Consider the following 55,849-nt stretch of genomic DNA (forward strand, 5'->3'; position numbering starts at 1 on the left):
GCCGGAGTGTCACCCGCCTCCTGCGCCGGATATCTCGCACGGGTCCTGAGCCCTGACATCCGGATCTGGGCCGTGAGAGGGGCATGACCCAGATACGCCGGAAACCCGCCGCGGGATGATCTTGAACGCCTGAGCGGGTCCGCCCGTCACCCGTTCGGCTCAGCGTCGTTGGTGGTGACGTTGGATGTCGTCCGGGGCGGGGTGGGTCGTGACCTCGATCGAGAGGACCGCGTATCCGCGGTTCAAGCGGCTGGTCGCCGCGCATGAGCTGCATCTGTTCTTCGCGCCGAGCCGTGACGAGGTTGAGTGGGCTACTACCCGTACCGACGGCGATGAGCATCTGCTGGCCCAGCTGCTGATGTTGAAGTCGTACCAGCGCATGGCGAGGCCCACCGGGAACGGCCGCTGACCCTGCTGTCGGAGAAGGGCGAGTCCGGCACCACTTGGTGTGCTCGCGGGTGGCGTGCTCCTTGACGAGGCCGGTCCAGCCAGCTCCGCAGGACTTGCCGCATAGGGTTGTAACGGCTACAGTTACGACTAAGCCGAGGGGCGAGGGAGGTGGAGTCCGACGTGAGTGCCAACAGCAGACTGACCATCGCGGCGCACACCCTGACATGGATCGGGCTGTATCAGCGGCGTGGCCACGAGGTCGCCACCTCCGAGCAGATCGCGACGAGCGTCAACACCAACCCCGTGGTGATCCGCCGCCTGCTGGGCGAGCTGCGTAAGGCCGGCCTGGCCGATTCACGGCGGGGGGCGGGGGCGGGCTGGATGCTCGCGCGGGACCTGGCGGCGATCACCCTGCTCGACGTCTACCAGGCGATCGAACCGGGACCGGTCTTCGCCCTGCATCGCGCGACACCGAACCCCGAGTGCGTCGTGGGCCACGGCATCGGGCCGGCAATGACCGCCGTGTACGACGACGTGGAGGCCGCCCTGCGCAGGGAGCTGGCCAAGACCACGCTGGAGGACGTGCTGCGGGACGTCTTGAAAGCCGCCTGACCTCGAACCGTCGACTTCCCCTGATCGGGGGGGTCGCATTCCACGGCCACCGTTGTAACCAAATTAGTTACACTAAGGAATCGGAGAATCTCATGGGACAACTGGATGGCAAGACCGCCCTCGTCACCGGCGCCTCCAGCGGCATCGGCCTGGCGATCGCCCGCCGTTTCGCCGCCGAGGGCGCCACCGTCTACCTGACCGGGCGCCGCAAGACCGAGCTCGACGCCGCCGTCGCACAGGTCGGAGCCCTAGGCATCGCCATCCAGGCCGACGCCTCCGATCTCGGCGACCTCGACCGGGTCTTCGCCGAGATCACGAACCGCAGCGGCCGCCTGGACATTGTGGTGGCCAACGCCGGGGTCGGGGAATACAGCCCGCTCGGCACGATCACCGAGGAAGAGTACGACCGCACTGTCTCGATCAATTTCAAGGGCACGGTCTTCACTGTCCAGAAGGCGCTGCCGCTGCTGACGGCCGGCGCCTCGGTGACGCTGATCTCTTCCAACTCGGCCCTGCTGGCCACCCCGGGCCTGGGCGTCTACGCCGCCTCCAAGGCCGCGGTCCGCAGCCTCGCACGCACCTGGGCCGCTGAGCTGGCCGGCCGCGGAATCCGCGTCAACGCTCTTACCCCCGGCCCTGTCGAGACCCCTGGCCTGGCCGAGCTCGTCGCCGCTTTTCCGCGCGACGATCGGCCCACCGCGGCCGAGCCCGCCCCGCCGACCCCGCTCGGCCGCCTCGGCCGTCCCGACGAGATCGCCGCTGCCGCCCTCTATCTGGCCGGCGACCAAAGCAGTTTCACCACCGGCGCGGAACTGCTCGTCGACGGCGGCGTCACACAGCTCTAGGCGGCGAATCGGCGAGGCGGGACGCATCGACGCTCCAGGGCCTCCGAGCCGCGTAATTGCGACCGTCTCGCCGGGGCAACGGCCTCGACACAGCAAGGAGTGCGTCGTGAAGAGCGTGGTCCACTACCGGGCGGGCGATGCGGCAGCCGTCGCACACATCGAGGACCTGCCGGAGGCGCCGGTCCCTCGGGCCGGCGAAATCCACGTGCGTGTCAGCATCTCCCCGGTCCACCGCGGCGATCTGGTCGCGACGGAGACCGGCCTGCCGGACGGATCCGCGGGGCGCAGGCTGGGCACCGAGGCGGCGGGCGTGGTGACTGCGATGGGTCCATCGGTGCCGGCGCTCCGTGTCGGCGATCGGGTAGCGGTCTTTCCGGCCCCGGGCGCATGGTCCGAGCACATCACCGTGCCGGCCGAGGCCGCCGTAGCCGTCCCGGACTCCCTCAGCGACGAAACGGCGAGCGCCCTGCTCGTCAACACCATCACCTCTCGTGACGTGCTCCGTGCGGTCGATGAGCGCAGGGCTGCCGCGGCAGCGCCGAGCGATTCTCCACTCCTCGTGTCGGGGGCCGCGTCCGCCGTCGGCAAGCTCATCGTTCAGTAGGCCCGCGACCGTGGCTGGCCCGTTGTCGCCGTCGTCCGCAGTGACCGTGCTGCGTCAACGGTCCGCACAAACTGGCCGGACGTGCCCGTCGTGGTCTCCGGAAGCGGCGGCTGGCAGCGCGAGCTGGAGGGGGCGGTCGGCGGGAGGCCGGTGCCGGTCACCGCCGCTGCGCACGGCGGTCCCTTCGTGCGGGAGATCCTGCCCTTTGTCGACGATGGCGGGACGCTGGTCGTCTGGGGCGACCTAGCCGCGCGGCCGTGGACGTTCTCGACGTTGGAGCTGCTCATGCGGGAACTGAAGGTCTGCGCGGTGAGCATCACGTGCTGGGCGACCCGCCCTGGGGATATCCGGGCCGCCGATCGGCGAGCCGCCCTCCAGATCGCCGCGCAGCATCCACACCTTCTCGCCGTTCATGCCGCCTACCCGCTCGACGAGCTGCCGAGCGCCATCTCGGCGCCGCCGACCAGCGGCACCGGCACCGTATTGCTCAAGCTGAACCGACCAAGCCTGGACCGCAGGGGAGCAGTGACCGCATGGAATTCAAGACCATCGGCACCATCGGTGCGGGAGCACCAGCACAAGCCGTGACCGCCCACGCGGCACGCGCCGGGCACCCGGTGCTGGTCAGCAACAGCCGCGGCCCCAGCACACGCGGCGACGCCGTCGCCGCCATCGGGCCCGGCGCCTCGGCGGCCACGTTCGAAGAAGCGGCGGCGGCGACCTGGTCCTGCTCGCCGTCCCGTTCGGCGCGGTCCCCGCGGTCGGGCGGCGGCTCGGGGACTGGACGGGCCGAGTGGTGGTCGACATGACCAACCAGTTCGCCCGGTCCGACCCCTACCGCGGCTTCGCCGACGTCTCGCCGCTGACCGGCAGCGAGTGGGTCGCCCAGCAACTGCCCGGCGCCACGCTGATCATGGCCTCAACGCCATGTTCGCCACCTATATGGCTCCCGATCCCCGGCACCAGGACGGCAACCAGGTCGTCTTCCTCGCCGGTGACGACGAGAGCGCCAAGACCCCCTTCACACGTGCTGGCCGAATTCGGGTTCGCGCCGGTCGACCTTGGCGCGCTGCGCGAAGGCGGGGCGCTCATGCAGCTCGGCGGGCCGCTGAGCGGCAAGCACTTCCTGTTCCAGGGCTGAGGCCCGACCGACACCCTCAAGAGACGAAGAGACAAAGGACAAGGACGATGGCACCAGATACTCAGACCTCGCGGACCGTGGCCGAGAAGTTCCTGGAGCGCCTCGGCAGGCAGGACCCCGACGGCATCCAGGAACTGTTCTCCGAGGAGATCGACTGGCACGTCCCCGGCAGCGACGCGCTGCCCTGGACCGGGCGCCGTACCCGCCGGGAGGAGGTCGCCCCCTACTTCACCACCATGTGGCCGCACTTCGCGCACGGCCAGAGCGAGGTTGTGCTGGAGCGCTTCATCGTCGACGGTGGTGACGTGGTGCTGCTGGCAGTCTTCACGCACACCGTCGTGGCCAGCGGCAAGGAGTTCACCACACCGGTGGCCATGCACCTGGCGGTCGAGGACGGCCGAATCGTTCGCATGCACCTGTACGAGGACACACTGACCGTCGCCGAGGCATTTAACGCCGGCTGAGCGGAGGACACTCAGGGCCCCCGCGGCCCGGGGCGGCCCGGCCGGGCATGTACGCACAGGGTCAGCCGAGACACAGCCGAAGCCGAAACGGAGAGCAGAACTCGCCCCCAGCCAATCGCTGCCGGTCAGCACGGTGGGGCGGTCGGCCTTCGGCGATGACTGCCGACCAGGTCCCCCAGCTCGCCAGGCCATCGGCCGGTGTCGCCATGTCGACCAGCGTGCCGCCCGCCGGGCCTGCCGCGCTGGGAACTTGACCGGCGCCCACGAACTTTCGCCCCCACCGTGTTCCGCCGGTCTCCGGCCTCCTCGCCCGGCTGAATGGTGTTCGCGAACGATCGTTGGCCGACAGGCAGGCGACGCGTCCAATGAACCCTTGCAATCCGGGGGTTCACGGCAGCGCGAATCCAATCAGATCCGATGGCGATTGCTGACGGGGTTTGACGACAGATAGGGCCCACGTTGCGTAGCCCGGTCGACCCGGCCGGCGCCAGGGCGAGCACGAGCTCGGCCATCTTCGGCTGGAGGCCGGCTCTCGCCCGCATGCGCGTCATACGGCGGGGCGTCGGCGGCGACGTCACTGGTGTCGGCGGCGGCGGTGAACCAGTTCCCCGAGCCGCTGATAGGACTCGATCGTGCCCCGACCTGATGGTCGAGCGGGAGGGGACCGCCGTCGCTTGCCGCGGCCGGCCTGACCGCCACCGGAGGGCTCAGGCCGGCGGCGGTCCGGCCTCCTCGCTCTCCAGCCGCCTCTTGGACCCCCGCACCTCGTTGCGGACGTCGGCGGGCAGCCGGCGGCGCAGGGCCGGCTCCAGCAGCCAGCGCAGGAACGGGGCGAAGTCGATGGAGATCGTGCGCCGCACCCGGGAGACGCCGTCCGCGACGGCCTCCGCCTCGAAGGAGGCGCTGAAGCGGGACAGCAGGTGGTTGAGCCGGTTGCGGGGCAGGGGCGCGTAGCGGACGTCGACGCGCCGGCCGGGGGTCAGGCGCATCTGGGAGACGAGCTTGGGCGCGGGGCCCGGGATGCCCGGCAGTCGGGGGCGGAACCTGAACTCCACGACGTCGCCGACGCGACGCACCCAGTCGATCGGGCCGATCTTGTCGTCGATCTCCGCGTAGCGCTCGGCGTCCATCACGAAGTCCAGGTATTCCTGTGGCGTGCAGCGGATGGTCTCTTCCACGATCACTTCAACCATAGAAAGAGAGTACTCTCTCACTATGGCGAGAACGACCCCGGGCGTGACCCGGGAACGCATCCTGGACGAGGCCATCCGGCTGTTCGCGCGGGACGGCTACGGCGCGACCTCGGTGACCGACATCCAGCGCGCCTGCGGCCTGGCCGGCGGCTCGGGAGCGCTCTACAAGCACTTCCCCTCCAAGAAGGCCCTGCTGGAGGCGGCCGTGCGGCGCAACCTGGACACCATGGCGCGCCGGAGGGCGCAGGTGGTGGAGCACGTCCCTGACGACCCCCGCCAGGCGCTGCGCCTGATGGCGGACGCGGTGTGGAACGTGATCGACGGCGACCGGGACCTGGTGCGCATCATGCTGCGCGAGTTCACCGCGTTCCCGGAGATCTTCGAGCCGATGTGGCAGGGCGTGCTGGCCACCCTCTACCGCGAGTGCACCGTCTGGATCGAGGCCCAGCGGGCGGCGGGCGTGGCCGAGGCGGCCGACCCGGAGGCCACGGCCGCCGTGCTCATCTCGTCGCTGACCTACTTCCCGCTGCTGCGCATTCTCATCGGCCACACGCCGGGCGACCTGGACCGGGAGACGTTCCTGACGGCGTGGGCCGGCCACGCGGCCCGCACGCTCGCCCTGCCGGAGGAGTGAGCCGGACGAGTGAGCCGGCTCCCGAGGAGGCGGCTTCGATCCGGCTCCACGGGTGGGTCAGGCCGGACAACCTTCAGAGTGAGGTACAGGAAGCGGCGGGCCCACTCAACCAGCGTCCCGGCGTAGGCGCTGTCGCCCAGATGAGGGTGAGCTGCGGGTGCAGCATCCGCAGCCGGGCCAGCAACTCCCGGGCGGCCTCGCGGTCGGGCTGTCCGGCGGCCGTGACCATGACCATGACCATGATGAGCAGGCCGAAAGTGTCCACGACCAGGTGACGTTTTCTCCCCGGCACCTGTTTCCCTGCGTCATAAGACCGGGAGCGGCCGGTGACGGTGGCCGCGGCGCGCACCAACCGGGAGTCGGTGACGCCCGCGACCGGGTTGGGGCAGCGCCCGGCGTGCAACCGGATGGCGGCCTCGCACCCGCCCTGACCGTGTCCTGGCCGATAAGGCCTACTATGCGATGCCCAGCGGCATGAGGATCACCGAGGCGGCCGCCGCAAAGCTCTCCCTCGGCTCGTATCCGGCCCGGCTGGACCACGCGGAACTGCGGCGCATCGCCGACCTCGGCTTCGCCTACGGCTGGTTCAGACGCCCGATCGACCTCGGCAAGGTGATCGTGAAGGGCGGCTGAGCCAGCGGCCGGAGACGGTTGCGCGCGGCCCGGAGACGTTCCCGGTCATACGCCACTGGGCTGTCTGCCCCGTTTCCACCGCACGGGCACGGTGCGGTGGCGGCCGCCACGCCGGGAGGTGACAGTGGGGGGCTGGACCTGGCCGGCCTCGGCGGCGTCGAGGTAGCGGATCAGCGCCTGACGGTTACGGTCCAGCACCTCCATGCGCTCGTCGATGTCCCGGAGGGCCTCCCGCAGGATGCCGACCAGATCCGGGCAGCTGGTCAGCCGTGGCTGCTTGCCCGCGGCGCACGGCAGCAGCTCGCGGATGACCTCGGTGGACAGCCCGGCGGCGAGCAAACCACGAATCTGCGCGACGATCATGGGGGCGTCGTCGGCGTAGTCGCGGTACCCGTTGGCCAGCCGGACGGAGGTGAGCAGGCCCTGTGCTTCGTAGTAGCGCAGCAGCCGGGTGCTGACCGAGCTGCGGCGCGCCAGCTCGCCGATGAGCATGTGATCTGCCCCATATCAGCTTGACGTTCCAACCGATGTCAAACCTTAGCGTCGCTCCCATGCAGTACACGCATCTGGGCCGCACCGGCCTGCAGGTCTCCCGGCTCGTGCTCGGCACCATGAACTTCGGGCCGGACACCCCCGAGGACACCAGCCACGCGATCATGGACCGTGCGCTCCACCTCGGCATCAACTTCTTCGACACCGCCAACATCTACGGCTGGCGCCTCGGCGAGGGCTGGACCGAGCAGATCATCGGACGCTGGCTGGCCAAGAGCGGGCGCCGCGACGACATCGTCCTGGCCACCAAGGTCTATGAGCCGATGGGGCAGGGCCCGAACACCCGCGGCCTGTCGGCGCTGCACATCCGCCGCCAGGTCGAGGACAGCCTGCGCCGCCTGCGCACCGACCACATCGATCTCTACCAGGCGCACCACATCGACAGGACCACGCCATGGGAGGAGTTCTGGCAGGCCATGGACCTCCTGGTGGAACAGGGCAAGATCTTGTACGTCGGCTCCTCCAACTTCGCCGGCTGGCACATCGCCCAGGCCAACGAGGCCGCCCGGCGACGCCACTCGCTCGGCCTGGTGAGCGAGCAGTCGCTGTACAACCTCGCCGAACGCACCGCGGAGCTGGAGGTGCTGCCGGCCGCCCGCGAGTACGGCCTCGGCGTGATCCCCTGGTCCCCGCTGTACGGCGGCATCCTCGGCGGCATCCTGCGCAAGACCCACACCGGACGCGCCTCGGGATCCGACCTCACCGCCAAGCGGCTGGCGGCCAACCGCGAGCGGGTGGCGGCCTACGAGCTGTTCTGCGACGAGATCGGCCACCCTCCGGCCGACGTCGCCCTGGCCTGGCTGCTCCACCAGCCCGGCATCACCGGCCCGATCATCGGCCCGCGCACGCTGGACCAGCTCGACCGCTCGCTGCAGGCCCTCGCTCTGCGCCTCGGCGCGAGCGAGCTGGCCCGCCTGGACGAGATCTTCCCCGGCCCCGGCCCGGCCCCCGAGGCATACGCCTGGTAACCGGCCCGCCACCGACGCCCGAGGGACCGGAAATGCGGGAGGGGCCAGCCCCATCCCGCCCGGCAAGCAGGAGAACCGCAGGCCTCCCGCCGGTCCAGTAGCCGCGGCTGCCGCCCGGGCTCAGCGGTCGCACATCGTGGTGACGAAGGCGTCGATCAGGTGCTGCCGATTGCCGGGCACGCCGGTGACGTAGACGGTGGCGGCGCGCCCGGCCCGGTCCCGGCCGCTGAACACCGCGGCCCCTGGCATATCGCCGGCGGCGAAGTAGGTGTAGCCGCAGCTCGTCTTCATCCGGGCCACGCCGTAGCCGTAGTGGGCGCCCGCGGGCCAGCCTTCCTGCTCGATCTTCACCGGCCGGGTCATCATCGTGCTCAGCGGGGCCTTGCGCCAGAACCGGTTGAGGTCTTCGGGAGTGGAGACCAGGCCGCCGCTGGGGCCGAACTGGTAGGTGGGCAGCTGGTCGGTCAGGTCCACCTCACCGTCCTGCGGGTGGCCGGGGTGCACCCCATAGGTGTGGGCGTGCGGGCCGCGGATGCCGTAGTCGCCCTTGGCCGGCCAGTACGTGTCCCGCATCCCGTACGGCTTGAGGATCAGGTCCCGGCTCGCCTGGCGGAAGTCCTTGCCGGTCACCGCGGTCACGATCATGCCGAGGACCAGGTAGTTGGTGTTGGCGTAGGCGAAGGAGCCGCGGGGCGTGGGCTTGCGCGTCAGCGCCGCCTGGAGGAAATCCGGGAAGGGTTCCTTCCACTCGATTCCGTCGAGGAACTCGGGCAGGCCGCTGGTCTGCTGCAGCAGCATCCGGACAGTGATCTTCCGGCCGTCGATCCCGGCGCCGTCGCCCGTGCCGCGCAGCACCCCGGGCAGGTAGCGCTCCACCCTGGCGTCCAAGTCGATCTTGCCTTGATCAACCAGTCGCAGCACGGTGGCGGCGATGATCGGCTTGCTCACACTGGCGATCCTGAACCGGCCCCGGGGGCCGATCATCGGCTTCCCGCTCCCCCGCTGAGCGGTACCGGAGCGCCGGGTCACGCTCACCCCGCCGGGACTGCGCACCCGGCTCAACGCGCCCGCCATACCGTCAACGGTGGTGAGCACGTCAAGGCGGGACTGCGGCGAGGGAGCCGCGGTGGCGGCATAGGCGGGAAGGACAGGGGCGAGGACCAGGCACCCGGCGGCAAGAGAACCAGCGACAGCAGCAGCAGGCAACTTCGTCATGCATCCAATGTCTCGGGAATCTCACCCAAGATCAGTCACGCCTGCATGCCTGTGCGGGTGGGGTCTTCCCTACCATCGAGATGATCGCCAAGTGACGCATACGCTCACGCCACCTGCCTGGCGCACCTGAACGCCACTGTCCACCGCCGGTGGCGTCACTCGCGCAGTTTCGTTTCCTTTCCGCCCCTCGGTACCACCCCTGCCTGGCGGCCCTCGAAAACGCGTGCGGCCACGCTGTTGCCGACGATGACCCGCCGGTGGGCGACGTTCATCAGCAGCCGCCCGTTGTCGAGCTGGATGCCGTGACCGGGGCCGGGGAGTGCAGCGCCCACTCGTAGTCAAAGCGGGCGAACAGGTCGTCGAGCACGCGCGGCCGACCCCAGGTGAGCCCGCCGTCGGTGCTGAAGATCACGTAGCAGGCTGCCGGTGTCGCCGGAGCAGGAGGTGTTCTCCGGCAGACGCTCCGACAGGTTGGAGAACAGGAACACCTCGCCCGTGGTGCGGTCGTGGACGAGCGCGGGGTTGCCCCAGGATTGCCCTTCGACCGACGGCACCACGACCTGCGTCGGGCTCCACGTCCTGCCCTGGTCGGTGCTGCGCCGCAGCAGCAGGTCGCGCGGGCCCGCGTCGCAGACCTCGTGGCGGCCTTCGAAGGCGAGGATCGTGTCGTCCCGCAGCACGGTGAGCCCGTGCACGTGGTAGTTGGCCAGCGTTCCTGTCGAGGAGTCCCACAGGGTGGCCTCCTCGAAGAACGGCTCGGCCAGTCCGGTCGCGGCGGCCGGCGCGGCGGTGCCGGCGACGATTCCCAGCGTGAAGGCCCTGCGGCCGATGACGGGGTCGGTCATGTGGTGCTCCCGGGGTCGGTGAGGAGGTGGGGGGTCAGCGGTCCACGGCGCGGGCGGCTCCTCGACCTCGTCCGGTGCGCAGGGACCCAGGGGCGGGGCGGAGTGCGGCGGGCACAGCCCGCCCATCGCCAGGAGTGGTAGGTACCGATCAGCCGCTCGCTCACCGCCCGCTGCTGCTCACGGATCTCCTCCAGCTTCGCCCGGGCCTACTTCAGGTTGCCGGCCATCCGCTTGCACAGCATCTGCGCCGGATCATCACGCGCCCGCGCCTGAGCGACATGCACCAGGCACGCCAGCAACGCCACCCGCTTGACCGGCTCATACCGGCCGAGCGGTCAACATCTCCCCTTGCTGTTCGTCGCCGTTCCACGTGAGCTCCAGCAGGGACGGCAGGCGATCCGCGCACGTGGCGGAGGACGTACCCGGCGTCATGTCGGAGCGTTTGACAGTCTGGAAACCTCGCCGTCGGACCTCGGCCCCGCACTTCGTACGCCTGTGCGGGGCGATGGCCGATCGCGGGGGCGGCGAGTGCCGTCGCGCCGGCGGTCAGAACGGCTTCCGCCGACTCCGGTCAGGGCCCTGCCCGTTCGTCAATGACGGAGGTCGAGGCCATGAGCGTGACGGAGCCCTTGTTTTCTCGCTGTTGTCAGTCCTTCGGGCAGAAGACCGCTTCGGCGGCCTTGACCAGAAGCGGATCCAGCGCCTGGTCGGTGTTGGGGACGGCCAGGGTGGCCGACAGGGCGAACTGCGTGCGGCCGTCACGTGAGACGAAGGTGACCGCGTTGAAGCCGGGGCCGCTGCCCTTGAGCGACATGATCGCCGGCTGGCCCCCGCACGGCAGTGCGGGCTGCGGCTGGCCGCCCCCGCCTTCGGACGGCTGCCCGGACGGCTGCGGCGCGCTTCTCGGTGGTCCCATGAGCACCTTCTTCAGTTCTTCGGGCAGCAGCCGGTTCTGGGCAAAGGCCCGCTGGAAGGCGCTGATGTCGTGTGCGGTGGAGATGACGCCGCCGGCGGCGTAGCCGTAGCTCATGTTGTGCCGGTCCACATCGCGCAGCTTGCCCGTGCTGTCGGGGAAGTAGCCGTGGCCGTGCGGGCCCTTGATGCCGCCGGGGAACGTGGTGGGCAGGTAGGAGTCGTCCATGCCGACGGGATCGAAGAGCCGCCGCTCGAACTCGGCGGCCACGGTGTGCTTGGTGTACCTCTCGATGATCAGGCCGAGCAGCATGTAGTTGGTGTTGGAGTAGGAGAACTTCTCTCCCGGTTCCTGGGTCCGGGGCAGAGTGCGGGTCTTCTTCACCAGCTCGATCGGCGGGTAGTAGGTGGTGAAGTCGAAGGTGTCGACCACCTTGTCTTGAAAGAAGTCGGGGATGCCGGAGGTGTGCTGGACGAGCTGCTGCAGGGTGATCTCGCTCGCGCGTTCCACCAGGTCCTTCTCGGCGACCTCCGGGAGCAGGTCGCTGAGCTTGTCGTCGAGCTTGAGCTTGCCCTCCTTGACCAGTTGCAGCACCACGACGCCGGTCATCTGCTTGGTCTGGGAGCCGACCCGGAAGCGTGCGCCGGTCGGGATCCTGCCGCCCTTGCCGTTCAGCAGGCGGGTGCCGGCCGAGCCCTTGCCGACGCGCTCGCCGTCGACGTAGACCTCGCCGATGGCACCCACCACCTCGGGCGTCTTGTCCAGTTCCTCCAGCGCCTGCTGCACATCCCCCAGACGGGGCCGGCTCGCGGCGGAGTCCGCCGCGGCGGGCAGAATACTCAGCGTCAGCATGGCGCAGGCCAGGCCGGCCAGGCCGGCCGCTGTTGCACGATTCACGAAAAGAATCCTTTCTTGGGACCCGCGCACGAAGCCACCGGGTGGGATCGCCTCGCGCACGGCCGACGAGACCAACCCCATGGGTAGCCGGCGAACCACCGGAACCGAGGGGGGCCGGGACAGGCGCGGCACGTAGCCCGCGCCTCGCCCCTGGAGGCGGGGGCGGGCTCGGGGAGCCCGGCGCTGATCTGTAGTTCGGCGCCGGGCCTTCATCGTGAGCGAGGGTCAGGCACTCCGAATCTCGGCTGCCTAGTGGAGCTCCCCCGGGCCGGGTGGGACCTCAACCGGCCCGTGGTCCCCGGGGCGCTTCGGTGCGGCGCTGCCACACCTTGTCAGGGGTATCGCCAGTCCACCTTGCGCTCGAGTGGCGTCGATGTGGGAGTCGAGCTGACGGTCGTCCCGGTCGAGGATCCCTCCGCCGGAGACCTGGCGGTTCGGTGGCCGCCGTCGCACAGCGAGCGGGTCGTCCCTCCGGAACGGCCGCCCGTCTCTATGCCTGGGGGCAGAACACCGTTTTGGCCGCTTGCCGGGTGGCGTTGATCATGGCCTGACGTTCGCGGTCGGACATGGCCAGCGTGGTGGACACGGCGAACTGCATGCGGCCGTCGGCCGACGTGTAGGTGACGGAGTCGAACCCGGGGAAGCTACCCGCTACCGCGGGCGGGATCTCGGGCTTGCCGCCGCACATGCCGCCGGGCGGCAACGGGGACTGCCCCTCCGGCGGATCGATGATCACCTTCTGCAGCGACGCCGGCAGCAGCTTGCCTCGCCGGAAGGCGCGCTGGAAGGCGCTCATGTCGTGCGCGGTGGACACCACACCCCCGGCGCCCAGCAGGTAACTGGCGTTGACCCGGTCGACGTCGCGCATCGTGCCCGTGTCGTCGGGGGCGTAGCCGTGCCCGTGCGGGCCGGTGATTCCCTGAGGAGGCGCGACAGGCAGGTAGGTGTCCCTCATCCCTAGTGGGGTGAACAGCCGCCGCGTGAACTCGGTCGCCAGGCTGCGGCCGGTCAATTTCTCGATGATCAGGCCGAGGAGGATGTAGTTGGTGTTGGAGTACTGGTAGGTCCCGATCTCGACGGTCCGGGACTTCTTCCGCGAGAGCGCCAGCAGGTCGGCCGGGCTGTAGCGGGTGGTGAAGTCGAACAGGCCCACCGGCATGTAGTCGGGAATGCCGCTGAGGTGCCGGAGCAGATGCCGTACCGTGATCTCTCCCGCTCGCTCCACCTGGTTCTTCGTCACCACGTCCGGCAGGACGTCGGCGAGCGTGTCATCCAGACTGATCTTTCCTTCCTCGACCAGCTGCAGCAGCACCGTGGCCGTCATCTGCTTGGTCTGCGAGCCGATCCGGTAGCGGGCACTGGAGGGGATCTTGCCGCCCTTGCCGCCGAGCAGGCGGGAGCCGGCCGATCCCGTGCCGACGCGTTTGCCGTCGACGTACACCTCGCCGATGGCGCCGACGACGCCGGGAGTCCCGGCCAGGGTCTCCATGGCCTGCTGGACGTCGCCCACCAGCGGCTTGGTCGCAGTGGTTGTGGTGGCCGTGGCGGGCACCGCGGTGCCCAGCGTCAGGACCGCGCAGGACAGAGCGGCCGCCCGGGCCGCCCTTGAGAGTTCGCGTCGAATCATGTGATCACCTTGGTGGTCGCGCGGCGCTGCCCGCGTCTGGCGGCGGTCACATGAACGCGTCTGTCCGAGGATGTACGCGCGGGGCGGCGTATCCCTCCTGAGACAGACGTGACGGCACGCGAGCGGACTTTACACTTGCCAAAACCATGACAAAGCACAGTGTGGCCGTCCTGCGCGGCTGGGTGCGCCGCGCGGCGGTGCAGGACACGGCCCTGGGGGCCGGGCTGCTGGCGGCCTGCGTGACGGTGAACCACCCGCAGGCCGCGGTGGCCGCCGCGCCCGGCGCCCATGGCATGGCCGGCCTGTGGGTGTGGTGGGGCATGACGGCGCTCATCGTGACCGGTGTCGCGCTGCGCCGGAGCCGGCCGCTGCCGATGCTGGCGCTGTGCACAGCGGCGGCGGGGGTGCACCTGGCCGCCAATGTGCCCCCGATGATCGCCGATCTGGGGGTGCTGATCGTGCTGTACACCGTCGCCGCCCGCACCACCCGGACCGTCTCCGCCGCGGTGCTGGCCGCCCTGCTGCTACTCGTCACGGCATGGAGTCTGTACCAGGGGCTCGCCGGTCTGCCGACCCCGGTCTTCCAGGTACGCCACGCCCAACCGCGCGGGCCCGAGCAGGCGACACGGGAGAACGGGCCGGTCGCCTGGAGCGGGGTGTTCGTCCTGGGCTCGGGGCTGGTGGCCGCCTGGGCGATCGGATCGAGCGCGCGCAGCCGCCGGGCCTACCTGGAACAGCTCCGCGAACGCGCCCGCGACCTGGAGCGCGAACGCGACCAGCAGGCGGCGCTGGCCGTGGCCGCCGAGCGCGGGCGGATCAGCCGGGAGATGCACGACGTCGTGGCGCATGGCCTGTCTCTGATCGTCATCCAGGCGCAGGGCGCCGCTGCCGCGCTGGAGCACCGGCCCGCCGACACCCGCGCCGCCCTGGAGACCATCGTCACGACCGGGCGGGCCAGCCTGGCCGACATGCGGCGGGCGCTCGGCGCGCTCGGCGAGGTGGACGACGCCTGGCATCCCCAGCCGGGGCTGGTCCAGCTCCCCGCTCTGCTGACCCGGGTACGGCGGGCGGGCACACCGGTGCGGCTGCGCGTGAGCGGTGTCCCCGCCACCCTGCCCGCCCCGGTGGACCTGACGGCATACCGGATCGTCCAGGAGGCGCTGACCAACACCATGAAGCACGCCGGCGCCGGCGCGAGCGCCGACGTGGTCCTGACCTACGGCGACACGACAGTGAACATCGAGGTCACCGACGACGGGCAGGGCCCGCCACACGACCCGCGCCACGGCAACGGACTGCGCGGCATGCACGAGCGCGTGAAGCTGCTCGGCGGCACCCTCCGCACCGGGCCGGTGGCCCGGGGCGGCTTCACCGTGCGGGCGTCACTGCCGGTGGACGAGCCGGCCGACGGGCCACGCGCATGATCCGCGTCCTGCTCGCCGACGACCAGGCCCTGGTCCGCACCGGCTTCCGCATGATCCTGGAGAACGCTCCCGACATGGAGGTGGTCGGCGAGGCCGGCGACGGCGCCCAGGCGGCCGTGATGGCGCGCGAGCTGCGGCCGGACATCGTGCTGATGGACGTGCGCATGCCGGAGGTGGACGGCGTCGAGGCGACCCGCCGCATCTGCACCACCGCCCAGGACGGTTCCGGAACGCCCGTCCGGATTCTGATGCTGACGACCTTCGACCTCGACGAATACGTCTACGCCGCCCTCCACGCCGGCGCGAGCGGCTTCCTGCTCAAAGACACCCTCGCGCCCGATCTGCTGTCGGCCATCCGCGTGGTCGCCCGCGGCGACGCGGTCGTCGCGCCCAGCGTGACCCGCCGGCTCCTCGAACGCTACGTCGGCACCGGCCCCCAGCCGGCCACATCCGCCACCCGTCCCGACGCCCTGACCGAACGCGAACGCGAAGTGCTCGCGCTCATCGCCCGCGGCCTGTCCAACAGCGAGATCGCCGGCCTCCTTCACCTCACCGAGGGCACCGTCAAGACGCACGTCAGCCGGATTCTGTCCAAGCTCGGCCTGCGCGACAGGGTCCAGGCCGTGGTGTACGCCTACGAATCCGGCGTGGTACGCCCGGGAGCCGGCTGAACCGTGAGCGGGACAGGACGACCGAGCGGCGCGGCAGGCCACACCTGGGGCTTCAGCCGTGGGCGGCGTGGCGCTCCAGGACACGTACACGTCGGCCTCGCCGACACCAGGGAACGACCGGGCGGCAGCGCGGCCAGCACGCGGGGATTGGCGCGCACCGACGGCCAGGCATAGCCCTCCCAGCGGTGCGAGGACCACCCGCCGTCACGCCCCGATGTGGTGGTCTGCCACTGGGACTCCTGCACGAGTTGGGGCCTGCAGGTGGCCGACTACGCTCTGCGCGCCGACCGGCACGGGGTCCTCGACGACGACGTCTCCCCGCTGTCGCCGCTCCGCCACGCTCACATCGACATGCTGGGCCGTTACTCCTTCGCCACCCTGCCTGCCGGGGCTGGGCCGACAGCAGTGCATCGATGTTCGAAGACGAAGCACACCCGCTCGGCAGAGTACCGACGATAGAGGGTGTTGCTGCACTTTCAGCCTCGTTGTTGTCAGTGCCAACTGTGCGACGCTCTGCGATTTCATGTCGCGCAGTGGGTGAGGGTTGCCGGGTAGGCGGTGTCTCCAGGCGGGTGCAGGAAACGGTGCTCTCGCTGCGGCGGGTGGTCTTGCGCCGGGTGCGAGGTCCTACGACCAATGGCGTAGGACATACCCGGCTGTGGCCTGAGGCGGCGGCGGGCGAGACCGCCATAGCGTCAACGCCATGAAGATCGGAATTCTTGGAACGGGCAACGTAGGACGGGCACTGGCCGCCGGCTGGACCGGTGCGGGCCATGACGTCGTCCTGGGATCGCGGCGGTCGGACGACACCCAGTTGCGGGCGGAACTGGCGGCCACGCTCGGAGAGGGCGTACCGGTCGCGGACCCGCTCTCAGCCGTCGTGGGCGCGGAGGTGGTGGTCAACGCGACACCCGGCACAGCCTCCGTGCCGCTGCTCGCCGAGATAGGCGCCCCGGCCCTGGCGGGGAAGGTGCTGCTCGACGTGTCGGTCGGTTTCACCGAGGACGGCGCGCTCTCCCACCCTGGAGAGAGCCTCGGCGAGGAGATCCAGCGAACGTTTCCGGACACGATGGTCGTCAAGACGCTCTGCACCATCGACGCACGGCTCATGGGTACGCCTGACTCGTTGGAGGGCCCGAGCACGGTCTTCCTCTCAGGGGATGACGGCGAGGCCAAACGCACGGTCGGCGGGCTCTTGAATGACCTGGGCTGGCCCACGGAGTCGCTGCTCGATCTGGGAGGCATCACCACGGCTCGGGGCCAGGAGCATTACAGCCTGCTCTTCCTGGGCATCGCCGGCGCCATCGGCTCGTACGGTTTCGGGATACGGGTGGTGGCTCCGTCCCGGGGCTAGGTGGCAGTCTTCAGATCTTGGATCGTTAGCTCCCGTAGGTGGATTGGCGATATGACCGCGCATGGGCCGGTCCGCGCTTCCAAAAGTCCGCGCGCAACAGCGTGAGGGAGCGCCGATATGGCCGGGGCATGGGAAGGGTCTTTCCGAGGGATGGATCGAGGTTGCTCACGGACAGGTACCCGGCTGAGGCTTCATCACCCAGCAAGACGCAGGGCGGCGAAGCGCGATGTGCGGGTCGGGGCCAGCGGCGTTCCGGTGAACCAGGCGTCGAGCCTGCTGAGGTTCATCGCCGCGGCAATGAGTAGGTGCTGGAGATGGTCTCGGCGGTCCCGCGGTAGCGGGACCGCCGCAGGCCGAAGCCTTTGACGCCCTGGGCGATGGCGCCCTCGATGCCTTGCCGGTGGGCGTAGCGTTGCTGCCACTCGTCGGTGCTCTGCCTGACCCGCGCGCGTTGCAAGGCTTCGTGCTCTTTCCGTGGGCGCAGGGTGATGCGCCGGCCTTTCGCTCCGCGGGTGCGCAGGTGATCGTCGATGATCATGAACTGCTGGATCCACACGTGGCGCGACCTCGTTCTTGGGCAGCCGGAAGTCCTCGATGCGCGCCTCGTACCGGTCGCACCAGTTGTCGATGCGTTCTACGGCTGAGCGACGGGGGCCGCGTTCACCGCGCGGGCGCCGCCGTCCTGCGTCCGGAAGATGAACACCGCTGGCTGTCTGCTATCAGCGCCTCTCTGGGGCTGTTCAGGCGGAGGGCATCAGGTCGCGGCGGCGCAGGAACGCCAGACCCGCCGTGGTCAGGGTGATGGCTACTACGGTCAGCCCCAGCAGCGACGCAACCGGTGACGAGGCGCCGCTCAGCAACATCGCCGGCACGTGCACGAACGGCGAAAGGTCCAGAACGATCCCGGTGGCCAGTTTGAATTCCGCCAGCAGGTCCACGACCAGGAAGAGGCCGAGCGCGGTCCAGCTCACGGCCGCCGCCAGCCGTGGCAACAGGCCGAACATCAGCGTCGCGATCCCGGTCATGGTCCAGACCGCGGGCAGGTAGGCCAGCGTGGCCCCGGTGACGCGGGCCACGTCGCCGTCGAAGGTGAGCCCCGCCGCCGCGCCCAGCACGGTCAGCAGCAGCACCGGGCTCACGACGGCGAGTACCAGGTGGCTCAGCGCCCAGCGCAGCCGGCCGACGGGGGTGGACAACAGCAGTTCGGCCCGGCCCTCCGCCTCCTCTATACGGGCGCGCAGCGCCGACACCAGTGCCGCTCCCGCGACGAGCTGGCTGAGCACGTACATCACGAACGTGAAGAACACGTCCGAGAGCCGGGCCTCGGCGCCGCCGAGAGTCGCGGCCAGCTCCCGCAACTGCGGCGTGTCCAACTGGGTGTTCAGCCCGCGTGCCGCCACGCCGAGCAGGGCGCCCAGCGCTCCGAATCCGATCGCGAAGCCCGCGAGCGTGCTGCGGTGCAGGCGAGCGGCCAGGCTGAACGCGCCCGGCAGGGTTCCGCCGGCGGGTCCGGGGCGGGCGGGGATCAGGCCGCCGGCCACGTCACGCCGTGTGGACAGCGCGAACGCGACCGCCGTCAGGGTGGCGACGAACACCGCGATCAGCCCCAGCACCCACCACTGGTCCCCGGCGTAGGGTCTGGTCAGCCGGACCCAGCCGAACGGCGACACCCAAGCCAGCCAGCCGACGTGACCCGCGTCGGCCAGCGAGCGCAGCGCGAACAGCAGGCCGCCGGCCGCGATCGCGATGCCGCGTGTCGTCCCGGAGAAGGCGGTGAGCTGCCCGGTGACGGCGGCCACGGCCGCGAACGCCCAGCCGCCCGCGGCCGTGGACAGCCCGAACAGCAGCGAGGAACCCGCGGGCAGGCCGCCCGCGACCAGGGCGGGCACCGACAGCAGGCCCAGGAGCAGGTTGGCGGCCAGCACGGCCGCGAGCGCGGCGGCCAGCGGCGCATGACGGCCGATGACACCCGAGGCCAGCAGCTCGCGTCGGCCGGTCTCCTCCTCGACCCGGGTGTGCCTGGTCACCAGCAGGATGCTGACGAGCCCGCCGATCAGCGCGAGGGAGGAGCCGAGCGTCCAGGCGGTCAGGCCGCCGACGCTCGCGTCGTAGATGGGGCCGCGCATCGCCAGCTGCGCCGGGTTGCCCGCCGAGGCGGCCGCGAAGGAGTCGCGGGCGGCCTGGTCGGCGTACAGGTCGGTGGTGGCGGAGGCGATGCTCGCCGGCAGCAGTGCGCTGATCACGATCCACACCGGCAGCAGCACGCGGTCCCTGCGCAGGATGAGCCGGATCAGTGTCCCTGTGCCGGTCATGGTGCCGGTCATCTGGCGGCTCCCTCGTAGTGGCGCAGGAACAGTTCCTCCAGCGTCGGCGGCTGCGTGGTCAAGGTGCGTACGCCCGCTCTGGCGAGCTCGGCGAGCACCGCGGTGAGCGCGTCACCGTCGACCTGACAGCGAAGCCGCGCGCCGTCCACGGTCAGATCGTGTACGCCGGGCAGGGTGGCCAGCCCGGGAGCGGGCCCGATCAGCTCGGCGGTCACCGACGTGCGGGTGAGGTGGCGCAGGTCGGCCAGGCTGCCGGACTCGACGGTATGGCCGGCGCGGATGATGCTGACGCGGTCGCACAGCGTCTCCACCTCCGACAGGATGTGGCTGGACAACAGCACGGTGCGGCCGTCGCGCTTCTCCCGCAGGACGCACTCGTTGAAGACCGCCTCCATGAGCGGGTCCAGACCCGAGGTCGGCTCGTCCAGGATCAGCAGTTCGGCGTCGGAGGCGAACGCGGCCACCAGCGCCACCTTCTGCCGGTTGCCCTTGGAGTAGGTACGGCACTTCTTGCGCGGGTCGAGCTCGAAGCGCTCCAGCAGCTCGGCGCGCTGCCTGGGGTCCAGGCCGCCACGGGCCCTGCCCAGCAGGTCGATGACCTCGCCGCCGGTCAGCGAGGGCCACAGGGTGACGTCGCCGGGCACGTAGGCGAGCCTTCGGTGCAGTTCGGTGGCGTCGCGCCAGGGGTCGCCGCCGAGTAACGCGACCTGGCCGCCGTCGGCGCGCATCTGGCCGAGCAGGATACGTATCGTGGTGGTCTTGCCGGCACCGTTGGGCCCGAGAAAGCCGTGCACCTCGCCCGTCTTGACGGTGAGGTCGAGCCCGTCCAGGGCCTTGGCCCGGCCGAAGCTCTTGACCAGGCCGCCCACGTGCACTGCGGCGTTCATCGTTGTCCCTCGACCTTCTCGAGGCCCGTCCGCGCCTGGTCGAACAGCTCGCGGCCGAGGAATTCCGGTCTGATCAGATCGAGCTGGGCCTTGCCGACGCGTACTGCGCCTTGCGGGGCGTACAGGTCCGTGCCCAGCGCGCGGGAGACGTGCTCGTGCAGCACCGTGATGCCGAGCTTCATCGCGGTCAGCACGGTCGCGCGGGCGCGATGGTCGGCCTCCGAGCGGTCGTCGTCGGCGAGATGCTCCTCCGTCACGCTGACGAGTTCGTCGAACATGGCGGCGGCTGCGGGGGAACCGTCCACAAGCGCGCGGCCGAGGTATTTCATCAGGGGCGGCGCGGTTCGATGGACGTTCTCGATGAATTCGGGCTTGTCCAGGTTGTGGTCGGTGACACCTACGGTGACCTGCTCGCGCAGGTAGCTGAGGACGTACTCGTCGCAAGCCTGTCTCAGCGCTTCCTTGGTGCCGAAGTGGTGCTGCACCAGGCCGGGCGAGACTTTTGCGGCCTCGGCGATCCCACGGATGGTGGTGGCCTTGACCCCCTGCTCGGCGAACAGCGCCATCGCAGCGTCGCGGATGCGGGCGCGCGTCGTCAGGTCCTCTTGAGAAATTGGTCGCACGTCCAAGAGTCTATACAAGTGTATCGGCAGCCGTACAGATGTTCAGCCAATCGGCCACCGCAGGTCGCGACCTGCGACCAACGCATCTGAGGCACCTTGTTGGTGGGAGATGCCTCCGAATGAGGCGGGGGGGTCGCCGCTGTTCCATCCCGTTGGCCGGCCGCGCGACGCATGGAGCCGCTACGCCGCGGGGGCAACACGGATGGTCACCACCCAGCCCCGCGGAGCCGACAACTCGCGACAGCTGAATGGGCGAGCCCGCCAGTACGGGTACGACACCGAAGAGGTTTCGGGATGACCTTCTTTATCTGGCGACTCGGCGGATGGTGGAGGTCGGCACGGTGGATCCAATCACCGTGGAGCAGCTCGGCCGCACACACCCGCTCGCCCGCCATCCCGACGGCTGTCTCACCGACCTGGCCAACGCCCGGGCCTCCGTCCACACCCGGCGCGCCTACCGCGGCCACCTGATCGCCTTCGCCGCCCACCACGGCGAGGAGATCGGCGCACTGACCGCCGCGCCGATCCGGGCCTTCCCGGCCGAGCTCGCCGACCTGTCACCGGCCAGCCGCAAGCACAAGCGCGCCGCCGTCGCCTCCTTCGCCAAGGGGGCGGTCCGCCACGACCTTCTGGCCGCCAACCCAATGGACCGCATCGACACGGTCGAGGTACCGAAGAGCCTGCCCCGGCCCGGCCGCGGCCGCCGACGTCATCAAGGGTGCTGGCGGTGATCTGCTCGCGGCGGCCGCGTAACGACCTGCCGCTGGACCGGCTGCGGGATCGGGTGCTGTTCGGGACCGCCTACGTGTGCGGCGCCCGCGCCTCCGACGACAAGGTCGCCGACGCCGAGATCCGCGCCGCACGCCGACGCCGGGACCGGGCAACGAGCTGAGGAAGCGCCGCAACCAGGAGCATCCTCAGCTCACTGCGATCAAGATCCTTCTCAGCGCCGACGGCTGTCCGCCGGTTCCTCGACCCCGGGACCCGCGCCACCTTGACCTGGAGGAACGACAGCATGCAGTCGGGCACCATCTCGGCGGCGTGGCCGCGCTCGAACACGGTGTACGGCGTCTTGCCGGGCATGCGCAGGCGGCTGCGGACCTCCTGCTCACTGCAGCCGGGACAGCCGGGCGAGTCGTGCAGCATGTCCTCGCCATTGTCGGCGAGCACCAGGCCGACCTCTCCCTGGGCAATCTCGATGCGCGCCGCTGAGCAGCGCGGCCATGCGTGACAGCTCGTACTCCAGTGCCCGGCTGCGCCCGGCCCTGTCGCCGCTGAAGGTCTCGATCTGAGGTGTCGTCGAATAGGGCCTGAAACGCTCGTCGCCGCCCGATCCAAGTAGAGGTGTAAGGGCGAACGACGAAGGGAGCGAGGCCAGTGCGCCTCAACGACGACCCCGCGGCCTTTGAGGCCTTCTATCGCCGCCACGTCGATGCCGTCATGAAATTCGTGGTCCGGCGGGTGAGCGACCCTCACCTCGCCGCCGACCTGACGGCGGACATCTTCCTGGCGGCCCTTGACTCGGCGCACACCTACGCGCCCGGCCGGGGTAGCGAGCTCGCTTGGCTTTACGGCATCGCACGCAACGTCGTTTCCGCCCAGCACCGCAAGGCGGCCGTCGAGGCGCGAGCGACCAGCCGCGTCGCCGGCCGCCGGCTGATGGACGACGACGATCTCACCAGGATGGAGGAGCGGATCGACGCCGAGCGCCGGATGCGCAACGCCTTGAAGGCCATGCAGGGCCTTCCCGAAAGCGAACGCGCCGTGCTGGAGCTCGTCGCGATCGATCAGCTCACCGTCACCGAGGCCGCCAAGGCTCTGGGCATCAGGCACGTGACCGCACGCGTCAGACTGCACCGCGCCCGGCGTGCCCTCGAGAACGTCGCCTCGCCATCGGCCGTGTACCAGGAAGGACGGATATGACCAACTTCGAAGATCGCCTTCTGAGTGCACTCAAGGACGAGATCACGACGAGAAAGGCAGAAGGTCAAATGACAACTGTGACACCCGTACGACGCACCCGGCGCATCGTGGGCCTGTCCGCCGCGGTGGCGGGGGCCGCGGCGGCCGCCACGGCCGTGGTGATGCTGACCGGCATGACTGGCAGCGCGGCGTACGCGGTCTCCAAGGGCTCGGACGGCACTGTCGACGTGCAGATCAACTCGTTCGTCGACCCCGACGGCCTGGAGGCCGAGTTGGCCGAGGCCGGGATCAAGTCGGTGGTGGACTACCTGCCCGCAGGCCAGACCTGCAAGCAGCCCCGGGGCGAGAACGGGGCCGCGGACGGGAAGTTCGCCGCGGGCATCAGCAAGGCGGGTGACGGGATCGCCTTCAAGATCAAGGAGGGGGAGGTCCCCGAGGGGTCCACGCTGGTGCTGGCCGTCACGAAGAGCGTGGACGGCGACTCCGCGCCGCCGTCCACGGTCTCTCTGCAGATCGTCAAGGGGACGGTCGCCCTCTGCGAGCCCACTTCCGCGCCCACGATCCCGCCCGCTGACCACGAGACCGGCGGAACCACGGACAAGCAGGACAACGGTCCCACCCTCAACGAGGGCACGGAGGAGGGACAGGGCGTCACCAATTCCGCGCCCGCGACCCCGCCCCTTGACAACGAAACCGGCGGAACCACGGACAAGCAGGACAACGGTCCCACCCTCAACGAGGGCACGGAGGAGGGACAGGGCGTCACCAACAAGAACGACTGACCGCCCCATCCGAACGGCTCCTCACCCACAGGACCGTGACTCCTCACCGGTAGACCTCTGGTCCGGCGGTCTTCCGCCAAAAGAAAGCGGCCCGCCCGGCGGCCCCTCCCGAGCAGCGGGGGCCGCCGGGCCTTCCGTCGTCACGATACGTCATGGTTCCGTTACGGTCGCTTGAGGCCACCCGGAGAAGACCAGGACGACACGGGAAATCCGTGCACGTGGTCGTGCCCGCGTAACCGTCTCACGCGTACGCGTGCGCACCATCGGAAAGGAACTCCTCAAAAATCAGTCGCTGACCAGGGCCTGCGCCTCGGCCACGGGCAGGGCGTAAGAGGTGGACCGGCTGATCGGGGCCAACGGGCCTCCCGCTCCCCCAGACCCCCGCCACGTCGCGCCCCACACGACCGTCACCGACACCCGGGAGGCGTCACGCGGCTGACCGGCCGACGACCGCTCATACAGATAGGCGCAGCCGCTTTCCTGCTCCTGCGGCGGGCGCCGCGCGTCGTACGGCGTGCCCGGGCCGTCACACACCACATCGGGAGGCCCGCTCCCGGCGAGACGACGAGCCGCCGCGGAGACGCCGTCACCTCGGCCCACACGTTTCCGACCTGCACCCGCTTGGACTTGACCGTCCACTGCCCTGCGCCGTCCAGCCAGAACCACTGCCGGATGCCGATAAGCCCGGGGCGGCCGCGCGGCGGCGCGGTCCTCACCTGCGGCAGCGGCAGGACGAGCTCCTTCACGGCCTGCCCCACCAGCATCTGCGGGGTCACCTCCGCTCCGCCGCCCGGCCGCCGAACGCGATCAGCCCGGCGTACGCCGGGCCGCCGGCGCCCCGGGTCGACGAGCGTGCGGACCGTGGAGCGGATGCCGTCCGCGCCGACGAGCACCTCGGCGGTCGCCGCGCTCCCGTCGCCGAACCGCGCGGTCACCCCATCGCCGGTCTCCTCGACGCCGGTGAGCCTCCTGCCGCGCTCGACTCGCACGCCCTGCGCCGCCGCGTGGTCGTGCAGCAGGCGGTACAGCTCCGGGCGCCGCAGGACGTGGCCGGGCGGCAGACCCGGGACACCGTCGTACGCGCCGAACTTCCTGCCCCGGCCGTCGCCGATGACCCTGATCGGCCGGCCGCTCGTCTCCACGGCGCCGGCGGCCCCGATGATCCGCAGCGCCTCCAGGCCGTTCGGCGCCACCTGCAGCCAGCCGCGGAGGCCGTCGGCAGGCGTCTCGTATGCCTCGTGGACCGTCGCCTCGATCCCCGCCCTGCGCAGTGCGAGCGCCGTGACCGGGCCGGCGATCCCGCCCCCGATGACCAGCGCCGCCCCCCACCACTGTCCGGCGCGGGACGAGCAAGATCAACGGTTCTACGGGGTATTCTCCCGACCCGGCTCCGCCCGCTGCCGCGCCCTGCGCGTACGGGGCTGGGCCCGGCCGGACAGAGCGCCGTACTCGGCCAGCGAGTCCCGGAGATAGTCGATGAGGTCCCACACGTCGGGCACCATGTCGCGGTCGGTGACGATGCCGAAGCCGAGCCTGCCGTCGTAGGAGAAAACGGTGATGTTGATTCCCCCGCTGACGTCCGTGATCACCGACATGGGGTAGAGCGCGGTGACCCGGGCCCCGCACACGTAGAGCGGAGTCTGGGGCCCCGGCACGTTGGAGACCAGCAGGTTCATCGCGGGAGCCGCACGCGAGGCGATCCGGAAGGCGGACTTGGCCGCCAGCGCGCTCAGCGCGGCCGGCATCGCCTGGCTGAACTCCAGGAGCCAGGCCGCCGGCGCCGCGGCGAGCCGTTCCTTGATCAGCCGCATCGAGCGGTTCACCGACAGCAGCCGGTCACGCGGGTCGGCCACGTCCGTCGGCAGGGTGGTCATGGTCAGCATGACCTCGTTGGCGGCCGATCCGTTGGCGGCCTGCCCCCGGGTGGACACCGGGATCCCGGCGGCCAGCGGCTGACGGGGCAGCTCGTCGCGCTTGACCAGCCAGCGGCGCAGCGCGGTGGCGCACATCGCCATGACGACGTCGTTCACCGTGACGCCGAAGGCGTTCTTGATCCGCTTGACCTCGTCCAGCGGCAGCTGGCCGAACGCGAACCGGCGGTGCCGCGAGATCGGCCCGGAGAACGGAGTGCGCGGCACAACCATGCGCGGCAGCTCCGGCAGGCTCTCGGCGGCGCCGCTCCCGATGCCGCGGACGAACCGCGAGACCAGCCCCGCCCCCGGGAGCTGGGCCACGAACGGCACCTCGTCCAGCCGCGGCATCGCCTCGGCCACGAACCGCAGCAGGGCGAACGGGTTGTCCAGCACCCGCGCGACGCCTCTGATGATCATTTCCACCGCGTCGGGGGCCTCCTGCGGCCCGGCCTCCGGAAGCGGCACGTCGGCAGGCTCGGTCTCGAAGTCCATCAGCGCGGCCAGCACCTCGGTCCCCGTGACGCCGTCGACGGCGGCGTGGTGGACCTTCGTGTAGATCGCCACCCTGCCCTCGGCCAGGCCGTGGATCAGGTAGATCTCCCACAGCGGCCGCCCCCGGTCGAGCCGCGCCGCGTGCAGCCGGGCGACCTGCTCGGCGAGCTTGTGGTCGTCGCCGGGAGGAGGCAGCGCCAGGTCCCGTACGTGGTAGTCGAAGTCGATCTCGCGGTCCTCCGCCCAGTAGGGGTGATCGAGTCCGAAGGGCACCTGGACCAGCCGCCTGCGCAGCGGCGGCGCGAGATGGAGCCGCCGTTTGAGCAGCGCGATCACGTCCTCGCGGGTCAGCGCGCCACCCGGCCTGCCGGAGGGGTCGAGGATCGTGAGCGCCGCGATGTGCGCGAGGTTGGTGGCCGTCTCGAAGTTGAGGAACTGCGCGTCGAAGGCGCTGACTTGCTGTGCCATGCCTACTGACCTGCCCCGAAACCCGCTGCTCGGACCGTCCGTGCCACCCGGAACCGTCCCGGAGTCAGTGCCGGTGGGTGGCGTCGGGCTGTGCCGGGTCGGCGGGGTGCTCGTACCCCGGCATGAGCACCACCGAGCCGGCGTGCCGCGCGTCGAGCCACCGGGCGAAGGCCCGCTCCGCGCTCTCCTCCGCCAGCTCCGCGAGTATCCGCTCCCGCGCCGAGGTGTACGGCTCGCGCCGCGCCGCCTCGATCCGCTCGATCAGCAGGGTCCAGGGACCGCCGGGGCCCTCCACGGGCCCGACCGTCTCGCCCTCGCGGGCCGCGAAGACCGCGTCCTCGATCGGCCCGGCGATCTCCCCGCGCCGGACCGGCCCGAACGGACGGACCCAGCGCGTCTCCGGCGTGGTGAACCGGTCGAGGTTGCGCAGGTAGTAGTCGCGCGCCTCCTCCTCCGACGGCGCGCGACCGGCGGCGAGCGCTCGGCACACCGCCCTCGCGGCCGGTGTCGTCATCAGGACGGCGGCCGCCACGCCGCCCGCCCGGAGCGCGGCGGCCGGAGTGAGGACCGGCCGCACGGTGGAGCCCGGCTCCGCGCGCCCGGACCGGCCGGCGCGCACACATGGCTCCTCGCGCACACAAGGGCCGGCACTGACGCAGGGCTCGCCGCTCATGCAGGGCACAGCGCTCATGCAGGGCACGGCGCTCATGCAGGGCACGGCGCTCCCGGACGGGGCCGTGAGCGGACCTGGAGGGCCGGCTGGCAGGCCGAGGCGGGCCGCCTCCTGCTCGGCCAGCGTCTCGGCCACCATGACCTGCACCAGCCAGCGGCGCAGGTTGCGGCCCTCGGCCGTCCCCGGGCTCGGCAGCCGGGCGGCGAGCGGGCCGCCGCGCAGCAGGCGCAGCCGCCGGTCGATCCGGGCGACCGTGATCGCCTCCTCCCCCACCATCGCCGCGATCCCGTCGCCCGCGGCGGCGCCCTCCGTCGGGCGGACGCCTCCCGACGCGCCCTCAGAAGCGGCGCCCTCCGGCGGGCGGAACCCGGCCACGGCGCCGCCGTCCAGGGGAGCATCCGGGCCGTTCACGGTCCGACCTCGACCTCGATCGTGTCCGTGTAGTGCAGCCACCCGGCGCACGCGATCTTCACCAGCGCCCACCAGCGGCCGGGGCGGGCGCCCGGCGGCACCCGTACCGGGAAGCACACCTCCGCCTCGCCCTCGGGTGGCACGACCACGCCCGTGTTCCACTCGGGGAACATCCCGAACGTCTGCCAGGGGCTGACGAGCTGCGCCCGCGCGGAGACCGGCGACCGCGCCTCCGAGCTCAGGCGGACGACGATCTCGGCCCGTTCGCCGGGCGTCAGCCGCAGGTGAGGCGGGTGGCCGAGCCCCTCCAGCGTCACCTCCGGCCCCGGCGACCGCCGTCCGCCCTCCCCCGGCCGGAACACGTGCAGCCGGGTGACATCCTCGTACGTCTGGCCGCCGAACTCGGTGCGCGCGGTGAGCAGGTGGAGGCCGTCCTCGGCGCCGGGGGGCGGGGTGAGCCGCACCGGCACGGTGGCGTGGCCTCCCGGAGGCAGCACGTACGGCCGGACGGCGGGCGCCACCGACCAGCCCTCGGGGGCGATGAGCGTGACCACGCCCTCCGCCCGGTCCTGCGTGAGAGCGGAGGCGATGGTCAGCGTCAGGTCCACCGGCCCCCCGGCGTCCACGTCGGACGGGGACAGGTGCACGGCGACCGGCAGGTCGCCCATCGGCGCGGGCCCGGTGTTGTCCAGCCAGTAGCGCGTGTGGACCGGCTGGTACGGCTCGGCCCCCGGCACCTCCGGCACCTCCCACACGGTCCCGCCGTCCGTCCCCGCGCCGGCCGCATCGGGACCGGCCGCCCGCTCACCGGCCGCGCCCGCGGGCGGCCCGGGACGGAGCGGAGCGACCAGCGTGACGATCTCCATGCCGTCGAGCGCGCCGGGGGCGTCGCCGGTGACGTTCTCCAGCAGGTCGGCGCGCCGCCACGCTCCCAGGGGCAGCGTCGTGGCGACCGACAGCGGGACGGTCCGGCCGCCGGCCTCGGCCACGCGGGCGGTCAGCGCGCTCACCGGGCCGGGCGTGCGGCCCGAGGCGATCGGGTTTCCGGCCGCCTTGAGCGCGGTGAGGACCAGCCCGGGCCCCGTCTCCAGGAACGACCGCGACTCCCCCGCCGGCCCGTCCTCCCCCACGGTCGCGAGCAGCGGGTGGTTGACGTCGTGGCCGAGCCGTACGAGATCGGCCGCGCGCCAGTCGCCGGGGGCGGCCACCAGGGAGCACTCGAACGTGTGCGTCCAGTGCTGGAGCTGGAAGTTCGAGCCGTCGGGCGCGGTGCGCCGCGGCGGGTCGATCCACACGCCGGACGGCCACCCGGTGCACGACCGCATGAGCGACACGTGCAGCGCCCCCGACGGATCGACCGCGAAGCCCGGGGTGCCCCGGTTGATCAGCCCGATCGTGTAGTCGTCGAGACAGGCGTCGGCCTGCTCGGACTCCGCCACCACCTCCACGGCCGCGTCGGCGAGGTCCGCGGCCAGCTCCTCGACCACCCCCTCGCCGCACACCACGAGGACGGGGAGGTCGCGGAGGCCGGTGAGGTCCGCGCCCGGCACCCACACCTTCTCCAGCGGCTCGTCCGCCGGCACCCACAGGCGGGCCCGGCCCCCGGCGGCGAGACGCGCGCGCAGCTCCGCGGCCTCCGCGTCGTCGAGCAGCGCGGCGACGAACGGGTTCTCCTCCGGGGTGCCGACCGCGATGCGCACGTCGGGCAGGTTGGAGTCGACGGCGAGGTCGCCGTACCGGGGGCCGGGCCCGGTGGAGCAGGTCGAGGTCACGCCCTGCCGCACGAGCGCCACGGCGAGGTCCCTCAGGTCGCCGGCGGCCGCGTCCACGGGCGCGATGATCTCGGCGACGCCGATCGCCCGCGCGCCGAGGGGCCGTCCGGCGGGCGAGCGCAGCACGACGCGGGCGGTGGACGACAGCGCGAACCAGTTGTGCGCCGGGTTGTCCAGCGTCCAGGGGTGCTCCGCGGAGTCCACGTCGATCAGGCCGAACCCGCGCCCGACGACGGCGCCGGCGACCTCGCTGACCGGCAGCGCCCCCGGCACCCGCACCGGCCAGCGCAGCCGGAGCAGCACGTCGGAGCCGTGGAACTCGTCCACGTGGGTGGTGAGGTCCACACGCGGCAGCCCGTCCCACAGGGTGATCTCCTGGGTGTAGGCGACGGGCCCGATCCTGCCGGTGACCGTGATCCGCCGGCCGGCCGGGCACTCGGCGACGGTCACCTCCGCCGGTGCCCCGGCCGATCCCGTCACCCCGCCGCTCGGCACCAGGTGCCAGGGGCCCTCGCCGAAACGCGGATGCGCCGGGTGCTCGTCGTAGACGAGCAGCTCGTTGCCCGCCCGACCCCGCTGCAGCAGCTCGCGGCCCTCGACGATGAGGCTCGACACCGTCCCGCCGCGCTCGGGGTCGACCTCCACCGCGTGCGTGGCGTTCCCGATCCGCGTCCCCTCGCCTGCGGCCCAGCCGATCGGGGCGGGCTCGGCGGTGGGCGCCAGCCGGAACGTCCGGTAGCCGAGCGCGGGCACGCCCGCGGCGACGAAGACCGCGTCCACGGCGGCGAGGCTGCCGTCCGGGTGCCGCTCGGGGTGCTCCAGCAGCAGCCCGCCGCCGGACTCGAGCCGCACGCCGTACGCCCCGGGCTCGGGCAGCGTCAGCCGTACGCGGACGAGGTCGGTCCTGGGCCAGGAGGAGGGGTTCCAGACGGCGACGCCGGTCAGGCCCTCGCCGAGGCGGCGCAGCGACGCGTCGAGGACCCGGCCGCCCAGGTCCCAGGCCTCCCGCCAGCCCGTCATCAGGTCCAGGTAGACCTGGTCGGACTCCGATCCGGTGATGCCGTCGTGGTGCGCGCCGTACGCGATCTGCCGCCAGGCCTTGTCGAGGGCGGCGTGCGGGTAGGGCGCGCCGAGGGTCGCGGTGGCGACGGCGGCGAACTTCTCCGCGTCGGCGAGCCGCGTCTCGGCGTGCCGCTGGACCTGCTTGGTGTCGATGTACGACACGTCCTTGCCGGTGTAGACCGGGTTCATGTCGCGCGTCTGCGGCGTGAGGCGGACGCCCTCGTCCCGTACGGCGGCGAAGAACTGCCGCGGCAGCCCGCAGACGAACCGGGGCGAGACGTAGCGCCGGTTCCAGTCGCGCTGGATCTCCATGACCCACTTGTTGGGCGGGGTGTAGTCGGTGCCGACGGGCAGCAGCACGTTGCGGGTCGCGGCGACCTTCTTGAGCAGCGTGAACAGCTCGTAGACCGCGGCCTCGGCCTGCTCCAGAGTGGGCGCGGAGTCCATCCACCACCCGGCGCTGTAGTGGGCCGGCATGTAGTGGGTGGTGACCCCGCGTCCCGACGGCGACACCCACTCGAACTCGGAGGGGAACTGCATGACCGACGGGTCGCCCCAGCCGCCGCCGGCGAGCATCGGGCCCCACTGGTGGTACGGCCCGCGCGCCCACGAGCTGGAGGTCAGTCCCGCCTCGGCGGCCAGCCCGGGGAACTGCGGGTCGTGCCCGAACGCGTCGAGCTGCCAGGCGGTCGCCGGATCGCCGCCGAGCACGTCGCGCTGGAAGCCGATCCCGTGGACGATGTTGCGGATCGTCGCCTCGGGTCCGGTCAGGTTGGTGTTCGGCTCGTTGTACGTGCCGCCCATGATCTCCAGCCGGCCCTCGGCGAGAAGACGCCGCAAATAGGCCCGGTCCTCGGGGTGGGCGTTCCAGTACGGCTTGAGGTAGTCGACCTCGGCGAGCACGAACGCGTAGCCCGGCTCCCTCCTGGCGGTCTCCAGGTGGAGCCGCACGAGGTCGAATCCCGCGTACTGGAACTCCTGCCGGTTCGCCTGCGCCGCGCCGCCCGCGTGGTCCCAGGTGGCGGTGTAGGCGGCCTGGGTGTTCCACCACACGGGGTCGTAGTGGAAGTGGGGGATCATCCAGACCGTCCAGCCCGGCTCGGACACGAGCAGCTCCCCCTCGGCCGTGCACCGCTCCCGGCCCGCGGCGGCCCGCACGGTGATCGGGACGCGTGCGCCCGGGACGGCGGCGGGCGCGGCGGCCTCCACCGGCACTTCGAGCGTCATGCCGGGGGGCCGTCCGTCCGCCCGGTGCTCGCCCCGCACCCCCGGGCCGCTGACCTCGACCACCGGGGACGCGTCGTCCGGCACCTCGCCGAGGACGACGCGGACCACCTGGCGCGGGCCCCCGCCGGAAGCCGCGCGGACGAACACCTCGGTGGACTCGACGGCGGTGACGCGCATGCGCACCCCTAACTGCGGCTTCCCACGGCGGCCGCTGGGGGGGACAGATGACGGTCGAGACATCCCCCGCCCGCGCGGCCCTCACCCATGTGATCTTCCCAGGCGCGCCGCCGGGGACGTTGCCGTACGCTGACCATGATCAGCGATCAGCCGTCCCGCCCGAGAGGAGACCCGACGATGTCGGTGTGCGTGGCGATCCTGCAGGCCAAGCCCGAACACGCGGACGAGGTGGAGGCGGCCGTGCGCGGCATCGCCGCCGCCACCCGCGACGAGGAGGGCGCCCTGGCCTTCGTGCTCCACCGGCAGGGCCCGGACAGGTTCATCATCTACGAGAAGTACGTCGACGACGACGCCCGCGAGGCCCACTTCGCCACGCCGTACGTCTCGGGGCTGGTGGCCCGGTTCGGGGAACTGCTCGTCGCCGAGCCGCAGATCGAGTTCGCCGAGGAGCTGACGGGCTTCATCCGCTGAGGCGGGCCCGCGGCCTCCCCCAGGAGGCCGGAGGCGCCCTCGGTGACGGGCTCGCCTTGCCCGAAGCAGGCGATCTCGACGTCGAGGGCCGCCTGCCGCGCGAGCGGCGGATCCGCCCACGGCGGACGTCGGGCCGCGCGGCGTGAAAGTTTCCTCGTGCGTGGCTGGTGGCGAGTGTCCGGGAGTCGTGTCGATTGACCCGAATTCCCGCCGATTCCTACGGTCGGCAGGAATTTCGAGGGAGGAACCATGACATCCCGGCTGAGGCCCGTCTGGGTCACCGCGCTCGTGGCGCTGCTCGCCGCGGCGCTGAGCGTCGTCTTCACCGCCGATCGCGAGGCCGCGCGGGCGGCGGACGCGCCGTACAAGGATCCGGCCCTTCCGGTGGCGGCGCGGGTGGACGACCTGCTGTCCAGGATGTCGCTGGACGACAAGGTCGGGCAGATGACCCAGGCCGACCGGTCGGCGCTGACGACGGTCTCCGACGTCGCGACGTACCGGCTCGGCTCGATCCTGTCCGGCGGCGGCTCGGCCCCCTCGCCGAACACCGCCTCCTCCTGGGCCGACATGTACGACAACTTCCAGCGGCAGGCGCTGTCCACCCCGCTCGGCATTCCGATGATCTACGGGGTCGACGCCGTGCACGGGCACAACAACGTCGCGGGTGCGACGATCTTCCCGCACAACATCGGGCTGGGGGCGGCCCGCGACCCCGACCTGGCGGAGCGGGTCGGGCGGGCGACGGCCGAGGAGGTGTCGGGCACCGGGGTCGACTGGACCTTCGCGCCCTGCCTGTGCGTGGCCCGCAACGACCGCTGGGGGCGGACGTACGAGTCCTTCGGCGAGGACCCGCAGCTCGTCACCCAGATGACGACGATCGTGGACGGCTTCCAGAAGGCCGGGAACGCCTCCATCCTCGCCACCGCCAAGCACTACGTGGGCGACGGCGGCACCACGGGCGGCAGGGACCAGGGCAACACCGAGCTGAGCGAGGCCGACCTGCGGGCCATCCACCTCGCCCCGTTCAAGGCCGCCGTGCAGCGCGGCGTGGGCTCCGTCATGGTGTCCTACAGCTCCTGGAACGGCGTGAAGATGCACGGCAACAAGTACCTGCTCACCGACGTGCTGAAGGGCGAGCTGGGCTTCACGGGCTTCGTGGTCACCGACTGGGCGGGCATCGACCAGCTCGACGGCCAGACCGGCTTCACCGCGAACGAGATCACCACGGCGGTCAACGCGGGCGTCGACATGGTCATGGTGCCGACCGACTACAAGAGGTTCGTCTCGCTGCTCAAGCAGGAGGTGCAGGGCGGGCGCATCGCGATGTCGCGGATCGACGACGCCAACCGGCGCATCCTCACCAAGAAGTTCGAGCTGGGGCTGTTCGAGAAGCCGCTGACCGACCGCTCCTACACCTCCACCGTGGGCAGCGCGGCGCACCGCGCCGTCGCCCGCGAGGCCGTGCGCAAGTCGCTGGTCCTGCTGAAGAACGCGGGCGGCGTGCTCCCGCTCGGCAAGAGCGGCGGCAAGATCTTCGTGGCCGGCAAGAGCGCCGACGACATCGGCAACCAGAGCGGCGGCTGGACGATCAGCTGGCAGGGCTCGTCCGGGAACATCACGCAGGGGACCACGATCCTGCAGGGCATCCGCGACGCCGTCGGCTCCGGCGCGCAGGTCACCTACAACCGCGACGGCAGCGGCATCGACTCCTCCTACCGCGCGGCCATCGCCGTCGTGGGCGAGACGCCGTACGCGGAGGGCCAGGGCGACCGGACCGGGTCGATGGGCCTTGACTCGACCGACCTGGCCACGCTGCAGCGGCTCAAGGCGTCCGGCGTGCCGCTGGTCGTGGTGCTCGTCTCCGGCCGGCCGCTGGACATCGCCGGCCAGCTCGACCAGTGGAACGCGCTGGTGGCGGCCTGGCTGCCCGGCACCGAGGGGCGCGGCGTGGCCGACGTGCTGTTCGGCGACCACGCCCCCACCGCGAGGCTGCCGATGACCTGGATGCGCAGCGCCGACCAGCAGCCGATCAACGCGGGGGACGGCAAGCAGGCGCTGTTCGAGTACGGCTTCGGGCTGACCTACGCGGGCTCCAGCCCGTCCCCCTCCCCATCCCCGTCTCCGTCGCCTTCTCCGTCCCCGTCTCCGTCGCCTTCGCCGTCTCCGTCCCCGTCGCCCAGCGCCAGCCCGTCGGGGCCGTCCGGCGGGTGCGTGGTGACGTACAAGGTGAACGACTGGGGCAACGGGTTCACCGCGGACGTGACGATCACCAACAGGTCGTCGAGCCCGGTCAACGGGTGGAGGCTCCAGTGGACCTACGCCGGCAACCAGAAGGTCACCGGCTACTGGAACTCGACGATCACCCAGTCGGGCCAGCAGGTCACCGCGTCCAACGCCACCTGGAACGGGACCATCGGCGCGGGCGGAGGCACGGCGAGCTTCGGCTTCCAGGGGTCCTACAGCGGCGCCAACACCACCCCCGCCGCGTTCACGCTCAACGGGACGGCCTGCGCGATCGGATGACGGCGCCCCGAGGGGGCGGGGACACCGCGGTTCAGAACGTCTGGACCAGCGCCACCCCCGCCCCCGCGGCGAACAGCACGATGCCGACCGCGAGGAAGACGCCGCCGAGGAGCGTTCCACTGCCCGCCGCGCTGTCGACCCGGATCCGCGTGGGCTTGGCCGGGTCGTACAGCACCGGGACCTCCTCACCCGGCCGGGCGGGCGGCGGGTTGCTCCCGTAGGCGGTCTCGGCCTCGACCTGCTGGCCGTACACGGTGGTGAAGCGGATGGTGGGGTAATACACGGTCCCGTCGTCGGACCGGCTCGCCCGCAGCCCGACGACCAGGCCGCGGGTGCGCTGCGCCCGGCGGCGGAACTCTCTCGCGTTCATCGTGATGCCGCCGCCGATGAGGCCGAAGAGGAGACCGATGCCCGAAAGGATCAGGGTGATGAGAGCGGTTTGTGACACGATCGGACTTTAGGGCCCCCGCTTGCGATCGGCTTGCACCGTTCCCAAACCGCGACCGTCCCGCAGCGCGACGGCGTGCGTACGGATCAGGGACGCATCCGGATGAGCGTCTCGGCCACGTCGACGACCGGCTCACCGAGGTCGAAGCGGCTGAACAGGTGGATCTGCTCGCCGGCGTCGATCTCCAGGAGCTCGGTCGTGAGACCGTACCGGCGGTGCGAGTCCACCCGGATGCGGTCCACATCGTTCCAGGAGATGCGCTCCCGCCCGGCGATCCCGGAGACGACCAGCCCGTCCTCCCCCGCCGCGAGCCGCACCGGCGCGACCAGGTCGCGGCCGGTCAGCAGGCCGATCCCCAGGGCCGCCACGCCGGCGAGGAAGAGCTGCGCGCCGTCGCCGGCGACCGCCAGCACACCGCACAGCACGGTGCCCGCGGCCTTCAGCGCAACGATCCCGCGCGGCACCCGCCATTCGTGCCGCGGCTCCTCAACACCCGCCATCGGGGCAGCGTAACCAATGTGAGGTCTTTTCGCGGCTCCTTCTCCGCCGGTCGCGCCCCGCGGCGGCGGCGGCCCGGTCCCCCGGCCGCCGCCGTCTCCGCCTACGGCGTCTCGTCCTCCACGCGCATCGCCTGCTCCTCCGCCGTGTAGCCGCCGAGGTCGGGCCCGACGTCCTCGGCGATCAGGTCCTTCTCGGTGTCCACGCCCATGCCGCCGTCCGGGTCGACGAGCCGTCCGGCCCGGCCCGGCTCGCCGGTGCCGTACCTGCCCGGCTGGGACGGGTTGACGGTCGCGTAGTCCGCCGGGTCCCCCGACCCGTATCCGCCGGCCTCGTCGCCGGTGCCGGTCCCGTACCCCTCGTACGGCTGGTCGCCGCCCTCGCCGAGGACGTCGGCCTCTGCTCCGGAGGAGTAGGCCGGCTCGTCCTCGGAGGAGTCGAGCAGTTCGTCGTCGGTCTCCCCGGCCCTCTCCTCGCCGCGGCCTCCGGGCCCGGTCCCCGTGCCGAACCGGACGTCCAGGTCCGGTTCCTCGCGGGACAGGCGCAGGTCGTGGGACTCGCCCTCGCGCATCTCCGTGGTCGTGGTGCCGTACTCGTCGAGGCCCAGGGGCCGGTCGCCGGGCAGCGGCATCTCCTGCGGGTCCTCGGCCCGCTGCTGCCCGGGCGTGCCCTCCTGCAGGTCCGGAATGCCTTCGTCCTCGAACCGCGAACGCGGGTCGGTCTGTGGTCTGTTCTCTCTCATACCGGCCCCATGCCCCGCCCTGCGGCCCTTAGGCAGGTCAGGTGACGGGGACGATCTCGGCCCGCCGCAGCACGCCGCCCTCGACGTCGAGGACCCCGACGGTGCCGTGCGGCTGGCGGCGGCGGTCGGTGGGCGAGCCGGGGTTGAACACCCGCACTCCGTCGCCGGTCACGTCCATGGGGATGTGCGAGTGGCCGAAGACGACCAGATCGGCGTCCGGGAAGCGGCGCCGCATCCGCCCGGTCCGCCCGGCGGCCTGCCCGCTGTCGTGGATCATCGCCACCCGGAGTCCGCCGAGGTCGAGTTCGAGCGTCTCGGGAGCGCCCCAGGCCGCGACGTCCGGGCCGTCGTTGTTGCCGAGCACCGCGTGGACCCGGGCGTACGCGGACAGCTCAACCAGCACGTCCGCGGTGCAGACGTCGCCGGCGTGCAGGATCAGGTCCGCCCCCCGCAGGTGCCCGGCGACCGCGGGCGGGCAGGACTTCCAGCGCCGCGGCGCGTGGGTGTCCGCCAGCACGACGACCTTCACCGTTCCATCTTCCCCCAGGAGAAGAGGTGCCAAATCACGTAATCGGGGAATAGAGATCAGGGTCCCGCACGACCCTCACGCCCTGCACCCCTACACCGGTCTCCCCCGGCCGGTCCCGCTCGGGAGGAACGATGAGCAGGCAGATCGCCGACGGCTTCCAGGCCCCCACCCTGTCCGAGCTCGAGGCACGCGTACGCGGGCTGGAGACCCAGGTCGCCCACCTCACCGAGCTGGTCAAGACGTTGTCCGGGCAGAACCGGGAGAGTCGCTGACGGCGTCCCCGCCCGGGTGCACGCCGCCCAAAGCGACGGCGTCCCCGCCAGGGAGAACCTGACGGGGACGCCTGTGGGCCTCTCCTCCCAGCGACGGTTACGCGCGACGCGCGGAGGCGGCGACGGCCCGGATCTTCCGGTTCGCGCCCCGGCCCGCCGCGTGCCCGCTCACGTGCCCGTTGCCGGACCCGTTCGCGGGTGTGCCGGCGGATCCGATCACAGCCCCCTTCGCGGATCCGGTCACGGACCCTTTCGCAGGTCCGCTCGCGGACCCGCGCACGGGCGCCGGATCAGGCCGGTTCGCCGGCGCACCGGTCTCCCGGGCCTCCGCGGCCCGGGAGTCCCGTGCGCGCCCGTCCGTGCCCGTGCCCGCCGGGACGGGTATGACCCGTCCGTAGGACTCGCGCCCGGTGCTCACCGCCATCGCGCCCAGCCAGGCGAGGGTCACGACCGCGATCGCCACCACCGCTGCCAGCACCAGCACCGCCACCGCCGCCAGGGAGACCACGGCTCCCAGCAGCTCCACCATTGAGATTCCTCCAGAGGTCGACCCCGATTACGGCACTCCGGCGGCAGGTGGAAAACCACCCACCACATGAGGGAACGGAAATTGCCTGATATTGGTGCCTTGCCCCGTTTGGATGACCCTCATACCTTACTGATCGGCCAGCGAGGGCCTGCCCATGGGCAGGCCGTCGAGCCTGCGCAGGATCACGCCCTCCCGCAGCGCCCATGGGCAGATCTCCAGCACCGGCAGCTCGAACAGGTCCATCGCGGCGTCCGCGACGACCGCGCCGGCGAGAAGCTGCGCGGCCCGCCCGGCGGACACCCCGGGAAGCTCCGCCCTGCGGGCCGCCGGCATCGCCGCCAGCCGGGCCGTCCACTCGACCAGGTCCTCGTGCGTCAGTGTCCGCTTGACGTACGGGCCCTCGCTCGACGAGGCCGCCCCCGCGATGCGCGCGAGCTGGCGGAAGGTCTTGGACGTGGCGACCGCGTGGTCGGGCCTGCCGTACCTGGCGACCGCCCCGGCGGTCCGCCCGATCTCGGTGCGCACGTGCCGGCGCAGCGCGCGGAGTTCCTCCGGGGCGGGCGGGTCGGCGGTGAACCAGTCGCGGGTGAGCCGTCCCGCCCCGAGCGGCAGGGAGACCGTGACGTCGGGCTCCTCGTCGATGCCGGAGGCGATCTCCAGCGAGCCACCCCCGATGTCGGTCACCAGCAGCCGCCCGGAGGACCAGCCGAACCAGCGGCGTACGGCCAGGAACGTCAGCCTGGCCTCGTCCTCCCCCGACAGCACCTGGATGTCCACCCGCGTGTCGGCCTTGATCTGGGCCAGCACGTCCTCGCCGTTCACCGCGTCGCGCACCGCCGAGGTGGCGAAGGCGATCAGGTCCTCCACGCCCTTGTCCTCGGCGATGCGGGCCGCTTCACGCACGAAGGCCCCGAGCCGCGCCGCGCCCTCCTCGCCGAGCCTGTCGCCGTCGACGAGGTGCTCGGCCAGCCGCAGCTCCTCCTTGTGGGAGAACGCGGGGAGGGGCCGGGCACCCTGATGCGCGTCCATCACCAGCAGATGCACCGTGTTGGAACCGACGTCCAGGACTCCGAGTCGCATGCTCCCGACGGTACCGCCCGCCCGGGGAAGATCCTCGCCTCCCGGCCTCACTCTCGACCTCACTCGGGGCCTCACTCGGGGTCTCACTCGGGGGTGACGTCCACGAGCACCTTGCCGATCACGCCCGACTCGACCGCGTCGTGGGCGTCCGCCGTACGCTCCAGCGGGAAGTGGTGGACGGGCAGCCCGGCCTCCTCCCCCACCCGCAGCGCGCCCGCCTCGACCGCCGCGCGCACGTCGGCCACGGCGGCGTCCTTGGCGGCCTCGGGCACCGTGTAGACCAGGACGAACTGGTAGCGGATGTTGCGGCTGAACAGCTCGCGGACCGGCAGCGTGACCTCGTCTCCCCCGTTGTTCGCGTACACCGCGACCACCCCTCGCGGCGCGGTGACCGCCGCGTCGAGCGCGGCGTTGGGCGCCGGCGCGACCTCCACGACGATGTCGGCGCCGCCGGGGGCGACGCCGCGGATCTCCGCCACCGGATCGCCGGTGCGGTAGTTCACGACGTGGTGCGCCCCCGCGGCCCGGGCCAGCGCCGCCTTCTCCGGCCCGCTGACGGTGGTCACCACGGTCGCCCCGGCCCAGCGGGCGAGCTGGATCGCGGCGTTGCCCACGGCACCGGCGCCGCCCGCGACGAGGACCGTCCTGCCGTCGAGTGCCCCGGGGGTGAGCCGGTCCGGCCCGCCGTCGGCCACGGTCAGGCAGCGGTGCGCGGTCAGCGCGGGAATGCCGAGGCTCGCGCCGAGGTCGAGGGAGGCCCCGTCCGGCAGCGGCACGACCTGCCGCTCGGGCAGCACAACGTACTCCTGGGCGGTGCCGTCCGGCCGCCCCCATGCGGCCTCCCACAGCCACACGCGCTCGCCCGGGGACACCCCGGTCACGCCCGGCCCGGCGGCGTCCACGATGCCGGCGCCGTCCTGGTTGGGCACGGCCTCGGGATGGCTCGGCGTGCCGCGCCGCGCCTTCCAGTCGGTGGGGTTGACCCCGGACCGCACCACCCGTACGCGTACCTCTCCGGGTCCCGGCTCGGGCACGGGCCGTTCGGCCACGCGCAGGACGCCGCTGTCACCGGTCTCGGAATACACGATCGCTCTCATACGGGCTGTAAGCCGCCCGGTCCGCGCGGCTATTCCGGTTCGACCCTTTCCCCCGGGGTAGTTGCAGGCCGATCGGGCGAGGGAGTGCGATGGCATGAGCGTCAGGCAGAGATATGGGGGTCTGTCCGGCGGACGACCCGGTGACAGGCTCGGCGGCGCCGGGGGCGGCTGGTCGCGCGACTGGTCGGGAAGCTGGGCCGGCGGCTGGGCCGGGGGCCGCTTCGGCCGGCGTTTCGGGCGCAGGGGCAGGCGCCTGCGGGCCACGGCCAGGGACGCCTTCGGCTGGCAGCAGCTGCGTCCCGGTCAGCAGGAGGCGATGGAGCTCCTGCTCGCGGGGCGCGACGTGCTGCTGGTGATGCCGACCGGCGGCGGCAAGTCGGCCGTCTACCAGGTGCCGGGGTTGCTCCTGGACGGCCCGACGGTCGTCGTGTCGCCGCTCATCGCCCTGCAGCGCGACCAGGTCATGGGCCTGCTCAAGGCGGGAGCCGCGGGCGCGGTCGCGGTCAACTCGGCCGGCTCGGTCGAGGCGGGCCTCGACCAGGTCAGCGCGGGCGACGCCGAGTACGTGTTCCTGTCGCCGGAGCAGCTCGCCAAGCCCGAGGTGGTCGAGCGGCTGGCCGAGGCCCGGCCGTCGCTGATCGCCGTGGACGAGGCGCACTGCGTGTCCGCCTGGGGCCACGACTTCCGGCCGGAGTACCTGCGGCTCGGCAAGGTCATCGAGCGTCTCGGCCATCCTCCGGTGATCGCGATGACCGCCACGGCCGCGCCGACGGTGCGCGAAGAGATCATCGAGTCGCTCGGCCTGACGGGGGCGCAGCAGATCGTCCGGGGATTCGACCGGCCCAACCTCAACCTCGAGGTCCACCGGTTCACCGACGACGACGACAAGCGCACGAGCCTGGCCGACCACGCCGCCGGTCTGGACGGCGTCGGGCTGATCTACGTGGCGACGCGGCGCCAGGCCGAGGAGTACGCGGAGCTGCTCAAGGAGCGGGGCCGCCGGGCCGAGGCGTACCACGCGGGGATGAAGTCGAAGGATCGCCGCCGCATCCACGAGCGGTTCCAGGACGACGACCTCGACACGGTCGTGGCGACCTCGGCGTTCGGGATGGGCATCGACAAGCACGACGTGCGCTACGTGCTGCACGCCGCGCCCCCCGAGTCGCTCGACGCGTACTACCAGGAGATCGGCCGGGCGGGCCGGGACGGCAACCCCGCCGACGCCGTGCTGTTCTACCGGACCGAGGACCTGGGGCTGCGCAAGTTCTTCTCCGGGGGCCGGGCGGACGAGAACCTGATGCGGCGGATCGCGACGCTGGTCCACGAGCACGGCGGCGAGGTGGCCGCCGCCGACCTGCGCGAGCTCCTCGACATCGGGGCGGCCAGGCTGACCTCGCACGTCAACCTGCTGGAGCGGGCCGGAGCCCTCGAGGTCTCCCACGGCGGCGCCCTGCACTACGCGCCGGACGGCCCGCCGCCGGACGAGGCCGCCGCCCGCGCGGCGGAGATCGACGACGTCCGGCACCGGATGGAGGACTCCCGGCTGGAGATGATGCGCGGCTACGCCGAGACGACCGGCTGCCGGCGCCGTTTCCTGCTGGAGTACTTCGGCGAGCCGTACGAGCGGTCGTGCGGCGACTGCGACACCTGCCGCTCCGGGACCGTGACCCCGCCGGAGGCCGGCGACGGGCCGTTCCCGATGCACGCGGACGTACGGCACGCGGAGTGGGGGCACGGGATCGTGATGAGTCGTGAGCAGGACCGGATCACGGTGCTGTTCGACTCCGTGGGCTACAAGACGCTGGCGCTCGGCGTGGTCGACGAGCTGCTCGAGGTGGTCTGACGGATCCCGCGGCACGCCCGTCCGGCTGGGCAATCATTACCGATCGTGGCCTCGCTCCCACTTGCAGTCGTTTCACCACCTGTTGAGACTCGAATGCGGAGGTCGTGAGTTCGGGGGTGGGACCGGTGCGTGAGGGCGTCAGTACCAGGGAGACGTGGCCGTTCGAGTGCCTGCACTGCCTGCGGGTCTGGGAGGAGGAGTACGTCGTCCACCGGAGGGACGACGAGCACGGCAACGACGTGGTCGTGTGGACCCGGGAGGGTGTGGCCGTCCAGCCGCCCTGGTCCGGGACGAGCTGCCCGGGGTGCGGCTGCGGGACCGTGACCACGTTCCCCACCGGCTATCTGGCGCACCATCCGGAGATCACGCTCGGCCGACCGGCTCTGCAGATCCCCGCGGAGGAGGAGTCCTCCCGAGGCGGATGGTGGTTCACGTCGCACGGCCTGGTCACGCTCGCGCTCCTGCTGCCGGCCGGTCTCGGCCTGTACGAGAGGATCACCGCGCACTGATCCGCCCCGCCCGTCGATCGTCCGGCGACGGCCGGGTAGGGCGGTTGTCCACAGGTGGCGCGAGGGGGCCCGGGGGATCCGGCAGAATGAGAGCCCTCCCGGAAGAAGGCGGATCAGGATCGTGACGACGTCCATTCAGCAGCGGATCGCCGAAGAGCTCGGCGTGCGCGAGAGCCAGGTCACCGCGGCCGTCGACCTGCTCGACGGCGGGGCGACGGTGCCGTTCATCGCCCGCTACCGCAAGGAAGCCACCGGTGCGCTCGACGACGCCCAGCTGCGCACGCTGGAGGAGCGGCTGCGTTACCTGCGCGAGCTGGAGGAGCGGCGGGCGGCCATCCTCGACTCGATCCGCTCCCAGGGCAAGCTCGACGAGGCCCTGGAAGCGCGGATCATGGAGGCCGACTCCAAGGCCCGGCTGGAGGACATCTACCTGCCCTTCAAGCCCAAGCGCCGGACCAAGGCGCAGATCGCCAGGGAGGCGGGGCTGGAGCCCCTGGCGGACGCGCTGCTGGCCGACCCGTCGCTGGACCCCCAGGCGACCGCGGAGGGATACGTACGCGAGGGCGTGGCCGACGCCGCCGCGGCGCTGGAGGGCGCCAGGGCCATCCTGGTCGAGCGCTTCGCCGAGGACGCCGACCTCATCGGCGACCTGCGGGAGCGGATGTGGTCCCGAGGCCGGCTCGTCTCCCAGGTGCGGGAGGACAAGCAGGAGTCCGGCGCCAAGTTCTCCGACTACTTCGACTTCTCCGAGCCCTTCACCCGGCTGCCCTCGCACCGCATCCTCGCGATGTTCCGGGGCGAGAAGGAGGAGGTGCTCACGCTCACCCTCGACCCGGAGGCCGAGGAGCCGAACGACTACGAGGCGCGGATCGCCCGGCGGTTCGGCATCGCCGACCAGGGCCGCCCGGCCGACAAGTGGCTGCTCGACACCGTGCGCTGGGCCTGGCGGACGCGCGTCCTCGTCCACCTGGGCATCGACCTGCGCACCCGGCTGTGGCAGGCGGCCGAGGAGGAGGCCGTGCGGGTGTTCGCGGCCAACCTGCGCGACCTGCTGCTCGCCGCTCCCGCGGGGGCGAGGCCGACCATGGGCCTCGACCCGGGCCTGCGCACCGGGGTGAAGGTCGCGGTCGTGGACGGCACCGGCAAGGTCGTGGCCACCGAGACGATCTACCCGCACGAGCCCAGGCGGCAGTGGGACCAGTCGCTCGCGGTGCTGGCCCGGCTGGCGGCCGAGCACAAGGTGGAGCTGGTCGCCATCGGCAACGGCACCGCGTCGCGGGAGACCGACAAGCTCGCCGCCGAGCTGGTCAAGCACATGCCGCACCTCACCAAGATCATGGTTTCGGAGGCCGGGGCCTCGGTCTACTCCGCGTCGGCCTACGCCTCGCAGGAGCTGCCCGGCCTCGACGTCTCGCTGCGCGGCGCGGTGTCGATCGCGCGGCGGCTGCAGGACCCGCTGGCCGAGCTGGTCAAGATCGACCCCAAGTCCATCGGTGTCGGCCAGTACCAGCACGACGTGTCCGAGGTGAAGCTGTCGCGCTCGCTCGACGCGGTGGTGGAGGACTGCGTGAACGCGGTGGGCGTGGACGTCAACACCGCGTCCGCCCCGCTGCTGACCCGGGTCTCCGGCATCAGCGCCGGACTTGCGGAGAACATCGTCGCGCACCGGGACGCCAACGGGCCGTTCCGCTCCCGGACCGGGCTGAAGGACGTGCCGCGGCTCGGCCCGAAGGCGTTCGAGCAGTGCGCGGGCTTCCTGCGCATCCCGGGGGGCGACGACCCGCTCGACGCCTCCAGCGTCCACCCCGAGGCGTACCCGGTGGTGCGCCGCATCCTCGACTTCAGCAAGAGCGACCTGCGCACGCTGATCGGCAACACCTCGGCGCTCCGCACGCTGAAGCCGTCCGACTTCGTCGACGACACCTTCGGCCTGCCGACCGTCACCGACATCCTCAAGGAACTGGAGAAGCCGGGCCGCGACCCCCGTCCGGCTTTCAAGACCGCCACCTTCAAGGACGGCGTCGAGAAGCCCTCCGACCTGTCGCCCGGCATGATCCTGGAGGGCGTCGTCACCAACGTCGCCGCGTTCGGCGCGTTCGTCGACATCGGCGTGCACCAGGACGGCCTGGTCCATGTGTCCGCGATGTCGAACTCGTTCGTGAAGGACCCGCGCGAAGTGGTCAAGCCCGGCGACATCGTCCGGGTCAAGGTGCTCGACGTCGACCTCCAGCGCAAGCGCATCTCGCTCACGCTGCGCCTGGATGACGAGACGACGGGCAACGGCCGCAGGGGCGGGCCGGACGGCGAGGCCCGGGGCGACCGGCAGGGCGGCCGGCGCGGCCAGCCACGCCAGAACGCCCCCCGTCAGAACCAGGGCGGCCAGAACCAGGGCGGCCAGAACCAGAGCGGCAGGGGCGGGTCGGGCCGCGGGAACGGCCGGGGCTCGGGCGGTGCGCCGCAGGGCGGCGCCATGGCCGAGGCCCTGCGCCGCGCCGGTCTGGCCGACCCCGGCGCCGGCGACCGCCGCTCCCGCTGACGCCCCTCCCCGGTCCATCGCCTGCCCGCATCCGTTGCGATGGCCGTCGCTCCCGCTGACGGCCATCGCGGGTCCACGGGCTGCTCGCGCCCGGCGCCCGCCTCCGGTGCGCCGGGACCGCGCTCGACGTGCCGGGACCACCTTCGGTGCGCCGGGACCGCGCTCGGCGTGCCGGGACCGCCTCCGGTGTGCCGGGCGGGCGACGGAGAATGCCCCGCGAGGCGATGGACGCGGGGCACAGGGCCGATCAGGAACGATGTTCGGTCATTCGGTCACTGCTGCTGCTGTTGTTGCTGCTGACCGCCGCGCCCCTGCTGCTGCTGCTGTTGCTGCTGCTGACCGCCGCGACCCTGCTGCTGTTGCTGTTGCTGCTGCTGCTGCTGCTGCGGTAAATGCTCCCGATGGTGGCGGCGATGATGTTCATAGTGATGGTGACGGTGACGCCTACGGCATTCACCTCCCGGGCAGTCCCCCGTGCTCGACGGCCTGACGACCTGCTCGGTCGTGCTGGCGGCGTTGGCGGGCTGCGTCTGCATCGTGACAGGGACGAGGGCCGAAGCCGTCACGACGGCAGCAGCCAATGCGTGTTTGAACATGGGATTCCCTCCGTCGGCTCCGTGATGAGAAGCGGACGACGTCCGAGTGCACGGAGCTCGAATCGATCCATCGAACCTTTGGATCTGGACCCTGGTTCTCACGCTAGAGGCACCAAACGCCTCAGTCACCCATCAGGGAGCAAACAAGCACTGGTAGCACCAAAAGGCTGAATTCGCTCAGCTGTCACCCTGCCTGGGCAACGCGCGCCGAGGGCGGGGCTCAGAGAGGCGCGCCGGGGCCGTCGGCGGACGGAGCGAGCAGATCCTCCAAAACGGCGGCGAGGGCGGCGACCCCGGCGAGGCAGTCGGCCTCCTCGGCGTGCTCGTACGGCGAGTGCGAGACACCCGTGGGGTTGCGTACGAACAGCATGGCCGCCGGGACCTCCCCGGCGAGGATGCCGGCGTCGTGCCCCGCCCCCGTGGGCAGCACGGGCGCGCCGCCGAGGGCGCGCGCGACGCGATCACGCAATGGCGCGTCGAAGTCCACGACCGCCGTGTAGGACTCCCGGGTCACCTCGGCCCCCCGGGCCGCCCGGGCCGTCTCCTCGACGAGGCTGTCCAGCAGGGCGTCGTCGGGAGCCCGGCAGTCGAGCCATGCGGTGACCAGCGACGCGATGGCGTTGGTGCCGTTGGGCTCGACCCTGACCCTGCCGAAGGTGGCCAGAGCCCCCAGGCGCTCGGCGCCGGCGCGTGCGGCCAGCACGGCCGCCGCATAGGCCGGCATGGGGTCGCGCCGGTCCTCAAGGCGGGTCGTCCCGGCGTGGTTGGCCTCCCCGTGGAAGTCGAAACGCCAGCGGCCGTGCGGCCAGATCGCGGAGGCGACGCCGACCGGGTGCGGCGTGCCGGCGAGGTGGCGGCCCTGCTCCACGTGCAGTTCCACGAACACGCCGATCCGCGCGAGGCGCTCGTCGTCGCGCCCGGCGGCCCCGGGGTCGCGTCCCGCCCGTTCCATCGCCGCCGCCAGGGTGACGCCGTCCGCGTCACGCAGCGCCCCGGCCGCCTCGGGGCGGACGGCGCCGGTCATCAGCCGCGACCCCAGACAGGCCAGGCCGAACCTGGCGCCCTCCTCCTCGGTGAAGTTCACCACCGCCAGCGGCCGCTCCGGCCGCAGGCCGCGCGCCCGCAGCGCGTCGAGCGCGGCGAACGCCCCAACGACCCCCAGTGGGCCGTCGTACGCCCCGCCGTCGGGCACCGAATCCAGGTGGGAGCCGGTCACCACGGCGTCTCCGGCCGCGGGATCGCCCAGCCAGGCCCACTGGTTGCCGTTGCGGTCGGTCTCGTAGGTCAGGCCTCTGTCACGCGCCTGCGCGGCGAACCAGGCCCGGCACTCGGCGTCCGCCGACGTCCAGGCGTGCCTGCGGTACCCGCCCGTCGCATCGTAGCGGCCGACGGGCAGCAGGTCATGCCACATGTGGCGGAAGCCGTCCGCCACCTCCTCGGGCAGGACCCGCGCCGCTCCCTCAGGCCTCGGCGTCGGCACCGGCCGGCCCCTCCCCGAGCTCGGCCGGCCGGCTCATCGGGACGCGTACGCCCCGCTCGCGGGCGACCTCGGCGGCCCGGTCGTACCCGGCGTCCACGTGCCGGATCACGCCCATGCCCGGGTCGTTGGTCAGCACCCGGCGGATCTTCTCCCCCGCCAGCGGCGTACCGTCGGCGACGGTGACCTGTCCGGCGTGGATGGAGCGGCCGATGCCGACCCCGCCGCCGTGGTGGATCGATACCCAGGACGCGCCGGAGGCGACGTTGACCATGGCGTTGAGCAGCGGCCAGTCGGCGATCGCGTCGGAGCCGTCGAGCATGCCCTCCGTCTCGCGGTAGGGCGAGGCGACCGAGCCGCAGTCGAGATGGTCGCGGCCGATCACGATGGGAGCGGAGATCTCCCCGGAGGCGACGAGGTCGTTGAACCGCTCACCGGCCCGGTCCCGCTCGCCGTATCCCAGCCAGCAGATCCGCGCGGGCAGGCCCTGGAAGCGCACCCGCTCGCTCGCCATCCTGATCCACCGGGCCAGCGGCTCGTTGTCCGGGAAGAGATCGAGGATCGCGCGGTCGGTCGTCGCGATGTCGGCCGGGTCGCCGGACAGCGCCGCCCACCGGAACGGGCCCTTCCCCTCGCAGAACAGCGGCCGGATGTAGGCGGGCACGAACCCGGGAAAGTCGAACGCCCGCGCGTACCCGGCGAGGCTCGCCTCGCCCCTGATCGAGTTGCCGTAGTCGAACACCTCCGCACCGGCGTCCTGGAAGCCGACCATCGCCTCGACATGCCGGGCCATCGACTCGCGGGCCCGGTGGGTGAACCCCTCGGGGTCCTTGCGCGCGAGCGCGGCCATGTCCTCGAACGCGACGCCGAGCGGCAGGTACGCCAGCGGGTCGTGCGCGCTCGTCTGGTCGGTCACGACGTCGATCTCCGCACCCCGGGCCAGCAGGGCGGGCACGGCCTCGGCGGCGTTGGCCACGACCCCGATCGACAGCGGGCGGCGCGCGTCCCTGGCCTCGTACGCCAGGCGCAGCGCCTCGTCCAGGCTCTCGGCCCGCACGTCCAGGTAGCGGTGGCCGATGCGGCGCTCGACACCGCGCGGGTCACAGTCGACGCAGATCGCCACGCCGCCGTTCATCGTGACCGCGAGCGGCTGCGCGCCGCCCATGCCGCCGAGCCCGGCGGTCAGGGTGATCGTACCGGCGAGGCTGCCGCCGAACCGCTTGGCCGCGACCGCCGCGAACGTCTCGTACGTCCCCTGCAAAATGCCCTGGGTGCCGATGTAGATCCACGAGCCGGCCGTCATCTGGCCGTACATCGTGAGCCCGAGCCGCTCCAGCCGCCGGAACTCCGGCCAGGTCGCCCAGTCGCCGACGAGGTTGGAGTTGGCGATGAGCACCCGGGGAGCCCACTCGTGGGTGGTCATCACGCCGACCGGCCGGCCCGACTGCACCAGCAGCGTCTCGTCGGCCCGCAGGGTGGTGAGCTCGCGCACGATGGCGTCGTACGACGGCCAGTCGCGGGCGGCCTTGCCGCTGCCGCCGTAGACGACCAGCCGTTCCGGGTGCTCGGCGACCTCGGGGTCGAGGTTGTTCATCAGCATGCGCAGCGCGGCCTCCTGCTGCCAGCCGCGCGTGTTGAGGGTGGTGCCGCGCGGAGCCCGGACAGGTCCCCGGACGGGAGCCCGGTTCGGGGCGCTGTCACCGTGGTCGGCCACGAGTCCTCCTCCCACCCGCGCCCGGCGCGCATGGTCCCATTCAGTGAGTCCTCTTCATCCTGAGTGAATGAATAGATTCAGTCAATGAGGAACACCCCGCGGGCCGCGGCCGACGCCTCGAACGCCTCCAGGCGCGCCTGTGCCCCGGGCAGCTCGTCGCACATCGCCTCCAGCAGCACCCGGCCGAGCATCATCGGCGCGCAGGCCGTGTCGAACACCAGGCTCGTGCCCACGGCGGCGGTGAGCAGGACGTGCGACAGACCGGCGAGAGACGGCACCTTCCGGTCCGCGACCGTGACGACGTTCAGTCCGGCCGCGCGGCCGGCGCGGAGGGCGTCCACCAGTTCGGCCGGGTAGCGGGGCAGGGCGAAGCACAGCAGGGCCGTCGCCCCGGCCGCCGCCGCCTGCTCGACGCGGTCGGTCAGGAGCGACCCCGCTTCGTGCAGGGGCCGTACGTCGGGGTGGATCTTCGCCGCGAAGTAGGCGAACCCGGCGGCCTGGGCCGCGGCCGCCCGCAGGCCCAGCACCGGAAGCGGCCGCGAGGCGGCGAGCAGGCGGGCGGCCTCGGCGACGGGCCCGGGGTCGTCCAGCGACCGGGCCAGGGCGCGCAGGTTCTCGATCTCCGCCAGCACGGCCCGCCGGTACTCACCCCCGGGGCCCGTCGCCCAGTCGAGGCCGAGACCGTGCTTCCCGGGCGCCTCTTCCGGGGCGGGATCCCGCGGCGCGGGACGTGCGCGCGCGCCGGGTCGCGACGACGGGCGATGAGAACTGTCCGCCGCGGCAGGAAGCGTCTGCGCGTGCTCCTGCACTCCGCTCCCGTACTGCCTGCTCCCGTACTGCCTGCTCCCGGTCTGCCCGGCCGTGTCCTGCCCCCCGCCCCCGTACTGCCCGCCCCCGTACTGCCCGCCCCCGTACTGCCCGCTCCCGGTCTGCCCGGTCGCGTCCGGCACGCCCCCGCCGCCGTCGGGGGGCCGGGGGCCGGCCGCGGGCGCGGACGTGCCGGCATCCGGCGCGGTGTCCTCCCCGTCCCGGCCGCCGCCGTTCACGCCGCGGCCGGGCGGCACGCCCAGTTCACGGAACCTGCGCCGCAGGCCGGGGTATCCGCGGTAACCCAGCGCCATCGCGAAGCGGGTCACCGACGGCTGGCTGACCCCGGCCAGCTCGGCCACTTCGATGCTCGACAGGAACGGCGCCTCGGCGGCGTGCCGTGCGAGGCAGTGCGCGATCCTGCGCTGCACGGGGGTCAGCCGGTGCCCCTCGAACAGCCGCAGCAGGCGGGACGCGGCCTCGCCGTCATGACCGCCGGGGTCGCCGAAGACATCACGGTCGCCGAGGACGTCACGTTCGTCGCGGTCGGCGCGGTGGCCGCCCGGGCCGTGGTCCGCGTTGTGGCCGGTGCTCATCTCCCCCGCCTCACCGGCCCACGCCGGGCCGGTCGGTCTGCATGCTTTCATTCAACGGCAGTCTCCTCTGAGGGGTTGTCCACAGGCAAGGCGCCGTCGGCGCGCACCGGCCCGGCGATTGCCTAGTCTGATCGGCAGAACCCAGCAAGGGAGATTGCCGTTGAAGACCGGTGGTTTGAGAAGTAGTGGCCTGGGCCGTCGCGTGGGGGTCGTCGCGGGAGCGGCCGCCCTGGCGGCGGCGGTGTGGGCGGTGCGGAACGTCCCCGCCGCGCTGGGGGCGCGGCCGTCGGGCGAGCGGGCGAGCCGGGTGCGGCGCTCGAAACAGTTCCGTGACGGCGCGTTCCGCAACACGACGCCCAGCCCCGTCCTTCCCCCGGGGACCAGGCAGCAGGTCGCCCGCGAGTTCCTCCGCCGGACGCCGCGCAAGCCCCGCCTCCCCGTTCCCCTGATGACCCCCGGGCCGTCCCGGGGCGGCGACCTCGACGCCGTCTGGTACGGCCACTCCTCCGTGCTGATCGAGATCGAGGGGCGGCGGGTGCTGCTCGACCCGGTGTGGAGCGAGCGGTGTTCTCCGGCGTCGTTCACCGGGCCGCGCCGCCTGCACCCTCCGCCGGTGCCGCTGTACGAGCTGCCCGAGCTCGACGCGATCGTCATCTCGCACGACCACTACGACCACCTCGACATGGACACGGTGCGCCTGCTGGTCCGCACGCAGTCCGCGCCGTTCCTGGTTCCGCTCGGGGTCGGCGCCCATCTCGAGCGGTGGCGGGTGCCCGCGTCCCGCATCATCGAGCTGGACTGGAACGAGGAGGCCACGGTCTCCGGCCTCCGGTTCGTGGCGACCCCCGGCCGTCACTTCTCCGGCCGCGCGTTCCGCCGGGACCAGACCCTCTGGGCCTCGTGGGTCGTCGCGGGCGAGCGCCGGCGGGTCTTCTACACCGGCGACTCCGGCTACTTCGACGGATACGCTGCGATCGGCGAGACGTACGGGCCGTTCGACCTGTCGGTGGTCCAGATCGGCGCCTACAGCAAGGGCTGGCCGGACATCCACATGACACCCGAGGAGGCGATCCTCACGCACCTCGACGTGCGGGCCCGGGTGCTGCTGCCGGTTCACTGGGGCACGTTCTCGCTCGCCCCGCACGCCTGGAACGACCCGGTCGACCAGCTGTGGCGGGAGGCCAAGGCACGCGACGTGCGCCTCGTGGTGCCGCGGCCGGGCGAACGCGTCACGGTCGACGACCCGCCGCCGGTGGACGGCTGGTGGCAGACGATCATGTGACGAGCCGGGTGCCGGGCCTGCGGGGAGAGCGCGCTCCCCGGCCCGGCGGCCGCCGGCCACGGACCCACGCCGGGCCGGTCAGTTCATGTGCGCCGTGCCGGGAGGCTCGGCCGCCGGCCGGCGCAGCGCGTCGGCGCGGGTCGGATACATGGTGAGCCGCGAGCTGAGGCCGAGCAGCGAGAACAGGTGACGCATCTGTGGGCTCATCCCGCAGACGGCGCCGTCTCCGTCCTTGGGCGGGTTGCGGACGCAGGCGTCGATGAGCACCCGCATGCCGGCGCTGTCGATGAACCGCAGCCGCTCCAGGTCGAACAGGATGCGCGTCGCGGGGCGGGCCAGGAGGGGGGCCACCTGCTCGCGCAGCGCGGGGACCGTGAGCACGTCGAGCTCACCGCTGAGGGTGATGAGAGTGAAGGGGGGCGACTGCGCCACCGACACCTGGAAGTCGTGCAAGGATCCCCACCTCCGTTGGTGAGATGACCCCACCCGGAACTCCTTCCGGAACCGCCCATATTACGCGGATCGGGCGAATAATCCCATAAGACCGGACGAAAACTGTGTGCAGGTTTCACTTCCGTCCCCCGGGTAGTCGCGATCCATGGGCATTCGAGCAATGGCGGTCGTCTGCCTCGCGCTCGTCGCCGCGGGGTGCGCGTCCGCGGACGACGCGTCGGTCGCCGCGACGGCGGAGCGCTTCCTGTCCGCGGCCGGGCAGGGCCGGGGAGGTCAGGCATGCCTGCTCCTGGCCCCCGAGGCCGCGCGCTCACTGGACGACTGCGAGCAACAGATCGTGTCGGCCGGCCTGCGCACGGGCGCCGTACGCGGCGTCGACGTGTGGGGCGACGAGGCACGGGTGCGGGTGGACGGCGACACGCTTTTCCTGCACCGGTTCCCCGAGGGCTGGCGGGTGCGGGCCGCGGGCTGCGAACCCCGCCCGGAGCAGCCGTACGAATGCGAGGTGGAGGCGTGAACGGCGCGCGGACCCTCTACGCGGTGCTGCTGGTCACGATCGCGCTGGTTCTCGCCTACGTGATCGTCGTCGGCCTGGCGGGGAGGTAGCGGCGGTGAGGCGTTTCGTCAGGGACAACGCGCTCGCGCTGTGCTTCCTGCTGCTGTTCCTGCTGAGCCTCGCCGGACAGTCGGCGGCGGGCGCGGCGGCGTTCAGCGAGGAGCAGGTGGCGGGTGGCGGCTCCCCCGTGACATGGGCGGACTACGTCACCTCGTCGGCCTTCGCGGTGGACGTCGCCGAGAACTGGCAGTCGGAGTATCTGCAGTTCTTCCTCTACATCCTCATCACGGTCTGGCTCGTGCAGCGCGGCTCGCCGGAGTCGAAGAAGCGGGGCGAGGAGGGCCTGGAGTCCGACGCCGAGCAGAAGGTCGGCCGGCACGCCGAGCCCGGCTCCCCCGCGTGGGCGGCGGCGGACGGCTGGCGGCGGACGGTCTTCAGCCACTCGCTGGGCATCGCGATGGGACTGCTCTTCCTGCTGTCCTGGCTGGCCCAGTCCGTCGCGGGCCTCGCGGCGTACAACAACGAGCAGCTCTCCCGGCTGGAGGACCCGGTCGGCTGGGGCGGCTACGTGACCTCCGCCGACTTCTGGAACCGCACACTGCAGAACTGGCAGTCGGAGTTCCTCGCGGTCGCCTCCATGGTCCTGCTCGCGATCTTCCTGCGTGAGCGGGGCTCACCGCAGTCGAAGAGGGTCGGCGACCCGCATTCCAGGACGTCGTCCAGCGGTTGACCGGTGCCCCTCGCGGCCGGATGACAATCTCGGGCAAAGCTCCGAATGTCCACGTTTGTCGCATTCCAAGGCTTGGGTACGCCCAGCGCCAATCGTGGGGAGGAGCACCGAGATGACGTTCAATCCGCTGCAGGAGCGGGGGATACCGCTGGACCGGCAGCTGCGCAACTGGCGCGAGCTGAATGTCACGCCGATCGACCCCGACCGCGCCGATCCCTACACCCGGTGCCGGATCATCACGATGAACGGCATCGAGATCGAGGCGATCATGTTCAGCCATCATCTCGCCCGGCACCACCCCGATCTGGAGGTCAGGCAGCGGCTGGCGGAGGTGCGCTACATCGAGGCGCAGCAGCAGAGGACGGTGAACTGGCTGCTGCCGGGGCTGGCCTCGGTGCTGGAGACGACGATCGCCTACGAACAGGTGGCGGTGGACCTGACCGCCTGGGTCGCCCGGATGGAGCCCGACCCCTATCTCAAGCAGGCCTACCAGTTCGGCGTGCTGGAGGACTTCGATCACCTGTATCGCTACGCCAACCTGTACGAGATGATCGAGCACCGCAAGGCCGAGAAGATCGTCGACCGGCTGACCGAGGTGATGCCGGGCCGGCCGACGAAGATGCACCACCGCCACCCGGCCGACAACGTCCGCGAGCACTACAACCGCGAGACCGCACAGGCGATCTCCAAGCTGCACGCGCTGACCGTCATGTCCGCCGAGCAGCAGACGATGAACTTCTACATGAACGTCGGCCCGACCTACGTGGAGCCGATCGCGCGGCAGCTCTACCAGGAGATCGGGCTGATCGAGGAAGAGCACGTCACGCACTACGAGTCGCTGCTCGACCCGGGCGAGACGTGGTGGGAGCAGCTGCTCAACCACGAGTACAACGAGTGCTACCTCTACTACTCCTTCATGGAGACCGAGTCCGACCCGAAGGTCAAGACGATCTGGGAGCTGCATCTCAACATGGAGCTGGAGCACCTGCGGATCGCCGCGGAGCTGTTCCGCCGGCACGACGGGCGCGACCCGGAGCAGCTGCTGGCCCCGGCGCTGCCCAAGCCGGTGACGTTCGAGCCGAACAAGGACTACCTGCGTGAGCTGATCGCGACGCAGATCGACTACACGACCCTGGGCACCGGCTACGTCCAGGAGGCCCACGAGCGGTTCCAGCGCTGGCAGGAGCAGCTGATGGGCGGGGAGGAACCGCCCAGCGAGCGCGTCATCGACGACAACCGCGCCAAGTCGGGCGACGAGTACCGCCTGGAGCTGGAGGGCACCCACCCTCTCTACAGCCTGCGCACCCACTGACCGGGCGAGCCCCCGGGCTCGGGTCCGTACCCGCGGGCCCGAGCCGGGGGCTCGCAGGCCCGCCTACCTGCGCAGCGCCTGACGGATCAGGTCCCGGGCCCGATCCATGATCGCGGCGGGCGGGCCCAGGAGCAGGTTCCTCGTCATCGTCTCCACACCCGGGTGCGGGCGGGTCGGCGCCATCGCCTCGGCGGCCCGGACGCCGAGGGCCATCGCCCGCCGCTCGGCCGCCGTCGTCTCGGCGCGGAGCCGGGTGAACTCGTACCGCTCCTCGGCCCGGGCGTGCGCGAGCACGGCCATCCGCAGTCTGTCCAGCTCGGCCATGAAGCCGGGATGCTCCGGGCCCATCTCGTCCAGCCTGCTGAGCATCTCCTTGGCCTCGCGCTCCTCCTTGAGCCGGTCGGCCACCACGCCGGTCCCCCCGTCCACCCGCAGCCGGGTGTAGGGGTGGACGATCTCCTCCTCCGCCGTCTCGTGGACGGCCAGCATGCGCACCAGCCGCCGGAACGGCTCACGGCGCTCGCCGGGCGCGGCGTGCTCCACCTCGTCGAACATGTCCCTGATCAGCGCGTGCTGGTGGACGAGCAGGTCGACGACGTCGCCTTCCTTCATCAGTTCCGGTATCGGGTGCTGCACGTCGGTCATGTCCCTCTCCCCTCGGATACGGCGCCCGGCCTTCCCTCGGAAGGCCGGGCGCCGGACGAAAACGGGACCACGGTCGAGCCTGACCGCACCTGGCGGACACCCGGCTATCTACCCCTGACGTGTGGTGATCAGCAGCCGATCGGGCTCGATCCCAACGCGACGTCGTCGTACCAGATGACGTCGGAGTCGCTGCCGTAGCTCTCCCAGCCCAGGCGCAGCGTCGTGGGCCGCGGCGCGGTGGAGCGGCGCAGCCACTGGGCGTCCACGTCCGTCGTGGGCGTGCCGTCCACCGTCAGGCCCTTGACCTCCTGGTCGTCCAGGTACGTCCGCATCGCCTGCTTGGTGGTATCGATCTGGAAGCGCAGGCACACCCAGCGGTTGGTGGGCAGCGGGCTGCTCAGCGCGACCCCGGTCGGGCTCTGCTCGGGCAGCGTGGCGTCGTCGGACTCCCGGTTCCACTGGAGAGCGCCGCCCTGGCCGCCGATCCGCAGGTCCTTGCCGCCGTCCCTGGAGTCCGCCATGGTGATCATGGTGACGTGGTTCGCCGGCAGTGCCGTCGTGTGCCGCACCCACATGCGCCCGTAGACCACGGGCGCGATGGCGGAGACGTCCTTGGTGGTCGCGGCGAAGGCGTGGTTGCAGTAGTTGCCGCCGCCGTTGATCCGCAGCGACTTCCCTCCGCTGTGCGCGGTGGTGGAGTCGATCGTGGCGGTGCCGCTGCCCGAGCAGTTCGGGGTGGTCACCTGCCACTCACCGGACGGCGTGCCCGACTGGTCCTCGAAGCCGGAGCAGACGACCAGGCCGCCGCCCGAGCAGCCGGACGCCGTGGGGGTCACCGACGGGCTCGGACTGGCCGAGGGGGACGGCGACGGCGAGTGGTCCACCGTC

General features: G+C 71.8%; 57 protein-coding genes and 2 pseudogenes (1 of these 59 cut by a window edge). 29 read left to right on the top strand and 30 right to left on the bottom strand.

The annotated features are described in order from the left end of the window. Positions 1-208 precede the first annotated feature (208 nt). The 8 genes from AAH991_RS32250 to AAH991_RS32285 all read left to right on the top strand — a co-directional run bounded on the left by AAH991_RS32250 (position 209) and on the right by AAH991_RS32285 (position 4,056). Entirely contained in the window at positions 209-409 is a 201-nt protein-coding gene (locus AAH991_RS32250) for a DUF4158 domain-containing protein (RefSeq protein WP_346229701.1), read from the top strand. 161 nt (positions 410-570) lie between these two features. Then, positions 571-1,002 carry an Rrf2 family transcriptional regulator gene (locus AAH991_RS32255; protein ID WP_190191534.1) on the top strand — a complete coding sequence of 144 codons (432 nt, stop codon included), beginning with the start codon at positions 571-573 and terminating at the stop codon, positions 1,000-1,002. 92 nt (positions 1,003-1,094) lie between these two features. Next, the gene (locus AAH991_RS32260) at positions 1,095-1,847 is read left to right on the top strand and encodes an SDR family NAD(P)-dependent oxidoreductase (RefSeq protein WP_346229702.1); all 753 of its coding nucleotides are present in this window, start codon (positions 1,095-1,097) and stop codon (positions 1,845-1,847) included. 106 nt (positions 1,848-1,953) lie between these two features. Further along, positions 1,954-2,451, top strand: a complete 498-nt coding sequence (locus AAH991_RS32265; RefSeq protein WP_346229703.1) for an alcohol dehydrogenase catalytic domain-containing protein — start codon at positions 1,954-1,956, stop codon at positions 2,449-2,451. Between the two features lie 81 nt (positions 2,452-2,532). Next, complete coding sequence (locus tag AAH991_RS32270; RefSeq protein WP_346229704.1) at positions 2,533-3,039, top strand: MDR/zinc-dependent alcohol dehydrogenase-like family protein; 507 nt, start codon at positions 2,533-2,535, stop codon at positions 3,037-3,039. Further along, positions 3,036-3,260, top strand: a complete 225-nt coding sequence (locus tag AAH991_RS32275) for a hypothetical protein (protein ID WP_346229705.1) — start codon at positions 3,036-3,038, stop codon at positions 3,258-3,260. The genes AAH991_RS32270 and AAH991_RS32275 overlap by 4 nt, the downstream gene beginning before the upstream one ends. Continuing rightward, complete coding sequence (locus AAH991_RS32280) at positions 3,257-3,592, top strand: NAD(P)-binding domain-containing protein (protein WP_346229706.1); 336 nt, start codon at positions 3,257-3,259, stop codon at positions 3,590-3,592. The genes AAH991_RS32275 and AAH991_RS32280 overlap by 4 nt, the downstream gene beginning before the upstream one ends. Before the next feature lie 47 nt (positions 3,593-3,639). Continuing rightward, positions 3,640-4,056 (top strand): nuclear transport factor 2 family protein, encoded by a 417-nt coding sequence (locus tag AAH991_RS32285; protein ID WP_346229707.1) that lies wholly within the window; start codon positions 3,640-3,642, stop codon positions 4,054-4,056. A 707-nt stretch (positions 4,057-4,763) separates the two neighbouring features. Here AAH991_RS32285 and AAH991_RS32290 read toward each other — a convergent pair. Continuing rightward, the gene (locus AAH991_RS32290; RefSeq protein ID WP_346229708.1) at positions 4,764-5,249 is read right to left on the bottom strand and encodes an SRPBCC family protein; all 486 of its coding nucleotides are present in this window, start codon (positions 5,247-5,249) and stop codon (positions 4,764-4,766) included. A gap of 22 nt (positions 5,250-5,271) precedes the next feature. Here AAH991_RS32290 and AAH991_RS32295 point away from each other — a divergent pair, with 22 nt between their 5' ends. Continuing rightward, complete coding sequence (locus AAH991_RS32295) at positions 5,272-5,883, top strand: TetR/AcrR family transcriptional regulator (RefSeq protein ID WP_346229709.1); 612 nt, start codon at positions 5,272-5,274, stop codon at positions 5,881-5,883. A 73-nt stretch (positions 5,884-5,956) separates the two neighbouring features. Here the strand turns inward: AAH991_RS32295 and AAH991_RS32300 are convergent, their stop codons facing one another. After that, a complete protein-coding gene (locus AAH991_RS32300; RefSeq protein ID WP_346229710.1) occupies positions 5,957-6,286 on the bottom strand; it encodes a transposase in 330 nt (109 codons plus the stop codon). Between the two features lie 71 nt (positions 6,287-6,357). Here AAH991_RS32300 and AAH991_RS32305 point away from each other — a divergent pair, with 71 nt between their 5' ends. Then, positions 6,358-6,516: a hypothetical protein gene (locus tag AAH991_RS32305; RefSeq protein WP_346229711.1), complete on the top strand. Its 159-nt coding sequence runs from the start codon at positions 6,358-6,360 to the stop codon at positions 6,514-6,516. 45 nt (positions 6,517-6,561) lie between these two features. Here AAH991_RS32305 and AAH991_RS32310 read toward each other — a convergent pair whose 3' ends face one another. Then, positions 6,562-7,008: a MerR family transcriptional regulator gene (locus AAH991_RS32310; RefSeq protein WP_346229712.1), complete on the bottom strand. Its 447-nt coding sequence runs from the start codon at positions 7,006-7,008 to the stop codon at positions 6,562-6,564. A 59-nt stretch (positions 7,009-7,067) separates the two neighbouring features. Between AAH991_RS32310 and AAH991_RS32315 the strand changes: the two genes are divergently transcribed. Then, the gene (locus AAH991_RS32315) at positions 7,068-8,036 is read left to right on the top strand and encodes an aldo/keto reductase (protein ID WP_346229713.1); all 969 of its coding nucleotides are present in this window, start codon (positions 7,068-7,070) and stop codon (positions 8,034-8,036) included. 120 nt (positions 8,037-8,156) lie between these two features. Here the strand turns inward: AAH991_RS32315 and AAH991_RS32320 are convergent, their stop codons facing one another. The 6 genes and pseudogenes from AAH991_RS32320 to AAH991_RS32340 form a co-directional block, all read right to left on the bottom strand. After that, positions 8,157-9,251, bottom strand: a complete 1,095-nt coding sequence (locus tag AAH991_RS32320; protein ID WP_346229714.1) for a serine hydrolase domain-containing protein — start codon at positions 9,249-9,251, stop codon at positions 8,157-8,159. 155 nt (positions 9,252-9,406) lie between these two features. After that, positions 9,407-9,583: a sialidase family protein gene (locus AAH991_RS32325; protein WP_346229715.1), complete on the bottom strand. Its 177-nt coding sequence runs from the start codon at positions 9,581-9,583 to the stop codon at positions 9,407-9,409. Between the two features lie 6 nt (positions 9,584-9,589). Next, entirely contained in the window at positions 9,590-10,096 is a 507-nt protein-coding gene (locus AAH991_RS32330) for a sialidase family protein (RefSeq protein ID WP_346229716.1), read from the bottom strand. Positions 10,097-10,227: 131 nt separating this feature from the next. After that, positions 10,228-10,428 (bottom strand): annotated as a pseudogene (locus AAH991_RS40560) (hypothetical protein); the annotation flags it as partial. A 314-nt stretch (positions 10,429-10,742) separates the two neighbouring features. Beyond that, positions 10,743-11,906, bottom strand: a complete 1,164-nt coding sequence (locus tag AAH991_RS32335; protein ID WP_346229717.1) for a serine hydrolase domain-containing protein — start codon at positions 11,904-11,906, stop codon at positions 10,743-10,745. 490 nt (positions 11,907-12,396) lie between these two features. Then, on the bottom strand, positions 12,397-13,533 hold the full coding sequence (locus tag AAH991_RS32340; protein ID WP_346229718.1) for a serine hydrolase domain-containing protein: 1,137 nt from the start codon (positions 13,531-13,533) through the stop codon (positions 12,397-12,399). 146 nt (positions 13,534-13,679) lie between these two features. On the opposite strand from AAH991_RS32340, the gene AAH991_RS32345 reads away from it, so the two are divergent. The 3 genes from AAH991_RS32345 (at position 13,680) to AAH991_RS32355 (ending at position 16,982) form a co-directional block, all read left to right on the top strand. After that, entirely contained in the window at positions 13,680-14,957 is a 1,278-nt protein-coding gene (locus AAH991_RS32345) for a sensor histidine kinase (protein WP_346229719.1), read from the top strand. After that, entirely contained in the window at positions 14,954-15,628 is a 675-nt protein-coding gene (locus tag AAH991_RS32350; protein WP_346229720.1) for a response regulator, read from the top strand. Before AAH991_RS32345 ends, AAH991_RS32350 begins: the two co-directional genes overlap by 4 nt. A gap of 703 nt (positions 15,629-16,331) precedes the next feature. Then, positions 16,332-16,982 (top strand): NADPH-dependent F420 reductase, encoded by a 651-nt coding sequence (locus AAH991_RS32355; protein ID WP_346229721.1) that lies wholly within the window; start codon positions 16,332-16,334, stop codon positions 16,980-16,982. A 194-nt stretch (positions 16,983-17,176) separates the two neighbouring features. Here the strand turns inward: AAH991_RS32355 and AAH991_RS32360 are convergent. The 4 genes and pseudogenes from AAH991_RS32360 to AAH991_RS32375 all read right to left on the bottom strand — a co-directional run. Then, a pseudogene (locus AAH991_RS32360) lies at positions 17,177-17,484 on the bottom strand (transposase); the annotation flags it as partial. A 238-nt stretch (positions 17,485-17,722) separates the two neighbouring features. After that, positions 17,723-19,306, bottom strand: coding sequence for an ABC transporter permease (locus tag AAH991_RS32365; protein WP_346229722.1), 1,584 nt, complete (start codon positions 19,304-19,306; stop codon positions 17,723-17,725). Then, the gene (locus tag AAH991_RS32370) at positions 19,303-20,193 is read right to left on the bottom strand and encodes an ABC transporter ATP-binding protein (RefSeq protein ID WP_346229723.1); all 891 of its coding nucleotides are present in this window, start codon (positions 20,191-20,193) and stop codon (positions 19,303-19,305) included. Before AAH991_RS32370 ends, AAH991_RS32365 begins: the two co-directional genes overlap by 4 nt. Next, positions 20,190-20,816: a TetR/AcrR family transcriptional regulator gene (locus AAH991_RS32375; RefSeq protein ID WP_346229766.1), complete on the bottom strand. Its 627-nt coding sequence runs from the start codon at positions 20,814-20,816 to the stop codon at positions 20,190-20,192. The genes AAH991_RS32370 and AAH991_RS32375 overlap by 4 nt, the downstream gene beginning before the upstream one ends. A 341-nt stretch (positions 20,817-21,157) precedes the next feature. On the opposite strand from AAH991_RS32375, the gene AAH991_RS32380 reads away from it, so the two are divergent. The 5 genes from AAH991_RS32380 to AAH991_RS32400 all read left to right on the top strand — a co-directional run bounded on the left by AAH991_RS32380 (position 21,158) and on the right by AAH991_RS32400 (position 23,521). Further along, positions 21,158-21,547 carry a site-specific integrase gene (locus AAH991_RS32380; RefSeq protein ID WP_346229724.1) on the top strand — a complete coding sequence of 130 codons (390 nt, stop codon included), beginning with the start codon at positions 21,158-21,160 and terminating at the stop codon, positions 21,545-21,547. Next, a complete protein-coding gene (locus AAH991_RS32385; RefSeq protein ID WP_346229725.1) occupies positions 21,544-21,708 on the top strand; it encodes a hypothetical protein in 165 nt (54 codons plus the stop codon). The genes AAH991_RS32380 and AAH991_RS32385 overlap by 4 nt, the downstream gene beginning before the upstream one ends. Before the next feature lie 149 nt (positions 21,709-21,857). Continuing rightward, the gene (locus tag AAH991_RS32390) at positions 21,858-22,028 is read left to right on the top strand and encodes a hypothetical protein (RefSeq protein WP_346229726.1); all 171 of its coding nucleotides are present in this window, start codon (positions 21,858-21,860) and stop codon (positions 22,026-22,028) included. Between the two features lie 165 nt (positions 22,029-22,193). Then, positions 22,194-22,739, top strand: coding sequence for an RNA polymerase sigma factor (locus AAH991_RS32395; RefSeq protein ID WP_346229727.1), 546 nt, complete (start codon positions 22,194-22,196; stop codon positions 22,737-22,739). Positions 22,740-22,807: 68 nt separating this feature from the next. Then, positions 22,808-23,521, top strand: a complete 714-nt coding sequence (locus tag AAH991_RS32400) for a hypothetical protein (protein ID WP_346229728.1) — start codon at positions 22,808-22,810, stop codon at positions 23,519-23,521. 407 nt (positions 23,522-23,928) lie between these two features. On the opposite strand, the gene AAH991_RS32405 is transcribed toward AAH991_RS32400, so the two are convergent. The 4 genes from AAH991_RS32405 to AAH991_RS32420 form a co-directional block, all read right to left on the bottom strand. Then, complete coding sequence (locus AAH991_RS32405; RefSeq protein WP_346229767.1) at positions 23,929-24,837, bottom strand: FAD-dependent oxidoreductase; 909 nt, start codon at positions 24,835-24,837, stop codon at positions 23,929-23,931. A gap of 48 nt (positions 24,838-24,885) precedes the next feature. Then, entirely contained in the window at positions 24,886-26,394 is a 1,509-nt protein-coding gene (locus AAH991_RS32410) for a WS/DGAT/MGAT family O-acyltransferase (RefSeq protein ID WP_346229729.1), read from the bottom strand. Positions 26,395-26,458: 64 nt separating this feature from the next. Further along, the gene (locus tag AAH991_RS32415) at positions 26,459-27,478 is read right to left on the bottom strand and encodes a peptidylprolyl isomerase (protein WP_346229730.1); all 1,020 of its coding nucleotides are present in this window, start codon (positions 27,476-27,478) and stop codon (positions 26,459-26,461) included. Beyond that, entirely contained in the window at positions 27,475-31,716 is a 4,242-nt protein-coding gene (locus tag AAH991_RS32420; protein ID WP_346229731.1) for a glycoside hydrolase family 38 N-terminal domain-containing protein, read from the bottom strand. The genes AAH991_RS32415 and AAH991_RS32420 overlap by 4 nt, the downstream gene beginning before the upstream one ends. A 177-nt stretch (positions 31,717-31,893) precedes the next feature. Here AAH991_RS32420 and AAH991_RS32425 point away from each other — a divergent pair, with 177 nt between their 5' ends. Together AAH991_RS32425 and AAH991_RS32430 are read left to right on the top strand one after the other, a co-directional pair. Next, positions 31,894-32,187 carry a putative quinol monooxygenase gene (locus AAH991_RS32425; protein ID WP_346229732.1) on the top strand — a complete coding sequence of 98 codons (294 nt, stop codon included), beginning with the start codon at positions 31,894-31,896 and terminating at the stop codon, positions 32,185-32,187. Positions 32,188-32,436: 249 nt separating this feature from the next. Continuing rightward, a complete protein-coding gene (locus tag AAH991_RS32430; RefSeq protein WP_346229733.1) occupies positions 32,437-34,710 on the top strand; it encodes a glycoside hydrolase family 3 N-terminal domain-containing protein in 2,274 nt (757 codons plus the stop codon). A 31-nt stretch (positions 34,711-34,741) separates the two neighbouring features. On the opposite strand, the gene AAH991_RS32435 is transcribed toward AAH991_RS32430, so the two are convergent. The 4 genes from AAH991_RS32435 to AAH991_RS32450 form a co-directional block, all read right to left on the bottom strand. Further along, positions 34,742-35,158 (bottom strand): DUF3592 domain-containing protein, encoded by a 417-nt coding sequence (locus tag AAH991_RS32435; protein WP_346229734.1) that lies wholly within the window; start codon positions 35,156-35,158, stop codon positions 34,742-34,744. Between the two features lie 86 nt (positions 35,159-35,244). After that, the gene (locus AAH991_RS32440; RefSeq protein ID WP_346229735.1) at positions 35,245-35,658 is read right to left on the bottom strand and encodes a PH domain-containing protein; all 414 of its coding nucleotides are present in this window, start codon (positions 35,656-35,658) and stop codon (positions 35,245-35,247) included. A 101-nt stretch (positions 35,659-35,759) separates the two neighbouring features. Beyond that, entirely contained in the window at positions 35,760-36,398 is a 639-nt protein-coding gene (locus AAH991_RS32445; protein WP_346229736.1) for a DUF5709 domain-containing protein, read from the bottom strand. Between the two features lie 37 nt (positions 36,399-36,435). Beyond that, a complete protein-coding gene (locus AAH991_RS32450) occupies positions 36,436-36,927 on the bottom strand; it encodes a metallophosphoesterase family protein (RefSeq protein ID WP_346229737.1) in 492 nt (163 codons plus the stop codon). A 131-nt stretch (positions 36,928-37,058) separates the two neighbouring features. On the opposite strand from AAH991_RS32450, the gene AAH991_RS32455 reads away from it, so the two are divergent. After that, positions 37,059-37,199 (top strand): hypothetical protein, encoded by a 141-nt coding sequence (locus AAH991_RS32455; protein ID WP_169984430.1) that lies wholly within the window; start codon positions 37,059-37,061, stop codon positions 37,197-37,199. 97 nt (positions 37,200-37,296) lie between these two features. Here the strand turns inward: AAH991_RS32455 and AAH991_RS32460 are convergent, their stop codons facing one another. The 3 genes from AAH991_RS32460 to AAH991_RS32470 all read right to left on the bottom strand — a co-directional run bounded on the left by AAH991_RS32460 (position 37,297) and on the right by AAH991_RS32470 (position 39,893). Beyond that, entirely contained in the window at positions 37,297-37,728 is a 432-nt protein-coding gene (locus tag AAH991_RS32460; RefSeq protein WP_346229738.1) for a hypothetical protein, read from the bottom strand. 126 nt (positions 37,729-37,854) lie between these two features. Beyond that, positions 37,855-38,808: a Ppx/GppA family phosphatase gene (locus AAH991_RS32465; protein WP_346229739.1), complete on the bottom strand. Its 954-nt coding sequence runs from the start codon at positions 38,806-38,808 to the stop codon at positions 37,855-37,857. An 83-nt stretch (positions 38,809-38,891) separates the two neighbouring features. Next, positions 38,892-39,893 carry an NADPH:quinone reductase gene (locus AAH991_RS32470; RefSeq protein WP_346229740.1) on the bottom strand — a complete coding sequence of 334 codons (1,002 nt, stop codon included), beginning with the start codon at positions 39,891-39,893 and terminating at the stop codon, positions 38,892-38,894. 106 nt (positions 39,894-39,999) lie between these two features. Here AAH991_RS32470 and AAH991_RS32475 point away from each other — a divergent pair, with 106 nt between their 5' ends. From AAH991_RS32475 to AAH991_RS32485, 3 genes are all read left to right on the top strand, one after another. Continuing rightward, positions 40,000-41,748 carry a RecQ family ATP-dependent DNA helicase gene (locus AAH991_RS32475; RefSeq protein ID WP_346229741.1) on the top strand — a complete coding sequence of 583 codons (1,749 nt, stop codon included), beginning with the start codon at positions 40,000-40,002 and terminating at the stop codon, positions 41,746-41,748. A gap of 125 nt (positions 41,749-41,873) precedes the next feature. Beyond that, positions 41,874-42,257, top strand: a complete 384-nt coding sequence (locus AAH991_RS32480) for a hypothetical protein (protein ID WP_346229742.1) — start codon at positions 41,874-41,876, stop codon at positions 42,255-42,257. 121 nt (positions 42,258-42,378) lie between these two features. Then, on the top strand, positions 42,379-44,793 hold the full coding sequence (locus AAH991_RS32485) for a Tex family protein (protein WP_346229743.1): 2,415 nt from the start codon (positions 42,379-42,381) through the stop codon (positions 44,791-44,793). Between the two features lie 816 nt (positions 44,794-45,609). Here the strand turns inward: AAH991_RS32485 and AAH991_RS32490 are convergent. The 3 genes from AAH991_RS32490 to AAH991_RS32500 all read right to left on the bottom strand — a co-directional run bounded on the left by AAH991_RS32490 (position 45,610) and on the right by AAH991_RS32500 (position 50,034). Next, positions 45,610-46,800, bottom strand: coding sequence for an allantoate amidohydrolase (locus tag AAH991_RS32490; RefSeq protein ID WP_346229768.1), 1,191 nt, complete (start codon positions 46,798-46,800; stop codon positions 45,610-45,612). Positions 46,801-46,849: 49 nt separating this feature from the next. Beyond that, a complete protein-coding gene (gene hutU, locus AAH991_RS32495; protein WP_346229744.1) occupies positions 46,850-48,580 on the bottom strand; it encodes a urocanate hydratase in 1,731 nt (576 codons plus the stop codon). 77 nt (positions 48,581-48,657) lie between these two features. Continuing rightward, positions 48,658-50,034, bottom strand: coding sequence for a MurR/RpiR family transcriptional regulator (locus AAH991_RS32500; RefSeq protein WP_346229745.1), 1,377 nt, complete (start codon positions 50,032-50,034; stop codon positions 48,658-48,660). A 151-nt stretch (positions 50,035-50,185) separates the two neighbouring features. Here AAH991_RS32500 and AAH991_RS32505 point away from each other — a divergent pair, with 151 nt between their 5' ends. Beyond that, positions 50,186-51,265 (top strand): MBL fold metallo-hydrolase, encoded by a 1,080-nt coding sequence (locus AAH991_RS32505; protein ID WP_346229746.1) that lies wholly within the window; start codon positions 50,186-50,188, stop codon positions 51,263-51,265. A gap of 78 nt (positions 51,266-51,343) precedes the next feature. Here the strand turns inward: AAH991_RS32505 and AAH991_RS32510 are convergent, their stop codons facing one another. Further along, on the bottom strand, positions 51,344-51,718 hold the full coding sequence (locus tag AAH991_RS32510; protein WP_346229747.1) for an STAS domain-containing protein: 375 nt from the start codon (positions 51,716-51,718) through the stop codon (positions 51,344-51,346). Between the two features lie 145 nt (positions 51,719-51,863). On the opposite strand from AAH991_RS32510, the gene AAH991_RS32515 reads away from it, so the two are divergent. From AAH991_RS32515 to AAH991_RS32525, 3 genes are all read left to right on the top strand, one after another. After that, a complete protein-coding gene (locus AAH991_RS32515) occupies positions 51,864-52,235 on the top strand; it encodes a hypothetical protein (protein ID WP_346229748.1) in 372 nt (123 codons plus the stop codon). Positions 52,236-52,329: 94 nt separating this feature from the next. After that, positions 52,330-53,004: a DUF6766 family protein gene (locus AAH991_RS32520; RefSeq protein WP_346229749.1), complete on the top strand. Its 675-nt coding sequence runs from the start codon at positions 52,330-52,332 to the stop codon at positions 53,002-53,004. Between the two features lie 112 nt (positions 53,005-53,116). Beyond that, on the top strand, positions 53,117-54,316 hold the full coding sequence (locus AAH991_RS32525) for a hypothetical protein (protein ID WP_346229750.1): 1,200 nt from the start codon (positions 53,117-53,119) through the stop codon (positions 54,314-54,316). 63 nt (positions 54,317-54,379) lie between these two features. Here AAH991_RS32525 and AAH991_RS32530 read toward each other — a convergent pair whose 3' ends face one another. Together AAH991_RS32530 and AAH991_RS32535 are read right to left on the bottom strand one after the other, a co-directional pair. Further along, the gene (locus AAH991_RS32530; RefSeq protein WP_346229751.1) at positions 54,380-54,961 is read right to left on the bottom strand and encodes a hemerythrin domain-containing protein; all 582 of its coding nucleotides are present in this window, start codon (positions 54,959-54,961) and stop codon (positions 54,380-54,382) included. A gap of 128 nt (positions 54,962-55,089) precedes the next feature. Then, positions 55,090-55,849, bottom strand: partial view of a cellulose-binding domain-containing protein gene (locus AAH991_RS32535; RefSeq protein ID WP_346229752.1) — the 3' portion only. Its footprint extends 551 nt past the window's final position; the window shows 760 of its 1,311 coding nt (coding positions 552-1,311); its start codon lies beyond the right edge, outside the window; it ends in the stop codon at positions 55,090-55,092.

The organism is Microbispora sp. ZYX-F-249 (assembly GCF_039649665.1).
GTDB classification, from domain to species: domain Bacteria; phylum Actinomycetota; class Actinomycetes; order Streptosporangiales; family Streptosporangiaceae; genus Microbispora; species Microbispora maris.

Bases quoted from the DNA above. Each gene is read 5' to 3' on its own strand.
- AAH991_RS32475 (WP_346229741.1), top strand. From the start codon at position 40,000: ATGAGCGTCAGGCAGAGATATGGGGGTCTGTCCGGCGGACGACCCGGT.
- AAH991_RS32340 (WP_346229718.1), bottom strand. From the start codon at position 13,533: ATGATTCGACGCGAACTCTCAAGGGCGGCCCGGGCGGCCGCTCTGTCC.
- AAH991_RS32295 (WP_346229709.1), top strand. From the start codon at position 5,272: ATGGCGAGAACGACCCCGGGCGTGACCCGGGAACGCATCCTGGACGAG.
- AAH991_RS32500 (WP_346229745.1), bottom strand. From the start codon at position 50,034: ATGAAAGCATGCAGACCGACCGGCCCGGCGTGGGCCGGTGAGGCGGGG.
- AAH991_RS32410 (WP_346229729.1), bottom strand. From the start codon at position 26,394: ATGGCACAGCAAGTCAGCGCCTTCGACGCGCAGTTCCTCAACTTCGAG.
- AAH991_RS32455 (WP_169984430.1), top strand. From the start codon at position 37,059: ATGAGCAGGCAGATCGCCGACGGCTTCCAGGCCCCCACCCTGTCCGAG.
- AAH991_RS32355 (WP_346229721.1), top strand. From the start codon at position 16,332: ATGAAGATCGGAATTCTTGGAACGGGCAACGTAGGACGGGCACTGGCC.
- AAH991_RS32440 (WP_346229735.1), bottom strand. From the start codon at position 35,658: ATGGCGGGTGTTGAGGAGCCGCGGCACGAATGGCGGGTGCCGCGCGGG.
- AAH991_RS32400 (WP_346229728.1), top strand. From the start codon at position 22,808: ATGACAACTGTGACACCCGTACGACGCACCCGGCGCATCGTGGGCCTG.
- AAH991_RS32425 (WP_346229732.1), top strand. From the start codon at position 31,894: ATGTCGGTGTGCGTGGCGATCCTGCAGGCCAAGCCCGAACACGCGGAC.
- AAH991_RS32290 (WP_346229708.1), bottom strand. From the start codon at position 5,249: ATGGTTGAAGTGATCGTGGAAGAGACCATCCGCTGCACGCCACAGGAA.
- AAH991_RS32490 (WP_346229768.1), bottom strand. From the start codon at position 46,800: ATGTGGCATGACCTGCTGCCCGTCGGCCGCTACGATGCGACGGGCGGG.
- AAH991_RS32525 (WP_346229750.1), top strand. From the start codon at position 53,117: ATGACGTTCAATCCGCTGCAGGAGCGGGGGATACCGCTGGACCGGCAG.
- AAH991_RS32445 (WP_346229736.1), bottom strand. From the start codon at position 36,398: ATGAGAGAGAACAGACCACAGACCGACCCGCGTTCGCGGTTCGAGGAC.
- AAH991_RS32370 (WP_346229723.1), bottom strand. From the start codon at position 20,193: ATGAACGCCGCAGTGCACGTGGGCGGCCTGGTCAAGAGCTTCGGCCGG.
- AAH991_RS32420 (WP_346229731.1), bottom strand. From the start codon at position 31,716: ATGCGCGTCACCGCCGTCGAGTCCACCGAGGTGTTCGTCCGCGCGGCT.
- AAH991_RS32460 (WP_346229738.1), bottom strand. From the start codon at position 37,728: ATGGTGGAGCTGCTGGGAGCCGTGGTCTCCCTGGCGGCGGTGGCGGTG.
- AAH991_RS32315 (WP_346229713.1), top strand. From the start codon at position 7,068: ATGCAGTACACGCATCTGGGCCGCACCGGCCTGCAGGTCTCCCGGCTC.
- AAH991_RS32310 (WP_346229712.1), bottom strand. From the start codon at position 7,008: ATGCTCATCGGCGAGCTGGCGCGCCGCAGCTCGGTCAGCACCCGGCTG.
- AAH991_RS32305 (WP_346229711.1), top strand. From the start codon at position 6,358: ATGAGGATCACCGAGGCGGCCGCCGCAAAGCTCTCCCTCGGCTCGTAT.
- AAH991_RS32465 (WP_346229739.1), bottom strand. From the start codon at position 38,808: ATGCGACTCGGAGTCCTGGACGTCGGTTCCAACACGGTGCATCTGCTG.
- AAH991_RS32330 (WP_346229716.1), bottom strand. From the start codon at position 10,096: ATGACCGACCCCGTCATCGGCCGCAGGGCCTTCACGCTGGGAATCGTC.
- AAH991_RS32365 (WP_346229722.1), bottom strand. From the start codon at position 19,306: ATGACCGGCACCATGACCGGCACAGGGACACTGATCCGGCTCATCCTG.
- AAH991_RS32320 (WP_346229714.1), bottom strand. From the start codon at position 9,251: ATGACGAAGTTGCCTGCTGCTGCTGTCGCTGGTTCTCTTGCCGCCGGG.
- AAH991_RS32345 (WP_346229719.1), top strand. From the start codon at position 13,680: ATGACAAAGCACAGTGTGGCCGTCCTGCGCGGCTGGGTGCGCCGCGCG.
- AAH991_RS32280 (WP_346229706.1), top strand. From the start codon at position 3,257: ATGACCAACCAGTTCGCCCGGTCCGACCCCTACCGCGGCTTCGCCGAC.
- AAH991_RS32430 (WP_346229733.1), top strand. From the start codon at position 32,437: ATGACATCCCGGCTGAGGCCCGTCTGGGTCACCGCGCTCGTGGCGCTG.
- AAH991_RS32530 (WP_346229751.1), bottom strand. From the start codon at position 54,961: ATGACCGACGTGCAGCACCCGATACCGGAACTGATGAAGGAAGGCGAC.
- AAH991_RS32515 (WP_346229748.1), top strand. From the start codon at position 51,864: ATGGGCATTCGAGCAATGGCGGTCGTCTGCCTCGCGCTCGTCGCCGCG.
- AAH991_RS32350 (WP_346229720.1), top strand. From the start codon at position 14,954: ATGATCCGCGTCCTGCTCGCCGACGACCAGGCCCTGGTCCGCACCGGC.
- AAH991_RS32260 (WP_346229702.1), top strand. From the start codon at position 1,095: ATGGGACAACTGGATGGCAAGACCGCCCTCGTCACCGGCGCCTCCAGC.
- AAH991_RS32285 (WP_346229707.1), top strand. From the start codon at position 3,640: ATGGCACCAGATACTCAGACCTCGCGGACCGTGGCCGAGAAGTTCCTG.